Below are 55,426 nucleotides of genomic sequence, written 5' to 3'. Positions count from 1 at the left end.
CGCGCTGTCCGCAGCGCTGCTGCGGAGCCTGGCGCAGCCGCGCGACGCCCAGCGGGAGCGGGGCCGGCGTCGGGCCGCCGCCTTCGACTGGTCCGCGCTGGGGCCACGCATCATCGAGACCTACGCCGCGGCGGTGCGCGAGGCTCCGTAGCGCAGCTCACGGGACCTGGCCCAGGGCGTCGAGTCCCTGCTGGAGAACCAGGTCCGCCGGGCTCGACGGGCGATCAGCCGCTCCGCCCTGGCCCGCACCCGCCAGCCGGGCGGGGGCGCGCCGCAGGTGGCCCGTCGCCGGTGATCGCCTAGGCTGGCGGTGTGAGCAGCCAGCAGCAGAGCAGTGCCGCGGACCCGGTCCGCGAGGGCCCGCTGCCCAGCGACGTGGCACCCGTGGAGGGCCCCGGCTACGACACCGACCGCGTGCTCACCATCCCGAACCTGCTCAGCTTCGCCCGGCTGCTGGGCGTCCCGCTGTTCGTCTGGCTGATCCTGGGCCCGCATGCCGACGTCTGGGCGGTCCTGCTGCTGATGGCGGCCGGCGCCTCCGACTGGCTCGACGGCACCCTGGCCCGGCGCTGGCACCAGACCTCGCGGGTGGGCCAGATGCTCGATCCGGTGGCCGACCGGCTCTACATCGCCTCCACCCTGGTGGCCCTCGCGCTGCGCGAGATCATCCCGTGGTGGCTGGTGGCCCTCCTGGTGGCGCGCGACGTGCTGATGGTCTGCCTGGTGCCGCTGCTGCGCACCCGCGGCTGGACCAGCCTGCCGGTGCACCTGATCGGCAAGGCCGCCACCTTCTGCCTGCTCTACGCCTTCCCGATGGTGCTGCTGGGCGCCGGGCAGGGCTGGTTCGCCCACCTGTGCAAGATCCTGGGCTGGGCCTTCGCCATCTGGGGCACCTCGCTCTACTGGTGGGCCGGCCTGCTCTACGTGCGCCAGACCTTCCACCTGGTGCAGAGCCCGCGCGCCGTGACAGGGCAGGGAGACGGTCGCTGATGGCCCATCCGGCCCCGGAGCGTCCCGCGCGTCGGCTCGACGCGAGCATGGACCTGCTGCGCACCCTGCAGCAGGAGGCGGTGGACCCCGACTACCCGCTCGTGGCGGCCCGGCAGCCTCGCCGCAACCCCTGGGTGCTGCTGCTCGGCCTGGCACTGGCCGCCTGCCTGCTGACCATGGCCGCGGTGCAGACCCGGCGCGGCGCCACCGACGCGGCCGGCGAGCGCGACCAGCTGATCGCTCGGGTGCAGGCCGCCGAGCAGCAGGCCGATGCGCAGCAGCAGCAGGTGGCGCGGCTCACCGGCGAGGTGCAGCGGCTGCAGGCCGACAGCCTGCCGCAGGCCAGCGCGCAGCAGCAGAACCTGGCCGCCCAGACCGGCCTGCAGGCGGTCACCGGGCCGGGCATCGTGGTGGTCGTGGACGACGCCTCGGACATCACCTCCGGCGGCCAGGCCACCACCGTCACCGACCAGGACCTGCGCCAGCTGGTCAACGGGCTGTGGGCGGCCGGCGCGGAGGCCGTCGCGGTGAACGGGCACCGGATCACGGCGCGCACCGCGATCCGTTCCGCCGGTTCGGCGATCACCGTGGACTATCGTTCACTCACCCACCCCTACCGGGTGGAGGCGATCGGGGACCCGCGCAGCCTGGCCTCCGACTTCGCCGCCTCCAGCGGGGGGCAGTGGTGGTCCTTCCTCAAGGACAACTACCGCCTCGGCTTCGAGGTGACCACCAGCAAGCAGCTGACGCTCGAGGCCGACCCCGGCCTGGACGTCACCCATGCCAGGGCGGGCCAGTGAACCGCACCAAGACCATGAGGGGAGTCAGGCATTGATCGCGATCCTGGGACTGCTGGCGGGCGTGGCGCTCGGCATCTGGCTCGAGCCCTCCCTGCCCGCCGCTCTGCAGCCCTACCTGCCGATCGCCATCGTGGCGGCGCTCGACGCCCTGTTCGGGGCCTTCCGGGCCTACCTGGACGGCAACTTCACCGACAAGGTCTTCGTGGTCAGCTTCGTCTCGAACGTGCTGATCGCCGGCCTGATCGTCTGGGTGGGCGACCTGATCGGGGTGGGCTCCCAGCTGTCCACCGCCGTCATCGTGGTGCTGGGCATCCGCATCTTCACCAATGCCGCCGCCATCCGTCGGGCCCTGATCCATGCCTGAGCCGCAGCACGCCGGGCCCGGCCGTCACCAGCGGTTGCGGTCCGAGTACCCGGCCTGGGACCGGTTGCTGGGCGACTTCTTCCGGCCCAGCCTGGGCCAGTTCCTGATGGCGCTGGTCCTCTTCCTGGTGGGTGCGGCGGTCACCGTGCAGGTGCGGGCCAAGGATGCCGACGACGCCTACGCCTCCATGCGGCGTGCCGACCTGGTGCAGCTGCTGGACCAGCTGAACTCCGAGCAGAGCCGGCTGCAGTCCGAGGTGGCCCGCCTGCAGGGCACCCGCCAGCAGCTGGCCTCCGGTGCCGACGCCCGTCGGGTGGCCGCGGCCGAGCAGAAGAAGCGGATGGATACCCTGGGCATCCTGGCCGGCACCCTGCCGGCCACCGGCCCCGGGGTGCGGATCACCATCGTGGACGCCCAGGGCAAGGTGGGTCCCGAGATCCTGCTCGACGCGGTGGAGGAGATGCGCGACGCCGGGGCGGAGGCCATCGAGGTCAACGACCAGGTGCGGGTGGTGGCCACCACGTGGTTCGGCCGCGAGGGCGACCAGCTGGTGGTGGACGGGGTGAAGCTCGCCACGCCGATCACCCTCGACGTGATCGGCGACAGCCATGCGCTCGACGAGGGGGCGCGCTTCCGCGGCGGCCTGGTCAGCCAGGTGCAGGCCGAGCAGGTGGGCGGTCGGGTGATGATCTCCCGGCTCGACGAGGTGCGGATCGACGCGCTGCACGCGCCCGTCACGCCGCAGTGGGCCAAGCCCGCCTGAGACCACCGCCAGCACTGTGAAAAACCCCTCTGACTAGCCCGGGAAAATGACCTCGGGGCCATGTCGCGGCGCCGCTCGGGGGCGTTAGGCTAAGCTCGCCAAGCCCGGCGGCCCGGCGGCCGCCCCGTTGAAGGAGCCAGGAGCAGATGTCGCGTTTCCCCGAGGACCTGAAGTACAGCGAAGAGCACGAGTGGGTGCGTTCCGGCAACGGCGCCACGGTGCGCGTCGGCATCACCGACTACGCCGCCGAGGCGCTGGGTGACATCGTCTACGTCTCGCTGCCCACCGTGGGCGAGGAGGTCGCCAAGGGCGATGCCTGTGGCGAGCTGGAGAGCACCAAGAGCGTCTCCGACGTGTACACGCCCGTGGGCGGCGTGATCACCGCGGTGAACGAGAACCTGGGCGACGCCCCCGAGACCGTCAACAGCGACCCCTACGGCGACGGCTGGCTGTTCGAGATCGAACTCGGCAGCGAGGACGACACCGAGGACCTGATGGACTCCGACGGCTACGCGGAACACGTCGGCGACTGAAATCCGGGGAGCACTCCCCGCCACCTGACACAATGGGGGCTCCGAGGACTCCCCGCGTCGGGCGGACCGTTCGCAGCCCGCCCGGCGCACGCACCCCCCGAGGTCCACGAAGCGCCACGGCCCCATGGGCCCGGCAGAAGGAGAGCAGAACCATGGTCACGTGCCCCAGGTGCGGACAGCAGGTAGCCCAGGCCAATTTCTGCTCCCACTGCGGCGAGCGCCTCGTGCAGCAGCCCAGCTCGGGCGACACCACCCGCATCATCCCGGTGGTCACCGAGGAGACCAGCTCGATGGAGCTGAGCGGCGAGGACCTTGCGGCGGTGAACGCGCTGCCCACCGAGCACGCGCTGCTGATCGTCGAGCGCGGCCCCGGTGCCGGCAACCGCTTCCTGCTGGACAAGGACGTGGTGAGCGCCGGCCGCCATCCCGACTCCGACATCTTCCTCGACGACATCACCGTCTCGCGCCACCACCTGAACTTCACCCATGACCGCTCCGGCTGGACCGTGGTGGACCAGAACAGCCTCAACGGCACCTATGTCAACCGCACCCTGGTGGACGGCCAGGCGCAGCTGCGCCCCGGTGACGAGGTGCAGATCGGCAAGTTCCGGATGATCTTCTTCGTGAGCGAGCCTGGTCTGCGCTGATGGCCTCACCGCTGCGATCGATCGGCCAGGTGCTGGCCATCCTGAAGGTCGAGTTCCCCGACGTCTCCATCTCCAAGATCCGCTTCCTGGAGAGCGAGGGACTGCTCGCACCCGAGCGCGCCCCCTCCGGCTATCGCCGCTATGCCCAGACCGACATCGACCGGTTGCGCTACATCCTGCGCGTGCAGAAGGACCACTACCTGCCGCTCAAGGTGATCCGCGAGCACCTGGACATGATGGATCGCGGGGAGCAGCCGCCCAGCCTGGAGGCGCCGGCCCCGACGCCCACCACGCCGGTGGCCGACCCGGTCCTCCCGGCGGCGGCCACCGCCGCGGCCGGGCAGCCTGCCGCCGCTGGCCGTCCTGGTCAGGGTCGCAAGCCGATCCGGCTCTCACGCCGTGAACTGCTGGCTGCCTCCGGGATCAGCGAGGCGGTGCTGATCGAGCTGGAACGCAACCAACTGGTGGCACCGCGTCGCACCTCCAACTTCTACGGCCGCGAAGCGCTCACCGTGTGCGTCGTGGCCCGCAAGCTGCAGCTCTACGGCATGGACTCGCGCCACCTGCGCGCCATCAAGCAGTCCGCCGAGCGCGAGGCCGGCCTGGTGGAACAGGCGGTGCAGCCCTTCCTGCGCCGCAACCCGGGCCAGGCCACCGAGGCCGCCCGCGAGGTGGCACAGCTGGTGGTGCACGCCCACGCGGCGATGATGCACCAGATGATCGACCGCTGACCGGCTTGCCGGCAGCGCTAGTGTTGCCGCATGCGGGAACTCGACGTGCTCGGTATCCGGGTGGAAATGCCCTCCAATGAACCCATCCTGCTGCTGCAGGAGGCCGGCGGCAGCCGTGTGCTGCCGATCTGGGTGGGCGCCAACGAGGCCTCGGCCATCGCGCATGCCCTGGAGGGGATCGTCCCGCCCCGGCCGATGACCCATGACCTGTTGGCGCAGGTGCTGAGCCGGCTGGGCCACCACCAGGTGCAGGCACGGATCACGTCGATGAGCGATGGCATCTATGCCGCGGAGCTGGAGGTCGACGGCGAGGTGATCGAGGCCCGTCCCAGCGACGTGGTCGCCCTGGCGGTACGCAGCGGCATCACGCTGAGCGCCCCCGAGGACCTGCTGGCTCAAGTTGGGGTTGAGATCGAGGAGCCGGACCAGGACGAGGTGGAGCGCTTCCGCGAATTCCTGGACAACATCAACCCGGACGACTTCGACGGTTCATAAGGCCAAGTCAGCGCCCACTCTCAACCACTCCTTCACCGTTTCGGGGAGCGTCACGCCTAGTCAGCGGACAGTTGTCCGGCTTGCTGAAGGACCCTCGGGCGGCGGCGTGTTCATTGCACTGCGAGCCCGGGCGCGATTACCGTCGTGACCACAGACGTGAAACTACAGCGCTGTTGGCCACCGGTCGGGGGCAGGCGGCAGTGTGAAAGGGCCCAGAGTGAACACCTCCAAGGCAATCGAGCAGGTCATCGGCACCGCCGCGCAGGACACCCTCTTCGAGGGTGACTTCTCGCCGCTGCCCGAGGACCTGGGCTTCCGGGGGCCGGTGGCCTGCAAGGCTGCCGGGATCACCTACCGCCAGCTCGACTACTGGGCCCGCACCGAGCTGGTGACCCCGGAGATCCGCGGTGCGGAGGGCTCCGGCACCCAGCGGCTGTACTCCTTCCGCGACATCCTGCTGCTCAAGGTGATCAAGCGGCTGATCGACGCCGGCATCTCGCTGCAGCAGATCCGCGTCGCGGTGGACCACCTGCGCCAGCGCGGCGTGCAGGACCTGACCCAGGTCACCCTGATGAGCGACGGCGTCAGCGTCTACGAGTGCACCAGTGACATGGAGGTCGTCGACCTGCTGCGCGGTGGGCAGGGCATGTTCGCCATCGCGCTGGGCGGCGTCTGGCGCGACATCGAGGGCACGCTGACCGAGCTGCCCACCGAGCGCGCCGCAGATCCTGAGCAGGAGCTCACCGAGGGCGACGAAAGTTCTCGCCGCCGCCCGGTGCTCCGCGCAATCTGAGCCCGATCCGGCCGGGGGTCACCGTCGCATCGGCGGTGACCAGGCGCTAGTGTGACGGCCATGGTCACGCAGCCTTCGGCACACACCTTCAGCAACCGCCACATCGGCCCCAGCGCCTCGGAGACCAGCCAGATGCTGGCCAGCCTGGGCCTGTCCCGGCTCGAGGACCTGGCCGAGGCACTTCCCGCGGCGATCCGCGTCGACGAGCCCCTCGACCTGCCCCCGGCCGTCACCGAGGCCCAGGTGCTGGACGACCTGCGCGGCCTGGCGGCCATGAACCGCCCGCACCGCGCCATGATCGGCATGGGCTACCACGGCACGCTGACGCCTCCGGTGGTGCGACGCAATGTGCTGGAGGACCCGGCCTGGTACACGGCCTACACGCCCTACCAGCCCGAGATCAGCCAGGGCCGGCTGGAGGCCCTGCTGAACTTCCAGACCATGGTCAGCGACCTCACCGGTCTGCCCACCGCGGGCGCCTCGCTGCTCGACGAGGGCACCGCCGTGGCCGAGGCCGTCGGGGTGGCCCGCCGCACCAGCAAGAAGGGCGACGTGGTGCTGCTCGACGCCGACCTGCTGCCGCAGTCGGCCGCCGTGGTGCGCACCCGCGCGCTGGCGATGGGCTACCAGGTCATCGAGGCCGACGACCTGGTGGCCGCACTGCAGCAGCACGAGGCCTTCGTCGTCGTGGTGCAGCTGCCCGGCACCAGCGGCCGGATCCGCCCGGTCACCGAGCTGCGTGCCATCGCCGACAAGGCGCACGAGAACAATGTCACCGTGGTGGCCGCCTGCGACCTGCTGGCCCTCACCCGGCTGGCCGCCCCGGCCGGCTGGGACGCCGACATCGCGGTGGGCTCCACCCAGCGCTTCGGCGTGCCCCTGTTCTACGGCGGCCCGCACGCCGGCTACATCAGCGTCCGGGAGGGCCTGGAGCGTTCCATGCCGGGCCGTCTGGTGGGTGTCTCGGTGGACGCCGACGGCACGCCCGCCTACCGCCTTGCGCTGCAGACGCGCGAGCAGCACATCCGTCGGGAGAAGGCCACCAGCAACATCTGCACCGCGCAGGTGCTGCTGGCCGTCACCGCCTCGATGTATGCCGTCTACCACGGACCCGAAGGGCTGCGGGGGATCGCCGACGCGATCCACGCGAACACCCGCCGGCTGGCCGCGGCCCTGGATGGCGCCGGCTGCCAGCTGGCCACGAGGGACTTCTTCGACACCCTCACCGTCACGGTGCCGGGCCGGGCTGCCGAGCTGGTGGCTGCCGCCCGAGATCGGGGCGTCCACCTGCGGCTGGTGGACGACGACCGGGTGGGCATCAGCGTGGGGGAGGACACCGAGCAGGCGGACCTGGAGGCGGTGGCCGAGGTCTTCGGCGCCGAGCTGGGCGAGGACTCGCTCGGTGGCCTGGCCGACCACGGCCGCGAGGCCGACTACCTGCTGCACCCGGTCTTCAACAGCTACCACTCCGAGACCCTGATGCTGCGCTACCTGCGCGCCCTGTCGGACCGCGACTTCGCCCTGGACCGCGGCATGATCCCGCTGGGCTCGTGCACCATGAAGCTGAACGCCACCGCCGAGATGGAACCGATCAGCTACCCGGGCTTCGCCGACCTGCACCCCTTCGCGCCCGCCCAGGACGCCGAGGGCTATGCCGAGCTGGTGCGACGGCTGTGCCGCTGGCTCGAGGAGATCACCGGCTATGACCGGGTGAGCCTGCAGCCCAATTCCGGCGCCAACGGCGAGTTCGCCGGCCTGATGGCGATCCGCGGCTACCACCTCGCCCATGGCGACGACCAGCGCACCGTCTGCCTGATCCCCAGCTCCGCCCACGGCACCAATGCCGCCTCCGCGGCGATGGCCGGCATGAAGGTGGTCGTGGTCAAGGCGCTGGCCGACGGCTCGATCGACATGGACGACCTGCGGGCCCAGGTGGAGCGCCACCGCGACCAGCTGGCCGCCATCATGGTCACCTACCCCTCGACCCACGGCGTCTACGAGGACTCGATCACCGAGCTGTGCCGCCTGGTGCACGAGGCCGGCGGCCAGGTCTACGTCGACGGCGCGAACATGAACGCCCTGGCCGGTCTGGCCCGGCCGGGCCGCTTCGGCGCCGACGTGAGCCACCTGAACCTGCACAAGACCTTCGCCATCCCGCACGGCGGTGGCGGACCGGGCGTGGGTCCGGTGGCGGTGCGCGAACACCTGGCGCCCTACCTGCCCAACCACCCGCTGGTGGCCGAGGCCGGTCCCGAGACCTCCTACGGGCCGGTGGCCGCGGCCCCCTACGGCTCCGCCGGCGTGCTGCCGATCAGCTATGCCTACATCGCCATGATGGGCGCCGACGGCCTGCGGCAGGCCACCCTGACCGCCATCCTGAACGCCAACTACGTCGGCAAGCGGCTGGAGGGTGCCTTCCCGGTGCTCTACGCCGGGGCCGACGGTCGGGTGGCCCACGAGTGCATCCTGGACCTGCGCCCGATCACCAAGACCAGCCATGTCAGCGTCGACGACGTCGCCAAGCGCCTGATCGACTACGGCTTCCACGCCCCGACGATGAGCTTCCCGGTGGCCGGCACCCTGATGGTGGAACCCACCGAGAGCGAGAGCCGCTACGAGCTGGACCGCTTCTGTGAGGCGATGATCGCCATTCGTGCCGAGATTGACAAGGTGGAGCGAGGGGAGTGGGACAGCAGCGACAATCCGCTGACCAATGCCCCGCACACCCTGGCCCGGGTGACGGCCGACGAATGGAACCATCCCTACAGCCGCACCGAGGCCGGCTTCCCCGCGGGACGCCACCTGGGGCCGCTCGCCGGCACCGGGCAGGACAAGTACTGGCCGGCCGTGGCGCGCATCGACGGCGTGCAGGGTGATCGCAACCTTGTCTGCTCCTGCCCGCCGCCGGAGGCCTACCAGGACTGAGCAGCCACTGAGAGCGGCGAGGCCGGCTCGTGGCCGACCAGCCCGCGAGCCGCCGTCGTCGTGCCTCACGGGCCGCTACCCTCTGATGGGTACCGGAGCCGTTCGGGGGAGGGGGTGTTGGCATGGGGCTGTGGCGGTGGTTGAAGCGCACCCCGTGGTCGGCGCACCTGATCCGGGCCAACGACCGCTTCCAGAACCGGATGGGCAACCAGCTGGCGGGCGGGATCACCTACTTCTCCGTGCTGACCCTGGTGCCCGCCCTGATGTTCGCCTTCTCCTTCCTGGGTTGGATGCTGACCGTCTACAAGCCGGACTGGCTGCTGCGGCTCACCGATGCCGCGGTGCGCGAGATCGGCGCCGTCGCCGGCGGCCCCCAGGCCATCGCGCTGATCCTGCGGGCGCTGAACAGCTGGCGGGCCGTGCTGCTGGTGGGCCTGGTCTCGGCGGCCTATTCCGGGTCCGGCTGGATGGGCAACCTGCGTGGTGCGGTGCGGGCGCAGTGGCGCCCCGAGTTCGACTGGAGCCCACCGGGGCGCAACTGGTTGGCCGAGCGCTTCGTGAACCTGTTCTACTTCCTGGCGCTGATCGCCTTCCTGGCGATCAGCTTCGTGGTGGTCACCGTCTCCGGCAACTTCGCCGACAGCCTGGTCTCCTGGCTGGGCATCGAGCAGACCCCCGGCGTGGCCGGAGCCCTGCAGGTGCTGGCCATGCTGCTCACGGTGGTGCTCAGCACGCTGCTCTTCTGGTTCCTGTTCCACGTGCTGCCGCAGTACCAGGCGCCGCTCAAGGACATGCTGAAGGGCTCCTTCGGGGCCGGTGTGCTGATGACCGCGCTGCTCTACGGCACCACGCAGGTGATCGGCGTGCTCTCCCGCAGCCTGTCGACGGTGGTCTTCGGCAACATCATCATCGTCATGCTCTTCTTCAACCTGTTCGCCCGGCTGATCCTGTTCGCCGCGGCCTGGATCGCCACCAGCTACCAGCCGGCGATCCCGCGCAAGTACTCCGAGGTGGACCTGCCACTGCGTCGCCGCAGCGACCTGATGACGGTGCCCGGCCACTGGGAGGCCGCCGAGGCCGCCCGGTTGAGTGACGAGAAGGCCAAGCAACGCGACAAGCTCGCGAAGGAGGAGGCGCGTCGCCTCGAGGTCGAGCACCGGCGCCACCGGCGCATCTTCGGCCGCTGAGCCGCCGATCGGGCGCGCCTCAGGGCAGCAGGCCGGCCAGCAGCTGCGCGGCGGGACCGGTGGGCTTCCAGGCGGTCGCCGGACGACCCCGGCCGTCCAGCAGCAGCCAACCACCGGCCGTCGTGGACGGGGCCAGCACGAGGAAGTCGCCGCTGGCAGCAGCCAGCTGGACCCGCCCCCGGCCGGAGGCCACCGTCTGGTCCACCGTGGAGCCCTCCGCCGCGGGAGCGGGCAGGGCGGCGCGCAGGGCATCGAGCTGGCCGGCGTCGAGCGGGACGGCCTTGCCGCCGGCAGGACAGGCCCAGCCGCGCACCAGGTCCGCGGGGCGGGGTGTGAGCAGCGAGGACTGGTCCGCGCAGGGCTGCGGGCTCGCGGTGGGCAGCCGCCCGCTGCGGCGCTGCTGCTGCACCAGGTCGAGTGCCTGCTGGCGCAGCGCCACGAAGCCGGTGCGTCCGCCCAGGGTGCGGCAGCCGGCGGCCATGCCCCAGACCGACTCGGTGTGGCCGTCGGGGTAGAGCAGCACGGCGCCCTCGGTGGTGGTGAGATCCGCGGTGCAGACGGCGTCGGGACGCAGGGCGGGACGCGCATTGAAGGCGGTGATCCAGTCGTCGACGCCGGAGGTGACGACGTCGACCGGCGCCCAGCGGCGCTCCGGGGCGTCCTGGACCGGTGCACACCAGCGCAGGGCCACGGCACCGGCCGGCACGGTGGTGGCCGTCCTGCGGTCGTGCGCCGGGACGGTGGTGGGGCAGTCGAGGGAGGCGACCGGGGTGGGGGAAGCGGTGACCGACGAGGAATGCGTGGGCTCGTTGACCGCAGAGGGCGTCGCGCCCACCTCGGGTCGGGCCGTGCCGCAGCCGCACAGCACCAGCGCCACCACCAGGACCGCAGAAGATCGCACCATGGCTCAACAGTGCCACGCCGGACGCACGACGGCCCCGGACCACGCGGGTCCGGGGCCGTCGAGGGCTGGATCAGTGCTCGGGAGCGTGCTCCACGGCCTTGGGGGTCGGCTGGCCGACACCCTCCACCAGCTCGACGAACCAGGGTTGGCTGATGTCGAAGGGCTTGCCGCCCTTGATCCGGTCGAAGGCGATGACGCTCATCACGTCGCCGTTCTCCTCGTCCTGGCCCACCACGCCGGGCTTGCCCTCCAGGGCGGAGTCCACGGCCAGGTCGGTGCACTGCTTGATCAGGGCCAGGTCCGCGTCATTGGCGGCAGCGGCGCGGCTGTAGTAGCCGGACTTCTGCACCATGACCTTCTCGGCCTTCAGCAGCTTGGCGAACTGGTCACCGAACCAGGCACCGGGGTTGACCTTGTCGAGCTTGACGTGGCCGAAGGGGTCGCGGGGGACCTCCTGCCCGGCCTTCTCCATCTCCGCGATGATCGACTCCAGGCCGGCACCCTCGGACAGGAAGATGGTCACATTGCCCACCTCGTCCATCACCTTGGTGAGGCGGGCGGCCTCGGCCTCCAGGTCGATCTCGGCCTCGGGCACGTAGACGGCGTGGACGTCCCAGGCCTGCTTGCTCAGGCCGATCTCGGGCACCCAGGTCTCGACGCTGTCCAGCCACTCGCGGTACTTCTGCGCGGTGGCGGCGGTCAGCCAGCCGCAGTTGCGGCCCATGACCTCGTGGATGATCAGCATCCGCGAGCCGGAGTTGTGCTCGCCGATGATGTTGCGGGCGAAGCCGGCGCCCTGCTCGGCGGCGGTCCAGGCACCCAGCGACTGCTTGATCGGGATCACGTCGTTGTCGATGGTCTTGGGCAGGCCCACCACGGTCAGGCCGTAGTCGTGCTCGGCCAGGTAGGCAGCCAGGTCGGCGGCGGTGGTGTTGGTGTCGTCGCCACCGATGGTGTGCAGCACGTCGACGCCGTCGGCCACCAGACGGTCGGCGGCCACCTTCAGCGGGTCGTCGCCCTCGGCCACCAGGCCGCGCTTGACCAGGTCGGCAGCATTGGTCAGCTTCACGCGGGAGTTGCCGATCGGCGAGCCACCGAACTTGTGCAGCTCGGCGGCGTGCTCGCGCACCGCGGGGGTGACGGTGAAGTAGTCGCCCTTGAGCAGGCCCTGGTAGCCGTGCTTGTAGGCGATGATCTCCACGTCGGGGGCGACCTCGGTGTAGCGCTCGATGAGGCCACCGACGGCCGACGAGAGGCACGGGGCGAAGCCACCGGCGGTGAGCAGTGCAACCTTCTTGACCATGTGGTCCAGACCTTTCCTGAAGGAGTGTGTCGGCTCCAGCCTAGCCAACCGAAGCGGGGCTGGGGCAGCCCGGTCCGGCGTCATCCACAGGCCCCGACTCGGCCACTGCCCATAGCCGCGGACCGGCTGCCAGACTGCTGGGCATGGACAACCGACCACGACGACGCGACGAGCGCGGACTGAGCGTCAGCGCGCTGGGCTCGGTGCTGGTGATGGCGCTCTTCCTGGTGGCCGGGCTGGTCATCGACGGCGGCGCCCGGGCGCGCGCCCACCGCAGGGCCGAGGTGGCGGCAGCGGTGGCGGTGCGCCAGGGCAGCGACGCCTCGGCAGCCGACCGGCTGGTGGGCCGCGACGGCACCGGTGCTGCGCTGGGAGCCGCCCGGCAGGCGCTGGCCGACGAGGGGGTGGAGGGCGAGGCGAGCCTGTCCGCCGGTGTGATCACGGTCACCACCCGTGCCGAGTCGGAGACCACCTTCCTGTCCCTGCTGGGGATCGACCGGCTGGAGGCCACCGGGAGCGCCAGCGGCGAGCTGCGCCGCCCGCGCCCCTGAGCGGTCGGTGCGGTCTAGGATCTCGCCATGGCCCGATACCTCGACGTCCACCCCGCCAATCCCCAGCCACGGTCGCTGGCGCAGGCCGTGCAGGTGCTGCGCGACGGCGGTCTGATCGCCTATCCCACCGACTCCGGCTTCGCACTGGGCTGCCGGATGGGGGACAAGGACGCGGTGGAGCGGATCCGCCGGCTGCGCAAGCTGGACGACAAGCACCACTTCACCCTGGTGGTCAGCGAGTTCGCCCAGCTGGGCGAGTGGGTGGAGATGGACAACTGGGAGTTCCGCGCCATCAAGGCCAACACCCCTGGCCCCTACACCTTCATCCTCAAGGCCACCCGCGAGCTGCCCAAGGCGATGCTGCACCCGAAGAAGAAGACCGTCGGCGTGCGGATCCCCGACCATGTCACGGCCCGGGCGCTGCTCGACGAGCTGGGCGAGCCGATCACCAGCTCCACCCTGATCCTGCCCGGCACCGACGAACCGATGACCGACGGCTGGACCATCGCCGACGAGCTGGGCCACGAGATCGACCTGGTGCTGGACTCCGGCGACGTGGGTCTCGGCCCCACCACCGTGGTGGACTTCACCGGCGAGGACGGCCCGCAGGTGGTCCGCCAGGGCGCCGGCGACCCCGCCCCCTTCGAGGACTGAGCCCCACCACTGCCCGTCTCCCGGGCCGCGGTCAGGGCTGCTGCACGCGCAGCAGCTGGCGCTCCCGGGAACCGGCGGCCACCAGGTCGTGGGCCCGGGCGCACTGCTCCAGGGGCAGCGGCTCGGCGATCCGGGGCCGCAGCCACCCCTCGGCCGCCGCTGCGGTGAGGTCCGCGACGGCGGCCTCCCGCTGGGCGGGGGTGAAGTCGTCACTGCCCACCAGCCGCAGGCTGAGGTTGTCGAAGAGCATCGGCCAGAAGGGGAGCACCACCTCCGGCTGGTCGCTGGCATAGGCGCTGATCACGCCGTGCTGCGCCAGCACCTGCCGGTCCAGGTCCAGGTTGGCCGCCAGAGCCACCTCCACCACCCGGTCGACGCCTCGCGGGGCGAGGGAACGGACCCGCCCGGCCGGGTCGTCGTCCAGGGCTACGACGTGGTCGGCCAGGCCCTCTGCCTCGGCCAGGTCGGTGGTGCGCCGCACCGTGCCGATCACGGTGGCACCGTCGCGTCGGGCCAGGGCGGCGGCCATCGAGGCCACCCCACCGAGCAGGCCGTGCACCAGCACCGTGCGACCGGCCACCGGACCGTCACCGAGGATGCAGCGGTGCGCGGTGATGCCGGGGATCCCGAGGCAGGCGGCCAGCTCGTCGTCCACCTCGTCAGGCAGGGCAACCGCCAGGTGCTCGGGAACCACCACGAGGTCGGCGGCGGTGCCGAAGGCACGGTAGGACTGGGCGCCCCACAGCCACACCCGGCTGCCGAGCCGGGCGGGATCGACGCCGGGGCCGACCCGGTCCACCACGCCCATCCCGTCGCTGTGCGGCACCACCCGGGGGTGGGCCATCCCATGGCCGAAGGAGTCCTCGCGCTTGCGCACGTCGCCCGGGTTGACGCCCGAGAGCAGCACCCTCACCCGCACCTCGCCGTCGGCGGGCTCAGGGTCTGCCAGCTCGCCGACCTGCAGCACCTCGGCTGCCGGGCCCTGTCGCTCGTACCAGACCGCCCTCATGGGTCCTCCCTCGTCGTCGGGCGGGCCCAGCGGGCCCCATCCCGTGTCACCGGCTCAATTCTCCGCCAGACCCTCGGCCGGCACTAGGGTCTGGGACATGTCGAACCCGCTGCTGACCCCCAGTGACCTGCCCTACGGCCTGCCCCGCTTCGCCGACATCACCCTCGCGCACTACCGCGAGGCCTTCGAGGCCGGCCTGGCCGAGCACGAGGCCGAGGTGCGCCGCATCGTCGAGCAGGACGAACCGGCGAGCTTCGAGAACACCGTGCTGGCGCTGGAGCGCTCCGGGCGGACCCTGAACCGGGTGGCGATGATCTTCTTCACCAAGGTGGCGAGCGACTCCACCGAGGAGCTGCGCGAGCTGGAGGCGGAACTGGCCCCGCGGATGGCGGCCCACCGCGATGCCGTCGACCTGGACCCGCAGCTCTTCGCCCGCGTCGCCGAGGTCCATGAGCGCGTCGACGAGCTGGGCCTCGACCCCGAGTCGGTCCAGCTGGTGGAGCGCACCTGGCGCGGCATGCAGCTGGCCGGTGCCGGGCTGGAGGAGCAGGCCAAGCAGCGCCTGCGTGAGATCAACCAGGAGCTGTCCACGCTGACCACCCGCTTCCAGAAGAACCTGCTGGCCGAGACCAATGACCTGGCCGTGCTCTTCGCCACCGCCGAGGAGCTCGACGGGCTGGGGGAGGGTCAGCTGTCGGCCTGCCGTCAGGCGGCCGCCGCTCGCGGCCAGGAGGGCTACCTGGTCTCGCTGGACCTCTACACCGACCACCCCTACCAGGCGCAGCTGACCAACCGGGACAGCCGACGCCGGCTGCACCAGGCCTCCACCTCGCGCGGCAGCCGCGGCAACGAGCACGACAACAGCGACCTGGTGCGTCGCATCACGGCCCTTCGCGCCGAGCGGGCCGCCCTGCTGGGCTGCGCCAACCATGCCACGGTGGCCGTGGCCGACCAGACCGCCCGCACGCCCGAGGAGATCGAGCGCATCGTCTACCCGCTGGCCGAGCCGGCGCTGGCCAACCTGCGCCGCGAGGCCGCAGCCCTGCAGCAGGAGGTGGACACCGACTGCCGCGAGCGCGGCATCGAGCGCTTCGAGCTGGCGCCCTGGGACTGGAGCCACTACGCAGAGAAGGTGCGCTCCCGGCAGTACGCGGTGGACACCGCGGCCCTCAGCCCGTGGTTCGAGCTGGACCGGGTGGTGCGCGAGGGCGTGCTGTGGGCCGCCACCCAGCTCTACGGCATCACCTTCACCCCGCGTCCGGACATCGAGGCGCCGCACCCGGATGCGCAGGTCTTCGAGGTGCACGACGAGGACGGCACCGCCCTGGGCCTGTTCATCCTGGACCCGTTCGCGCGCGAGTCGAAGCGTCGCGGCGCCTGGATGAACAACCTGGTGGAGCAGAGCCGGCTCTTCGACGAGCTGCCGGTGGTCTGCAACACCCTGAGCATCCCGCGCCCCGCCCCGGGCGAACCGGTCCTGCTCACCCTGGACGAGGTGAACACCCTGTTCCACGAGTTCGGCCACGCCCTGCACGGGCTGCTGTCGAAGGCCACCTACCCGAGCCTGGCCGGCACGAACGTGGCGCGTGACTTCGTCGAGTTCCCCAGCCAGGTCAACGAGATGTGGATCACCTGGCCCGAGGTGGTCAACCACTACGCCCGCCACCACGAGACCGGTGAGCCGCTGCCCGCCGAGGTGCTGCAGCGCCTGGAACAGAGCGCCACCTTCAACCAGGGCTTCGAGACCGTCGAGTACCTGGCCAGCGCGCTGCTGGACCAGGAATGGCACAAGATCGCCCCCGGTACCGAGGTGACCGACGTGGCGGCCTTCGAGGCCGAAGCGCTGGAGCGGGTGGGGCTGGCCAACGAGTGGGTGGCGCCGCGCTACCGCAGCACCTACTTCGCGCACACCTTCGCGGGCGGCTACGACGCCGGCTACTACTCCTACATCTGGTCCGAGATCCTGGACGCCGACACCGTGGAGTGGTTCCGGGAGAACGGGGGCCTGCGACGCGAGAACGGCGACCACTTCCGCGCCGAACTGCTGAGCCGCGGCCGCACCCGCGAACCGATGGACTCCTTCACCGCCTTCCGGGGCCGCGAGGCGCGTATCGAGCCGCTGCTGGAGCGACGGGGCCTGGTCGCCGGCTGACCCTGGCTGCAGGCGGGCGTGGGCGGCTCAGTCGTCGTCCACGTCCTCGCCGGCCAGCGCCCGGGCGGCCAGCTGCTCGTTGCTGGCCACCTCCCAGACCTCACGCGCCGCGGTGAGGTTGAGCGCCACGATCAGCAGGCCCAGCACGATGTCCGGCCATCCGCTGCGGGTCAGGGCGGTCACACCCGCCATGGCGATGATGGCGGCATTGGCCAGGACGTCGTTGCGGGCCGCCAGGAAGGCGGCCGTGGTCATCGAACCGCCGTGGTGGCGCCAGCGAGCCAGCAGCCAGGTGCACGCGATGTTCACCACGATGGCGCCGCCGGCGGTGAGCACCAGCGAGAGCACCTCCGGCGGACGGGGGTCGGAGAACTTGGTGATCGCCTGCCACAGGGCCGCCAGCGCGGGCAGCAGGATGATGCCGGCCATCACCTTGCCGGCCACGGCACGACGCTGCAGGCTCCAGCCGAGCGCCAGCGCAATCAGGCTGTTCACCGCGAAGTCCTCGAAGAAGTCCACCGAGTCCGCGAACAGGCTCACCGAGCCGATCAGCAGGGCCACCGCACCCTCGACGAAGAAGTAGGCCAGGTTCAGCAGCGCCACCAGCACCACGGTGCGGCGCAGGCTGCTGCGCAGCGCGGGATCGTCCAGCTGGTCGGCGGTGGGGGACGGTGAGCACATGGCGCCATGCTTTCACGCTCGCGCTAGCCTGCCGCCCATGGACCCCGACACTCAGCCAACCGCAGCGCACCAGTCGGCCGGCACTCCTGCTCCGGGCCGCAGAGCCCCCGCTGGCCAGGACGGGGCGATGCGGGTCTCGCTGCGCCATGTCGACGCCGACGGCCAGGCCCACGACCTGGTGGGAGACCTGGTGCTGGCCGACGAGGAGCGGATCGTGGTGCTGCCGGCCGGCCGGGGACCGGTGGAGGTTCCGCGCGAGCAGGTGCGCGCGATGCGCCGGGTGCCGCCGCGGGTGGTGCGCCCCAGCTCCGGTGTCGACGACCTGCAGCGGCTGATGGCCGAGGGCTGGCCGGGCACCGAGCAGGTACGCCTCGGAGGCTGGACCCTGCACGCCGGCGGCGGCCACACCAAGCGCGCCAACTCCGCCCATCCCACCGGCGACCCGGAACGTGACCTGGACCAGGCGCTGCGCGACGTCGTCTCCTTCTACGCCGAGCGCGGCCTGCCGGCCCTGGTCCAGGTGGCCGCCCGCAACCTCTCCTCCGACGAGCCGGGCGCCCGGCTGGACCGCGAGTTCGCCGGCCGCGGATGGCAGCCCAGCGAACGGGCGATCGCCATGACCCTCGACCTCCGCGCTCCCGGGCCGGCAGATGTGCTGCCACCCGGGTACTCCGGCACGGTCAGGTGGGCGGATTCCCCCGACGAGGACTGGTTGGGCCCGGAGTCCTCCGAGGACCCGGCACGGCTGCCGGTGACCACCGCCGTCGACGCCCACTACGCGACGCTCCTGGTCGACGGCCGCGTGGCCGGTGCCGGTCGCCTGGTGCTCACCCGCGACTGGGGCGGGCTGAGCGGGCTGGTCATCGACTCGGCGCTGCGCGGCCGCGGGCATGGCCGTGCCCTGACCGTCGCGATGACGGCCAGGGCACGGGAGCTGGGGGCCAGGTTCTGCTACCTGCAGGTGGTGGAGGACAACCACGTCGCCAGGAGCCTGTACGACTCACTCGGCTTCATGGAACACCACCGCTACCTCTACCGGCGGTCTCCGCTCAGCTGAGGATGCCGGTCTGGTGGCGGTAGTGGTACTCCTCGCCCTTGAGCGCCTTCAGGCCGGCGCGGACATGGCACCAGATCTGCAGCACCGAGGTGACGAGCATGATCAGGCCACCCACCGGTGCCAGGATGACGGTGAAGACCAGGATCCAGCCGACGATGGTGGCCAGCGTCAGCCAGATGTTGAAGTTGAAGGCGCCGGCGGAGGCGCGGCGCACGTAGGGGGAGCGGTCCTTGTAGAGGAGCCAGATCACCAGCGGGCCGACGAAGCTCAGCCAGCCGGCGCTGAGCACCATGGCGATGATCGTGGAGAAGTGGGCCATGGCCGCGGCCGAGCGGTCCTCGTTCGGGATCATCGAGGGCGGGGTCGGCTGGTACGACCAGGCCTGGTTCGGGTTGGGGTGCTGGTAGGGGTTGAACTGCTGGTTGCTCATGACTCCATTGTGGGCCCGATCAGGTCCGCCACCCCCGCTCCTCGCCCCGGTTCGGGGACGGTTCAGGGTGCGGCAGGGGATGCCCACTGCCCCCGGGGGCTATGGTGCTGGACATGAACATCGCCGTGGTCATCGCGCTGCTGCTGGCGAGCGTCCCCGTCCTGCTGGCGCTGCTGGTCTGGGCGGCGCTGCGCGAACGACAGCTGCGCCGCCAGCAGCGCGAGGCCGCCCTGCGCGCGCCGGAGCTGGCTGCCGGCTACCTGGTGGACGTGGACGGCCTGATGCAGGTGGATCGCCCATGACCGTCGTCGACGACCACCTGACCGGCCTGGCCGAGCCGGAACGGGCGGCCCTGCAGCACCTGCGCGAGCTGGTGCACGCCGAGGTGCCCGGGGTGCTGGAGGTGGAGAGCTACCGGCTGCCCGCCTTCGCGGTGGACCAGCGCAAGGGCAACCGGATCGTGGGTGGCTTCGCGGCCGGCCGTCGTTTCCTGTCCTGGTACACCTTCAGCGGCCACACCCTCGAGCGCTTCGCCGACCGGCTGGCCGGCTTCGAGACCACGAAGAGCGCCATCCACTTCAGCCCGCAGAAGATGATCCCCGACGAGCTGCTGCTCGCCCTGGTGCGCGACCGGCTCGAGACCATCCGCGCCCAGGGCTGAGCCAGAACCTCAGCCCTGGTGGCTGAAGGCGGTGGCCTGCTCCACCAGCACGTCGTCGGGTCGCACGCCGGTGTAGAGCACGAACTGCTCCAGCGCCTGCAGGCTCATCACCTGCGCGCCGTTGATGGTGACCTTGCCCAGCTCGCGGGCCCGCTGCAGCATCGGGGTCCAGGTGGGGCGGGGGACGACGTCGAAGACCACCTGGGCGGCATGCAGCACCTCCTCGGAGACCGGGATGGCATCGGCCTCGGGGCCGCCCTCCATGCCGACGGGGGTGCAATTGACCACCAGGCCGGGACGCAGCCCACCCACCTCGGCGGCCCAGTCGAAGCCGTACTTGGCGGCCAGGGCGCTGCCGGTGGTCTGGTTGCGAGCCACCACGGTGATCCGCTCGAAACCCTCGTCGCGCAGGGCGGCGACGGTGGCCTTGGCCATCCCGCCGGCGCCGAGCACCACGACGTCGAGCTCGGTGGGCACCTGGTGGGAGCGCAGCAGGGAGACGATGGCCAGGTAGTCGGTGTTGTAGGCCTTGAGGTGGCCGTCGGTGTTGACGATGGTGTTCACGCTCTCGATCACCTCGGCCGAGGGGTCCATCTCGTCCACCAGGGCGATCACGTCCTCCTTCCACGGCATGGAGACCGCGGCTCCGCGCACCTGCAGGCCGCGCACGCCGGCGATGGCGGCAGTGATGTCGTCGGTGGTGAAGGCTTTGTAGACGTAGTCGAGGCCGAGCGCGTCGTAAAGGTAGTTGTGGAATCGGGTGCCGGTGTTGCCGGGGCGGCCGGACAGCGACAGACACAGCCGGGTGTCCTTGGTGATGCCGCCGGCGACAGGGCGAGGGGTGCGGGTGGATTCGACGTCTGCCATGGTCTCGAGCCTAGGGGCTTCCCGCCCCGCGCCGCACGGCCCTACAGCGTCGCGCCCGGCGTTGCCATCACAACTTTGCGCGGAGCGCTGCCATCGTCTGCTCGTCGAGGCCGAGGCCCTGGCGCAGGTAGCCGTCCAGGTCTCCCCAGCGCTGCGTGACCTCGTCGAGACCGGCGTCGAGGAAGGCCAGGTCCACCAGGTTCATGGGCCGGTTGCGACGCGCCAGGCGTCGACCGCCGCGCAGGGTGTCGGTGCGGAAACGGAAGCGCGCCATGTGGTCCACCAGCGGCTGGCTGGCCAGGTAGGAGGCGCGGATCTGGGCGGGGGAGTCGCCGTTGAGGTGCTGCAGCAGCAGGGCGATCCAGCCGGTGCGGTCCTTGCCGTCGGTGCAGTGGAAGAGCACCGCCCCCGGCTCGTCGGCGATCAGGCGCAGGGTCTGGGCGATCCGTTCGCGCTGGCCCTCGTCGCTGACCATGCGGCGGTAGCGCGCCTTCATCGCCTCGACGGTGTCGGCCTCGGTGATCCGCTCGCCCAGCACGGACTCACCGGTGCCGTGCAGGTCAACCAAGGTGTTCGTGACGCCCGGCAGGACGGGATCGGGGAAGTTGGCGGCCACCTTCTCGGTGCGCAGGTCGATGATGCGGGTGATGCCCAGCTCCTGGATCCGGTGGCGGTCGGCGGCGGTGGCGCCCCAGAGCAGGCTGGAGCGGTAGACGCCGCGTCCGGGTCGGCTCCCGGCGGTGACCGGGCGCAGATTGTAGACGCCAAAGGGCAGGTGGGCGCGGTGGGTGACGGCTCGCAGCAGGTCCAGGGCGTCGGTCATGGCAACGACTCTAGAACAGGCCTCACAGCAGCTGGCCGGCCTGCAGGTGCTCCAGCTCGTCGGCGACGTTGCGGCGGGCCCGCTGCTCCCAGACCCGTCGGCCGTGCTCGGTGACGAAGATCTCGCCGCCGGACAGGAAGCCCTGCAGCACCGCGGCGCGCCCCTGGCGCCACCGGTCGGCGGCCAGGTGGGCGTATTCCAGATGGATGTCGCGCACGCTCACGTGGTAGCGGCCCGGTACCGAGGCCAGGATCGCCATGTCCGCATCGCTCACCCGGGCTCCGGACCGGTCTGCGGGATCGGGCCGGTGGTGCGCGGTGAGCAGCACCAGACGCTCCACCTCGGCCACCACGTCCTCCTCGTGCCCGGCCTGCCGCAGGGTGCTGACGGCCCGCTCGGCCGAGAGCTGCTCGTCCTGGCCTGCGATGCCGTCGTAGACCACGTCGTGGAAGAGCACGGCGAGCTCCTCGGCTGGGGTCGGGACCACGCCCTCCAGGGCGGCCAGCCGGTCCAGGTGCCCCAGCATCTCCACCAGGTGGCGCACGTCGTGGTACCAGCGGCCCGGTCCGGAGTAGTCCTGCACCACCTGGTGCAGGGCAGCGGCCGGCAGCAGATGCTCGAAACGGCGGTGCAGGGCGGCTCGGGCCCGGCCCCGCCGGGGCGCATGGTCGGCGGGGAGGATCCGCAGCCCACCGGAGCGCAGCCGGTGCACCAGCTCGCGTTCGTCCACCCGCACCGCACCCGCGGCCAAGGCGTCGTCGAAGCGTTCGGCGGCCAGGTCGTAGTGGTCGTGGTCAAAGGCCCGGGTGGACAGCCCCGCGCGGGCAGCGCCGGCGTGCAACTCCCACAGCGAGTGGTCGCTCACCAGATGACCGTAGACGGTGCCATGGGCGGGCCAGCGGGGACTGTCGACGAGCAGCGCCATCAGAGCAGCCAGTCCAGGACGGGGCCGGCCAGCCACAGTGCCAGCCCGGCACAGCCGCAGGCCACCAGGACCGAGACGAAGGTGCCGATGATGAAGCGTTCCGCTGCACCCGTGGTGGTGGCCTTCAGCTCCGGGTAGCGCGCCAGCCCCTTGAGGGCCAGGCAGATGGCGATCGCCTCGGGATAGTGGGCCACCAGGCCGGCGTAGATCGCCAGCCGCTCCAGCATGCCGATCCAGGTGCCGCCGGGCAGTACCCGGGCAGCCTCCACCACCCCCTGGCCACGGGCAGGAGCAGGTTCGGGGCTGGCACAGACCCGTGCGCCATCGGCCTGCGTGGGGGCCCCACCGCGACGCTCGCGCGCCAGCCTCGCCTCACGATCCACCCGGGCGAAGACGGTCTGCACCAGGGGACCGCCGGCCAGCACCGCCAGCGCTCCCAGCAGTGCCACCACTGCGGCCTGCAGCACATCCAGCAGCAGCGGGCTCATGGCCTGTCCTGCCCATCACGGGCGGCCCGCAGCAGGTCGACGGCGAGCTGCCGGCCCCGTCGCTCGACCTCCCAGCCGGCGCGACGGTGGCGCTGGCTGGCTGCCGAGGCACTGATCCCCAGCTCCCTGGCCGCCTCGCCGACGCCCAGGCCTCCCTCCAGCAGGTCCACCATCTGCCATCCCCCCGTGCTTCTCCGCTGCCACAGCTCGCACAGCAGCCACAGTGCCGTCTCCGCGCGCTGCACCGCCGCGGCTGCCTCGTCGACATCACGATAGGACGCGCCACCGACAGTTTCGCCGCGCGCACCCGGTCCGTCGCACAGCACCAGGCCCACGGGGGTGGCCTTGGCCGCCTCCACCGCCTCGCGGGCCGCCAGGTAGGCATCACCACGGGCCTCGCGCGTCGAGGAGGGCAGGGGAGTTTCCACGGCGCCCAGCCCGATGCCGGTCCACCAGGCACCCTCGCACTGCACCAGCCGCACCAGGTCCACCACCGCGGCCGGGTCGGCGGTGAGCAGCTGCACCTCGTCGCCGGCGGTGCGCTCGGGCGTCAGCCGGGCCCGATCTCCCAGAACCCGCTCCAGGGCGGACAGCAGGGCGGCCACCCGGTCCGGGCCACGCCGGGAGCGCTGCTGGTCGATGGTCACCGCGAACCAGCGCGTGAAGCTCTCGTCCTTCATGTGCTCCAGTGAAGCACACAGCCTTCATAGCCGTCTCGGCTCTGTGCTAGAAACGAGGGATGACCACCACCGCGATGAATGGCAACCCCGTCCAGCTCTCCGGCGACCTGCCGGCCACCGGCGCCACCGCGCCCTCCTTCACCCTGGTCGGCACCGACCTCGGCGAGGTCACGAGCGAGCAGTTCGCCGGCCGCCGCCTGGTGCTGAACATCTTCCCCAGCGTCGACACCGGCGTCTGCGCCACCAGCGTGCGTCGCTTCAACGAGCTGGCCTCGGGCCTGGAGAACACCACCGTGGTCTGCATCAGCAAGGACCTGCCCTTCGCCCAGGCGCGCTTCTGCGGCGCGGAGGGCCTGGACGACGTGGTGATGGGCTCCGACTTCCGCGGCGGCTTCGACCAGTCCTATGGCCTGGCCCAGCTGGACGGGCCGCTGCAGGGCCTGCTGGCCCGCGCGGTGGTCGTGGTGGACGCCGACGGCACCGTGCTGCACTCCCAGCTGGTGCCCGAGATCAAGCAGGAGCCGGACTACGAGGCCGCCATCGCCGCCCTGTCCTGAACGGCCCCGAGGGCCCGTCCTCCGCACCGGGGACGGGCCCTCATGCTGTCCGGACCACCCTCCGGTTGGGCCCCCGGCCGCCAGCAGGCCAGAATGGGCGCATGGCAGACACCCAGCCCCGCGACGACCACGCCAAGCAGCTCAAGCAGACCGTCTCCCGGGTCAAGCAGTTGCGCGGCTGGGTCTCCTCGGACCCCTCCAAGACCGAGGAGCTGGTCGACGCGCTGAACCAGGCCACCGGCCTGCGACTGCTCTCACGGCTGTGGGGCGAGGCCGCCGGCGAGGCCACCGAGGCGGTGCAGGCCTCCGACCGGCTGGTGGCCTCCCGCGGCCCGGTCGGTCCGTACACGCCCGTGGTGGACGCCGCCCGCTACTTCACGGCGCTGACCCACGTGGCCACGCTGCAGCTCGGCCTGGAGCTGGCCGAGGCGGCCGGCAGCACGATCGGCGCGGCCTTCGCCTGGAAGGACCAGCTGACCCAGCCCGGGCTGGCCGACGAGCTGGCTGCCCGCACCACCGTCTGGGCGCTGCTGGCCCGCGCCCGTGGCGCGCTGGCTGCCGGGGACCTGGCCGCCGCCAATGCCCAGGCCGATGCGGCCCTGCTCCGAGCCCGCGAGGCCCAGCTGCAGGGTGACGAGACCGTCGTGCTGCTGGAGGCGCTGCGCACCGCCGCGGATGCCCGCTGGACGGTGCGGCTGGGGGAGCAGTCGCTGGACCTGCTGCGCGAGGCGGTCTCGCTGTGGGAGCGCTGGACCGCTGAGCCGCTGGCGCAGATGCCGCGGATGACCAAGCCGCACCTGGAGCGCCTGGTGGGCCCGGGCTTCGCGCTGCGTCGTGACCTGGCCGACCGGCTGCAGGCGACGGGCCGCACCGAGGAGGCCCTGGCGCTGCGCGAAGCAACCGCGAGCCAGCTGCACCGGATGGCGGGACGACGGGGCGAGCCCGGCCGCGTCGAGCTGGCGCTGGCGCGCGCGGACCAGGTCTGGGGAATGGTGGACGCCGGGCAGGCCGAGGCGGCCGAGAAGGCCGCCGAGGACGCGCTGTCCGCGCTGCAGGCGCTGCTCAAGGCCGAGAAGCCGGTGGGACAGCACCTGGGCACCCAGCTGCTGGTGGCACCCGCCCTGGCGCGCTGGGAGCTGGCTGTCGGCCAGGCGGAGGCGGCACGCCGCAGCATCGATGCGGCCCTCAACCGGATGGCCGGCAACAAGCAGATGGCAGTGGATCCCGCGGCACGTGGGCTGGCCCTGATGGTGCGCGCGGAGGTGCTGGACGCCCTGCAGGACCCCGCCGCTGCCACCGCTCGAGCGGAGGCGGACCAGATCGCGGCGGGACTGCGCTCCAGTGGCCTGGAGTCGGAGAACTTCAGCCAGGTGGACCAGCGCACCTGGCTGCGCGCCCGCTCGCGCGGCGTGCTGCTGGTCTCGCGCCAGCACACCCCGCACTGGCAGGTGCTGAGCGCCGAGGCCGCGCTGGCCCCGCAGGGGGCCGAGGTGCCGGAGGCAGCGCTGCTCAGCGACGAGGAGGCGATGCGCCGCATCGACGAGGTGCGCGAGGCGGAGGCCCGCGAGCGCGCCGTGGCGGAGCTGCGCGAGGCCACGCTGCGCGCCGAGAAGGAGCGTCAGCAGGCCGCCGCCCGGGCTGCAGCGCTGAAGGAAGCGGAGCGCCGGGAGGCTGCCGAGGCCGAGCGTCGTCGCGCCGAGGAGCAGGCCGCCGCCGTGGCCGAGGAGCAGCGCCGCGAGCAGGAGCGCGAGCAGGCCCAGGCGGCCCGCCTGGCCGCCGAGCAGGCCGCTGAGCCGGTGAGCGAGCCTGCGGCCCCGGCGGAGTCGGAGGGCGCCGATGCCGCCACGGAGACCGACCTGGCCGCGGCCGAGCTGGAGCGCGAGGCCGCCGAGGAGCAGGCCCGCGAGGCGGCCGAGCGCCAGGCGCGGGAGGCCGCAGCGCAGGCCGAGCAGGCCGAGCAGGCCGAGCGAGCGGAGCGCGAGCGCCGCGAGCAGGAGCGCCGGGAGCAGGAGGCGCGCGATGCGGAGCTCGAGGCCGAGCGCCGCCATGCCGCGCAGCTGGCGGCCGAGCACGAGGCGCAGCGCCGGGCCGACCCGCTCGACGGCCTGCGCGAGGAGGCCCACCGGGCGCTCTCCTCGGGTGACAAGGGCTGGGTGGTGGCCAGCCACGAGGCCCTGGTGGAAGCCCTGGAACCGGTGGCCCAGGCCGATCCACAGGCCCATGGGCGCGAGCTGGTGATGGCGCTGGAGCGGCTGTCCGAGGCGCAGGGCTGGCTGCGGGGGCGCACTGCCGGACGTCGCGCCAAGCAGCTCGCCAAGGACTGGCAGCTCTGAGCCCGGCTCAGGCCGGGGGATCCTCGACGGGCTCCGGGCCGAGCAGGGCGTCGACGGCCTCGCCCAGCACAGTGCCCAGCTGGTCGTGGACCACCAGGTCGGCCATCTGGTCGTAGCCGGTGGCCTCGCGGTTCACCACCGCCAGCGTGCCGGTGGCGAAGCGCACCAGGCCGGCGGCCGGGTAGACGTTGAGCGAGGTGCCGCCCACCAGCAGCAGGTCGCTGCCGATGATCGCCTCGATGGCGGCATCCATCACCTGCTGGTCCAGACCCTCGCCGTAGAGCACCACCTCGGGACGCACCATGGCGCCGCAGCGCTCGCAGGCGGGGACCCCGCGGGTGGCCAGCATCCAGGCCATGTCGTAGTCCTCGCCGCACCCCAGGCAGCGGTTGCGTCGCGCCGAGCCGTGCACCTCGTGCACCACCCGGGAGCCGGCCTGCTGGTGCAGGCCATCGATGTTCTGGGTCACGACGGCGCTCAGCCGTCCGGCCGCCTCCAGCCGCGCCAGGGCCCGGTGACCACGGTTGGGCCGCGCCTCGGGATGCAGCAGGGCACTGCGGTGGAAGTCGAAGAAGGCCTCCGGATCCTCCACCAGGCAGTCATGGCTGAGCAGGTACTCGGGCGGCAGGCCGTCGTCGCTGGTGCGGGCGTAGAGCCCCGCGGAGGAGCGGAAGTCCGGGATGCCGCTCTCGGTGGAGACACCCGCCCCGCCGAAGAAGACGATCCGGTGGCTGCGGACCAAGAGCTCGGCGAGGCTGTCCATGCCCCCATTGTCCCGCGTAGGACCGCGGCGAGATGTGGGATTTGTCACCTACCGGCGCGGTTGGTAGAATCTTCAACATCGACGGCCGGGAAACCCCGTCGAGGAACGGAAATCCCGTTCCACCTCTGAGGCGAACGACCTGATGGTCTCGTCTCGGTGATCACACCGAGCAACCAGTCCGTGCACCGCCGTGCCCGGGCCCGCCATCATCTCCCTCAGGAGTCCTCGTGGTCGTTCCCCCTCTCGTCTGGGGCCTCACCATCGCCTTCATCGTCGGCCTGCTGGCCTTCGACTTCTTCTTCCACGTGCGCAAGGCGCACATCCCGACGCTGCGCGAGGCCGCCACCTGGTCGGCCATCTACGTCGGCATCGCCATCGCCTTCGGCATCGGCCTGTGGCTGCTGGGCGGTGACCAGGCCGGCACCGAGTACTTCGCGGGCTACATCACCGAGAAGGCGCTCAGCGTCGACAACCTGTTCGTCTTCCTGATCATCATGTCCAGCTTCCGGGTGCCCCGGGCCGACCAGCAGAAGGTGCTGCTCTTCGGCATCGTCGTGGCGCTGGTGGCCCGCACCGGCTTCATCCTGCTGGGCGCGGCGCTGATCAACTCCTTCGCCTGGGTCTTCTACCTGTTCGGCCTGGTGCTGCTGGTCACCGCCGGCAACATGCTCAAGCCGGAGTCCACCGAGGGCGACGGTCACGGCGCGGACAACATCATGATCCGGATCGCGCGCAAGCTGTTCAAGACCTCCGAGGTCTACGACGGCGACAAGCTGTTCACCGTCGTCGACGGCAAGAAGGTGATGACCCCCATGCTGCTGGTGATGGCGGCCATCGGCGGCACCGACATCCTGTTCGCGCTGGACTCGATCCCGGCGATCTTCGGCCTGACCCAGAACACCTTCATCGTCTTCACCGCCACCGCCTTCAGCCTGCTGGGCCTGCGCCAGCTCTACTTCCTGATCGACGGCCTGCTGGACCGCCTGATCTACCTGTCCTACGGCCTGGCGGCCATCCTGGGCTTCATCGGCGTGAAGCTGATCCTGCACGCCCTGCACGAGAACACCCTGGGCTTCATCAACGACGGCAACCCGGTCCACGTGGTGGAGATCAGCACCGGCTTCAGCCTGTCGGTGATCCTGGGCGTCCTCGCCGTCACCATCGTCGCCTCGCTGCTCTCGCCCAAGGGCAAGGCGCACACCGCCGTGAACAACGCCCGGCGCCATGCCCAGGCCTACCTGGACCTGGACTGGGAGTCCGACCCCGACGAGCGGGAGCGCACCTGGGCCAAGCTGGTGCGCGAGAAGGCGCAGATCGAGCTGATGCCCGCCCGCTACCGCGACGAGATCCGCGACCAGCGCGAGCTGGTGGAGCTCCTCGATGCCGCGACGGCGATGCATGACGAGCGCCAGCGCGCCGGGCACGGGGCGGCGGCCCTGCTGTGATCCGACGTCGGTCCTGAACCGCCAGCAGCCCCCGGCATCTGCCGGGGGCTGCTGCTTGCGGTGCCTCGTCGCGGTGGCCTGCTCAGCCCAGGGTGTCGCGGCCGCGGGTGACGATCAGCGGATCGGGCTCGTGGACCACGGAGGTGTCCTTGCCCTCGTAGTCGAACTGGTTGAGGAAGAAGCGCATCGCATTGATCCGGGCGCGCTTCTTGTCATTGGACTTGATCGACCACCAAGGCGCGGTGTCGGTGTCGGTGGCGGCGAACATGGCGTCCTTCGCGTCGCCGTAGTCCTGCCACTTGTCCAGGCTCTCGATGTCCATCGGCGAGAGCTTCCACTGCCGCACCGGGTCCAGCTGACGAATCGCGAAACGGGTGCGCTGCTCGCCCTGGGTCACCGAGAACCAGAACTTGGTCAGCGAAGTGCCCGAGTCGGTGATCATCGTCTCCAGCAGCGGCGCCTGGCGCAGGAACTGCTGGTACTCGGCATCGGAGCAGAAGCCCATCACGCGCTCCACCCCGGCACGGTTGTACCAGGAACGATCGAACAAAGTGATGTCCCCGGCGGTGGGGAAGTGGCTCACATAGCGCTGGAAGTACCACTGGCCCTGCTCGGTGGTGGTGGGCTTGTTCAGCGCGACGGTGTGCAGGTGGCGCGGGTTGAGGTGCTCCTCGAAGCGCTTGATGGTGCCGCCCTTGCCAGCGGCGTCGCGGCCCTCGAAGAGCACCAGGTGACGCGCCCCGGTGTCCTGGGTCCAGTACTGGAACTTGAGCAGCTCCACCTGGAGGTTGTACTTCTCCTGCTCGTACTCCTCGCGCCCCATCCGCTCGTCGTAGGGGTAGTCCTCGCGCCAGGTCTCCACCGCGGAGCCGCCCGGGTCGATCAGGTCCGGGTCCGAGCCGGCGATGTCCGGCAGCACCTGGTAGCCGTCGGTGCGCAGCCGGTCGATGTAGCTGCGAAAGTCCTCGATCCGGTCCATCTGTTGCCTCCCCCTCGGGCCTGTGCGCGATGCGGCCGCGCCCCGTCGATCGATCCTAGGGGGCCCGGCGCCGCGGGGGGCGAGCATCCGCCAGGATACGGATGGCTGTTCGTCGGATCGTCACCGCAGGGACATCCGATCCACTTTTCAACCGGCCCTGCCCTTGTATATTGCGAGCAGGACACATATCCCAGGAGGACCGATGAACACCAAGCACCAGCCCGACTTCGTCCACGAGCAGCTCACCGACGAGCACGCGGAGACCATCCGCGCGACCCTGCCCCTGGTCGGCTCGAAGATCGACGAGATCGCCCCGAACTTCTACCAGCGCATGTTCTCGGCCAACCCCGACCTGCTGCGCGACACCTTCAACCGCGGCAACCAGGCCCGGGGCGCCCAGCAGAAGGCGCTGGCCGCCTCGGTGGCCACCTTCGCCACCCTGCTGGTCAACCCCGACGGCCCCAGCCCCGACGAGCTGCTCAGCCGGATCGGGCACAAGCACGTCAGCCTGGGCATCACCGAGGACCAGTACCAGATCGTGCACGACAACCTGTTCGCCGCGATCGTCGACGTGCTGGGCGCCGACGTGGTCACCGCGCCGGTGGCCGAGGCCTGGGACGAGGTCTACTGGATCATGGCCCGCACCCTGGTGCGCTTCGAGAACGCCCTCTACGAGAAGGCCGGGGTCGAGCCCGGCGAGGTCTTCCTGACTGCCAAGGTGGCCCGTCGCATCGACCAGGGCGAGCACGTCGCCAGCTTCGAGCTGGAGGCCCGCCAGGGCGAGCCCGCGCTGCGCTCCTTCCTGCCCGGCCAGTACATCTCCGTGCGCCGCACCATGGCCGACGGTGCCGGCCAGCTGCGCCAGTACAGCCTGTGCAATGCCCCCACCGAGGGCCGCTGGCAGTTCACCGTCAAGCAGGTGCTGGGCGACACCACCCCCGCCGGCGAGGTCTCCACCTCCTTGGTGGAGGGGCTGAAGGAGGGTGACGAGCTCGAGGTCAGCCTGCCCACCGGTGACCTGGTCCTCGACCAGGACAGCGAGGCCCCCGTGGTGCTGATCAGCGCCGGCATCGGCGCCACCCCGATGCTCGGCATGGCCCGCGCCCTGGCCGACGAGAAGTCCACCCGTCAGGTGCTGGTGCTGCACGCCGACCAGGATGCCGCCGGCGCCGCGCTGGTCGACGAGCTCACCGAGGCCGTCGACGCGCTGCCGAACGGCAGCCTGAAGCTGTGGTTCGAGAAGGGCGAGCACGAGCTGGCCACCCTGGGTCTGATGCAGCTCGACCAGGTGGAGCTGCCCGAGGGCGCCCAGTTCTACCTGTGCGGCTCGAACGGCTTCCTGATGGCCGTGCGCTCCCAGCTGCAGGAGGCCGGCGTGCCGGCCGAGAGCATCCACTTCGAGCTCTTCGCCCCCAACGACTGGCTGCTGCCCAAGTGATCGGCTGAACCGCGACGCGGCCCGCACCCCCGGTGGGGCGCGGGCCGCGCCATCTCCGGGCTCAGTGCACCAGCTGGCTCACGGCATGGATCACCAGGCCGGCCAGGCAGCCCACCACGGTGCCGTTGATCCGGATGAACTGCAGGTCGCGGCCCACGAAGAGCTCGATGCGCTGGCTGGCCTCATCGGCGTCCCAGCGGTCCACGGTCACCGAGATGACGGTGGCCAGCTCCTCGCCATAGGTGTCCACCAGGAAGACCACGGCGTCGTCGACGCGCTGCTCGGCGCGACGGTGCAGATCGGGGTCGGTGCGCAGCCGCTGGGCCAGCTCGGCCAGCCAGCGATCCGCCTGGCGCCACAGGGCGGAGTCCTGGTCGTCCAGCGCCTGGTCCATCGAGTCGCGCACCGTGTGCCAGACGTCCACCACGGCACCGGGCACCGACGGGTTGTGCAGCAGCTGCTCCTTCAGGGCCTCGGCGCGCGCCATGATCTTCTCGTCGCCCTGCAGGTCCTCGGCGAGCTTGGCCAGGTAGCCGTCGATGGCCTGGCGGAAGGGATGGCGAGGCTGCATCCGCACGGCCATCGCCCACTCCAGGGCCTGGTTGTAGCCGAAGTCCACCACCTGGCGGTCCAGCCAGCCGGGGCTCCACTTCGGGGCCCGCTCGCCGATCACGGAACGTGCCGCCTCGGGGTGGCGCTGCAGCCAGGAGTGCAGCTCGCGGGCGAGCACGTCCACCAGCTGCTGGTGCGAGCCCTCGCGCACCACGTCGGCCAGCAGTCGGCCCAGGGTGGGGGAGACCGGCTGGCTGCGCAGCCGGGGCAGCACGGTGGCCTGCACCAGCGCCTCCACATCCTCGTCCTTGACCCGCAGCAGGGCTGCCTTGCCACCGCGCACCGCCTGCGCCAGCAGCCGTCGCCGGTTGTCAGGGCGCTCCAGCCAGTCCACCGCACGGTCCACCAGGTGCGCCTCGCGGACCCGCTCCTGGAGCACGTCGACGGTGAGGAAGTTGTTGGTGACGAACTGCTGCAGGCTGCGGCCCAGCTCGTTCTTGCGCCGCTTCACCAGCGCGGTGTGCGGCACCGGGATGCCCAGCGGGTGGCGGAAGATGGCGGTCACCGCGAACCAGTCGGCCAGGGCGCCGACCATGGCGGCCTCGCTGCCGGCATTGACCCAGCCGAGCCAGCCGGTGCGGCTCTCGCGCAGGGTCACCAGGTAGAGCACCGCGGCCAGCACCAGCAGCCCGGTGGCCATGGCGCGCATCCTGCGCAGCGCGACGCGTCGTTCGGCATCACCGGGGGCATCCATCATCAGGCTCACCCCTCCAGTGTGGCGCACCGCGCCAAGGGTTCAGTCGAGCCGGACCACGTCGACGGCCACCGTCAGCGTGGAGCTGCCGCCCTCGGAGAAGATCACGCCCTTCAGCGGCGAGACGTCGCGGAAGTCGCGGCCCCAGGCCGTCACCAGGTAGCGGGAGTCGGCCAGGTGGTTGTTGGTGGGGTCGAGGTCCACCCAGCGCCCGCCCGGCACCATCACCGCGCTCCAGGCGTGGGTGGCATCCGAGCCGGCCAGCTTCACCTTGCCCGGCGGGGGAGAGGTCTCGATGTAGCCGCTCACGTAGCGCGAGGGCAGCCCGGCGGCGCGGAAGACGGCGCAGGCCAGGTGGGCGAAGTCCTGGCAGACCCCGGCCCGCTTGGCCAGCACCTCGGGCAGCGTGGTGCGGGTACTGGTGGCGGTCTTGTCATAGGAGAAGTCGCGCCAGATCTCGTGGGTCACCGCGGCGATCGCCTGGCCCAGCGGCCGCTCGGGCCAGGCCAGGGTGGCGGCGAAGTCGCGCACCTCGTCCTGCAGGGTGACCAGCGCCGAGGGGAGCAGGTAGCGCGCCCGCTCGGTGGGGTCGACGGCCGCATCCTGGCCCAGCGCCGCGGCCGCCTCGGCCACGCTCCAACGGTCCAGCGCGGCCAGGTCCACGGCCGGCCACTCGACGTCGATGATGCTCGTCTTGCTCACCGCCAGGCGCCGGTGCGGCTGGGTGATCTCCAGGTAGTGGGAGAAGTTGCCGAAGAAGTCCTCGCCCTCGTCCAGCACGTCCGGCTGCGGCTCCACCCGCGTGACATGGCTGACCACGTCCTGCCAGGGGGTGTCGCGGGGGCGCAGGCAGGCCCGGCCGTAGGAAGCGGTCACGTCGTTCTCGTAGTCATAGGTGGTGACGTGGCGCACCTCGTAGCGGCGACGGGTGTGGTGCTCCGGCGCGGTGACGACGTTCGGCACGACGGGCTCGCTCATCGCTCCTCCTCGCCCAGCTCGGGCACCGCGAAGCTGGTCGGCGGCTTCTGGCTGGCGAAGTGGGTGGCCTCCAGCAGGTCGTTCAGCTCCCGCAGGGCGGTCTCCAGACCGGCCAGTTCGCCGCGCAGCGCCTCCCGGTCACCGGCGCACAGCTCGTCGAGGTCCAGCTGGCGCAGCCGTTGCACCAGGGCCCGGGCCGCGCTCTGCACCCGCACCTCGGGGGCATGGGCCAGGGCCAGCAGCAGGCGTTCCAGCTGGTTGACCACCGAGCGCGGGTTGGTCTCGTCGGTGAGCAGCAGGTGGCAGGCGGCCACGACGGGCTGCGCCGGGCCGGCGCCGGCCGCCATCCGACGCCGGTAGGTCAGCAGCGACTCCCCGGCGCGCAGCAGCGACTCCACCACCTGCGCCTCGGCCACCGGGGGACCGCCCACCGCCAGGGTGTTGCGCAGCAGCCGCACCGTGCCCTGGGCGCGCTCCACCCGTCGGCCGGCGTCGAGGAAGGCCCAGATCGCGTCGTGCACCAGGCTCTCGGCACCCAGTCCGGCCAGCGCCAGGCAGGACTCCAGCACCCGGGAGGCGGTGTGCTGCAGGCGCACCTGCTCACCCTCCTCCTGGGCCGCGGACAGCGTGGCCTGCAGGCCGGCCAGGATGATCGGGGTGTCCAGGCTGAGCATCTCGCGCACCTCGCCGGCGGCGCGGTCCAGCTGACGGGCGCTGCGGGCAGCACTGCCGGGCGCCACCGGGTCGAGCAGCAGCGTGGCGAGCACCTCGAAGGGGTGCTCCTCGGCACCGGGCTGCTGGTCGGCGGCCACGGCCGCGGCGTGCACCACCCGGGCCATCGCCTGGTGCCCGGGCGTACCGGTGCGCAGGTGGTGGTCCTCCACCAGGTTGTCGGCCACCAGCACCAGCCGGGCCAGCTGCTCGGTGCGCTCGGCATAGCGGCCCATCCAGTACAGGTTGCTGGCGGCGCGCGGCGTCAGGTCCGGTGCCGGGTCCGCCGCCACCGCCACCCGGGCACGCGCCACCAGCGGGTGCTCCAGCAGGTTGGGCGCGAGCTGGTCGCCGTCGAGCACCCAGACGTCCTTGCTGAGCGCGCCCGAGGCGCTGGTGACCACCAGCTCGTCACGGGCGCCGGCCAGACGGGCCAGCGCACCCGGCATCACCACCACGTCGCCGCCGATGGCGGCGGTGAAGCCGCGCAGCACCAGGGTGCGCTCCTCCAGGCCGTCCTCGGTGACCACGGGGGCGGTGGACGGGCTCACCTGTTCCTGGGCGCTCCAGCGCCAGGGCTCCGCCGTGATCCGGGCGCGCAGCTGCTCGGCGCCGGCGGCATCCAGCTCCCAGCCCAGGATGGCGCGCTGGCCCAGCCCGCGGGAGATGGGCTTGATCACCAGGTGCTCCAGGTTGGCGAGCACGTGGCTGGCCGATGAGGGCTCGCCGCACCACCAGGTGGCCGGTCCGGGCACCAGCAGGGACTCGCCCAGCAGGCTGCGGCTCACCTGTTCCAGGTAGGGGACCAGGCCGGGGTTCTCCAGCACGCCCGCGCCCAGCGGGTTCACCACCGACAGGCTGCCGCGGGCACTGGCCGCGGCCATCCCCGGCACGCCGAGCCGGCTCTCGGGGCGCAGGTCCAGCGAGTCGCACCAGTCGGCGTCCACCCGGCGCAGCACCACGTCGACGGAAGCCAGCCGCCCGGTGGTGCGCATCCAGACCCGTCCGCCGCGCATCACCAGGTCGTCGGACTGGGCCAGCGGGTAGCCGAGCAGGGTGGACAGCATGGCCTGGTCGTAGGCGGACTCGCTGCCCGGGCCGGGGGTGAGCAGCACGACGTGCGGCACCTCGCCCGACAGCGGGGGAGCGGTCTGCTGCAGGGCGGCCTGCACCACGTCGAAGAAGCCGCGCAGCCGACGCAGCCGGGTGCGACGGTGCAGCGGGCCCATGGCGCGCGCGATCACGCGCCGGTTCGCCATCGCATAACCGGCACCCGAGGGCGCCTGGACCCGGTCTCCCATCACCAGCCAGGAGCCGTCACCCTGCTGCACCAGGTCGGTGGCCGAGAGCACCAGCTGGCGCTTGCTGGGCAGCCGCACCTGGTCCGCAGCGGGCAAAAAGCCCTCGTGGCCCAGCACCAGTTCGGCCGGCAGCAGCCGCTCGACGATGGTGCGCCGGCGGCCGTAGAGGTCGACGTAGAGCGCGTCCATCAACCGAGCGCGCTGCTCCAGGGCCTTCTCCAGCCCCGCCCAGGTGCTGGCCTCGACCACCAGCGGCAGCGGGTCCAGCTTCCAGGGCGAGGGCTGGCGCTCGTCGCTCTGGCCGCCGTAGCTGATGCCGTCCTCGCGGACCATGGCCTGCACCTGGCGACGGCGACACGCCAGCGTGGCCGGGCCCAGCCGCTCGATGGTGGCGGCGAGGTCACCGGTGGGCACGCCGACCAGACCGGGGGCGGGGGAGGGCTGCGATGTGGGGGAAGTCATCGGCACAAGACCCTAGTGGTCCTCAGCGCTGGCCGCGCGAGAAGCGCCGCAGGTCGAGCGTGACGGCGTACTCGCTGGGGTCTCCCACCACCGGGTTCATCACCGACGGCCAGGCGGAGGTATCCACCCGTCCCGTCGTGGTGGAGGCGACGAAGCGGTTGCTGCGGCGGCTCTCCGCCTCGGCGGCATTGACCGGGTAGGTGTCATAGGAGCGGCCGCCCGGGTGCACCACGTGGTAGGTGAAACCGCCCAGCGAGGTCTGGTTCCAAGTGTCCACCACGTCGAACTGCAGCGGCGAGTGCACCCCGATGGTGGGGTGCAGGGCCGACGGGGGAGCCCAGGCGCGGTAGCGCACGCCACCCACCCGGCCGTCGGGGAAGTCGTTGCCGGCCAGCCCCCAGCCGGAGGTGGGCATCGGCACCATCGGCACCGGCACCCCGTTGCAGGTGACCACATGGCGTCCCTCCACCAGGCCGACAGCGCTCACCTGCACCCGCTCCACCGAGGAGTCGACGTAGCGGCTGGTGCCGCCCAGGTGCACCTCCTCGCCCAGCACCTGCCAGGGTTCGATGGCCTGGCGCAGCTCCAGGTGGATGCCGCCCAGGTGCACCTCGCCCAGCCGCGGGAAGCGGAACTCCAGGAAGGGACGGAACCAGGCCTCCTTGAAGCGCACCGCATCGGGGGCGTCGGCGAAGTGTGCATTGATCTGCTCCACCACGTCGCGCAGGTCCGCCGAGGCGAAGGCGGGCAGCAGGAAGCGGTCGTGCAGCCGGGTGCCCCAGCGCACCAGCGGCGCGGCATAGGGCTGCTCCCAGAAGCGGGCCACCAGGGCGCGCACCAGCAGCTTCTGCACCATCGCCATCCGGGCGTGCGGCGGCATCTCGAAGCCGCGCATCTCCAGGATGCCGAGCCGGCCGGTGCGCGAGTCGGGGGAGTAGAGCTTGTCGATGCAGAACTCGCTGCGGTGGGTGTTGCCGGTGATGTCGGTCAGCAGGTGGCGCAGCAGCCGGTCGGTGAGCCAGGGCTGGGTGCGGCGCTGCCGCTCGATGCGTTCCTCGGGGTCCTCGTCGAAGCGCCAGTCGTCGGCCACCACCCGCGCCAGGTCGTGCTCCACCTCGGGGTCGGCCACCATGGCGGCCAGCTCGTCGAAGGCGATCTCCAGCTCGTAGAGGTTCTCGTGGCGTCCCTCGTCGACGCGCGGCGACTGCGAGGTGGGGCCGATGAACTTGCCGTTGAAGACATAGCTGAGCGCCGGGTGGTGCTGCCAGAAGGTGAGCAGCGAGCGCAGCAGGTCGGGGCGGCGCAGCAGCGGGCTGTCGGCCACGCTCGCGCCACCCAGGGTGACGTGATTGCCGCCGCCGGTGCCGGTGTGGGTGCCGTCCAGGTCGAACTTCTCGGTGCCAAGGCCGCTGGCGCGGGCATCCTCGTAGAGCTCGACGGTCTGCTCGCGCAGCGCCGCCCAGGAGGTGGTGGGCGCCACGTTGACCTCGACCACGCCGGGGTCCGGGGTCACGCTCATCTTCTCCAGCCGGTCGTCGGAGGGCAGCGGGTAGCCCTCGAGCACGACGTGCAGCCCGGTCTCGGCGCAGGCGGCCTCGACGGCGGCCACCAGACGCACGGCGTCGTCCAGCCGGTCCAGCGGCGGCAGGAAGCAGAACAGGTGCCCGTCGCGCTCCTCGACGTCCAGGGCGGTGCGTGGGGCGCTCTCCACGTCGCCCACCACCGCGGGCACGACGCCCTCGGGAAGGTCGACCTGCAGGCCGCGGGAGGAGTCGCCGTCGTGGTTGCGGGTGATGTCGGGCGTGGGCGACCACGCCACCGAGTCCAGCGGCAGACGCAGGCCCAGCGGGCTGGTGCCGCCGATCAGGAAGAGGTGGCCGCGCCGCGTGCGCCAACGGGTGGTGGCCCAGCCGCCGCTGTCCTCGTCGACATAGAGCGGGATCACGTGGCCGCGGGGCAGTCCGGCCCCGGCATCCAGCCGGGCGGCCAGCGAGGCGCGCCCGGCCTCGTCGGCCAGCGCCGGGTCGGCGGGGTCGACGTCGAGGGTCGGGGGCTCACCCCAGGGCTGACGCGCCTCGGCCAGCACGGCCTCGGCGGGGTCCTCGTGGGCGGCCACCACCAGGTCGGCGGGGATGCCCAACTGCTTCGCCACGGCCTCGGCCAGCCGACGCGAGGCCTCGGCCCGCTCGGCCGGGTCCTCGGGGAGGCTGGGCGGCGCCCACGGGTCGTCCAGCAGGGACTGGTCGCGCCACAGCGGCTGGCCGTCGCGCCGCCAGGCCAGCTCGATCTGCCAGCGCGGCAGCGGCTCGCCCGGGTACCACTTGCCCTGGCCGTGCTGGGTGATGCCGCCGCGGGCCCAGCGCTCACGCAGCCGGTCGGCCAGGCGGGTGGCCAGCTGGCGCTTCTCCTCGCCGTCGGCGGCGGTCTCCCACTGCGGGCTGGAGGTGTCCCCGGCGGAGACGAAGGTGGGCTCGCCACCCATGGTGAGCCGCACGTCACCAGCCGCCAGGCGACGGTCCACGAACTCGCCCATCGCGTCGGCCTCGGCCCACTGCTGCTCGGTGTAGGGCAGCGTCACCCGCGGGTCCTCATGGATCCGGGTGACGGTGTTGGCGAAGGAGAAGTCCACCTGCGCGATGCCGGTGGCACCGGTGATGGCGGCCGCGCTGGAGGGGTGCGGGGTGGCCGAGAGCGGGATGTGGCCCTCGCCGCAGAACAGGCCACTGGTGGCGTCCAGGCCGATCCAGCCGGCGCCGGGCACGTAGACCTCGGCCCAGGCGTGCAGGTCGGTGAAGTCCTCGCTGGGGCCCGCGGGGCCGTCCAGCGGCTTCTCGTCGGCGGTCAGCTGCACCAGGTAGCCGGAGACGAAGCGGGCGGCCAGGCCGAAGCGGCGCAGCACGCTCACCAGCAGCCAGGCGCTGTCGCGGCAGGAGCCCAGCCGGTTCGCCAGGGTCTCGCCGGGGCTCTGCACGCCCGGCTCCATGCGCACCGTGTAGGCCACCTCCTGGCGCACGGCCTGGTTCAGCGCCCACAGGAAGTCGACGGTGCGGGTGCTGCCGTCGGTCAGCCCCTGCGGGGTGATGGTGCGCGCGATGAACTCGTCGACGGCGTCCCCGGCGCTGTGACCGGCGCCGGTGGGGTTGTCGTCGCGGTCGTCGGCGCCCACCTGGTGCAGGTAGGGGGACAGGTCGTGGGCCAGCTCGTCGGGGTAGCTGAAGGGGAAGTGCTCGGCCCAGTCCTCGAGGAAGAAGTCGAAGGGGTTGATGACCGTCATGTCGGCCACCAAGTCGACGGTGATGGACAGCTCCTCGGCGGGCTCGGGGAAGACCAGGCGGGCCATGTAGTTGCCGAAGGGGTCCTGCTGCCAGTTCAGGAAGTGGTTCTGGGGAGTGACCGTCAGCTTGTAGGCGCTGATCGGGGTGCGCGTGTGCGGGGCCGGGCGCAGCCGCACGGTGTGCGGGTAGATCTTCACCGGCTGGTCGAAGCGATAGGTGGTCGCGTGGTGCAGCGCTACTCGGATCGTCACCCCGCCACCCTGCCACAGCAGCGAACAGGCATGCCCACGCCCACGTTGCGGATGCGTTACGGCTGGTGGGCGCGCGGATGCGAAGGACCCCGCAGCCGATGGCTGCGGGGTCCGGGTGGTGCCGGGTCAGCGGACGCTGACGTGCACGTGGTTCTTGTGGTTGGCGTTGTCGCTGCCGCGGTTGGACATCCGACGCCAGCCCTCGGAGGCGCGCTGGACGCTCCAGATGTGCTGGTTCCAGATCACGTAGGTGATGCCCAGGCGGCCGGCATGGGCGCGCAGGTGGTCGGCGATGGCCTGGCCCAGGGCCTGCTGTGCGGCGCCGCGGTAGTTGCCGGGCAGCATGATGTCCACGGCACGGCCGCTGCCGTGGTCAGAGCCGGGGTCATTGCGGTGGCCCAGCATGGTGGCCACCTGCGGGAAGGCGACACGCACCTCGCGGCCCACGGCGGCGCCGCGGGAGGTGACGCCACGCGGCATCGAGGGGCGGCTCACCATCGGCAGCGAGGCGTAGCCCCGAGCCGGGGTGGCGACGCGACGGGCCGCCTGCTTGACCACGGGGCGGGCGGCGGCGGTGGCCACGGCGGCGCGGGTCAGGTACCTGGTGGAGACATAACCCAGACGGCCGTTGAAGCGGACCGGCTGCCACTTGCCGTTGCGCACGGCGCCGGCCACGGTCACCGCCTGGCCCTTGCGCAGCACGCCCAGGGCGCGGGTGGAGGAGCTGGCGCCGGAGCGGACGTAGACGCTTCCGGTGGCGCGCACCACGCTGGCGGCCTCGGCAGTGGGGGCGGCGAGCCCGGCGGCGGCCAGGGCGCTGCCGCCGGCGGCCAGCCCGGCCAGGCGCAGCAGGGAGCGGCGGTCCACGGTGGTCTCGGTCAAGGGGTACTCCTGGGTCAGGCGGTGCCGCCGGTCGGCGACTGAATATCTGAGAGGACAGTACCCATTTCCTGAGAAGATCTCATGTTCGGGCGGTACGGCTCTTGGTTCTTTTTCAGCTTCGGGTCCTGGAGTGGCCCAGCACAGCCCAGCTCGTGGTGGCCTCAGCCACGTGGCGGGAGTCCGTCGAGCATGCGCTCCAAGGCCACCATCGTGGCCAGGTTGCGGGCCGTTCCGTCCTCCAGCAGCGCCATGGCACGACCGGCCAGCCTGCTGGCCATCAGCCCCTGCGGATGGTGCAGGTAGACCACCCGATCGCCGAGTACCAGCTCGCTGGGGGAGTCGTCGCCCGCGGCCAGTTCGGTGAGGCGGACCCGCCGTTGCTCGTCGAGCGGGGCGGGCAGCACGACGACGTGCTCCAGCTTGGGTTCGGCGGGGGTGAAGGGGTTGTCGGCCAGCAGCTGCCGGAAGCTCGTCGCCTCGATGGCGAGCGCTGGCACCGGGAAGTCGGTGCGGGCCTCGGCCGCCCGGCGCACCAGCTCGGCCACGCCGACCTCGTCCAGCTCAGTGTCCAGCACCAGGTTGCCGCTCTGGATGTAGCTGGCCACAACGTGCAGGCCCGCCTGCTCGAGGTCGGCGCGCAGCTGGGCCATCGGGAGCTTGTGCCGGCCGCCGACATTGATGCCGCGCAGCAGGACGACGTGGGTGGGCATGGCCATGAGCCTAGGGGAGCGCAGGGTGCGCTTCGTCGACCCCGAGCCACAGGCGACTAATTGCACTGTTAAGTGTGAAAACAAGACATCGTCCGGACCCCAGGAGGAGTCATGTACCACAGCAACGGAAACTACGAAGCCTTCGCCCGCCCGCGCAAGCCGGCCGGCGTGGAGCAGAAGCAGGCCTGGATCGTGGGGGCGGGTCTCGCCTCACTGGCAGCCGCGGTCTTCCTCGTCCGCGACGCGCAGATGGACCCACGTCGGATCACCATCCTGGAGGCCATGTCGCTGCCCGAGGGCGCCTGCGACGGGATCGAGGATCCGGCCAAGGGCTTCAAGATCCGCGGCGGCCGCGAGATGGAGAACCACTTCGAGTGCCTGTGGGACCTGTTCCGCTCCATTCCGTCGCTGGAGACCGAGGGCGCATCCGTGCTCGACGAGTTCTACTGGCTCAACAAGGACGACCCGAACTACTCCTTGACGCGAGCCACCATGGACCGCGGCCAGGACGGGCGCACCGACGGCACCTTCACGCTCAGCGACAAGGCGCAGCGCAGCCTGATGAAGCTCTTCCTGACCCGCAACCAGGACCTGGAGGGCCAGCGGATCGTCGACGTGCTGATCCCGGACTTCTTCGAGTCCAACTTCTGGCTCTACTGGCGCACCATGTTCGCCTTCGAGGACTGGCACAGCGCCCTGGAGATGAAGCTCTGCCTGCAGCGCTTCGTGCACCACATCGGCGGCCTGCCCGACTTCAGCGCCCTGAAGTTCACCAGGTACAACCAGTACGAGAGCCTCATCCTGCCCATGGTGAGCTGGCTGCAGCAGCATGGGGTCAACTTCGTCTACGACACCCGCGTCCCCAACGTGGTCTTCGACATCACGGCCCGGCGCAAGGTGGCCCGTCGCATCGAGTGGCTGCAGCAGGGCCGACCCGGCGGCGTGGACCTCGACGAGAACCAGCTGGTCTTCGTCACCAACGGCTCCTGCGTGGAAAACACGAGCTGGGGCGACCACCACACCGCACCGGTCCTCGACGCCGAGATCCGTGAGCGCGGCGTGTGGAGCCTGTGGCGCAACATCGCGCGTCAGGACCCGTCCTTCGGGCGCCCCGACGCCTTCTGCACCACACCGCCAGCCGCACTTCCGCAGCCAGTCGCCCGAGCAGTCCGTGGTCTGGATCTACGGCCTGTTCACCGACCGGCCCGGGGACTTCGTGCCCAAGCCGATGCGGGAGTGCACCGGCGAGGAGATCGCGCAGGAGTGGCTGTACCACCTGGGCGTTCCCGTCGACCAGATCGCCGATCTCCCGGCCCGGTCGACCACCTGGCTGCCCTGCATGATGCCCTTCATCACCAGCTTCTTCCTGCCCCGTCGTGCCGGGGACCGTCCCGACGTCGTGCCCCAGGGCTGCGTGAACTTCGCCTTCCTGGGGCAGTTCGCCGAGACCGAGCGCGACACCATCCTCACCACCGAGTACTCGGTGCGTACCGCCATGGAGGCGGTCTACACCCTGCTCGACGTGGAGCGCGGCGTACCGGAGGTCTGGGCCAGCACCTATGACGTGCGAGCCCTGCTCGAGGCGACGGTGCGGATGCGCGACGGGAAGAAGTTCTGGCTGCCAGGACCGCTCCGCCGCCGTCTGGCAGGCACCGTGGTGGGCGAGCTGCTGGAGCGCCACCAGGTGGTCTGAGAGCGTCGGGGCCCGGGGCGGGTCGCACCCGCCCCGGGCGGCCCGGCACGCCTAGTCTTGGCGCATGAAGCAGTCCACCGCACTCGGCCTGATCGCGCTCATCCTGTGCCTGATGGGCGTCTGGTTCGCCTGGCAGGGGCTGCAGGTGACGATCTGGCGGATCCGCTTCATGATGCCCGCCTTCTTCGCCGGGATCCTGGTGGGCGTGATCGGCACCCTGGGGCTGTCGGGCGGTCGGGACTGACGCGTCGCCTGTGACGGGGAGGTCGGGGCGGCTCAGGCCAGCAGCCAGGCCAGCAGGCCGAGCAGCGGCAGGGTCATCTGCATCAGCGCGGGCCGCAGCTTGCTGCGGTCGCTGAGCAGCAGCACGAGCGCGGCGGCCACCATGGAGCCTGCACCCATCCACACCAGGCCACGCCCGAAGGACTCGTGCGAGCTGGTCTGCAGCAGCAGGCCGACCACGACGCCGATCGCCAGGAAGAGGTTGTAGAAGCCCTGGTTGAAGGCCAGCGGGCGGGTGGTGAGCGAGTCCTCGCGGTTCGCGATGCCGAAAGTGGCCCGGGTCCGGTCGCTGTCCCAGGCCACGGTCTCGATCCAGCAGATGTAGACGTGCAGGACGGCGGCGAGGGCGAGCAGCACGAAGGCGAGGGTGGTCATGACGAGCATCCTAGTGGGGTGGACCGGAAGGGCTGGACCGTCCGGGTCCAGGCTTGGGCCGCTGGCTAGCATGACGCCATGCAGCAACCCTTCGACCGGCAGTGGCTGGACGCCGATCAACAGTTGGTCTGGCGCCTGCTGCTGGTGCTGATGGCCCAGCTGCCCAGCGACATGAACCGGCAGCTGCAGGCCGACAGCGCCATGTCCTTCCAGGACTTCGACGTCCTGGTCCACCTCCATGAGGCGCCGGGCTGCCGGCTCCGGCTGGTGGAGCTGGCCGAGGCGTTGGCCTGGGAACGCAGCCGCGTCTCGCACCACGTCACCCGGATGCAGGGACGCGGCCTGGTGACCCGGGAACGGGTGCAGGGCGACGGACGCGGCGCCTGGGTGGTGGCCACCGAGCAGGGACTCGAGGAGATGGCGGCCGCCGCGCCGCAGCACATCGAGCTGGTGCAGCGACTAGTCTTCAACGGGCTCGACGAGCGCGACGTGCGTGACCTGGGGCGGGTGCTCACCACCATCGCCGCGAACCTGGGCTTCGAGCCGCGCAGCACCTGGCACCTGGACGGGAACGAGGCATGAGCCGATGAGCGAGACCACCACCTGGCCGAGCGAGCAGGGATCCGGGGAGATGCCCTCCGCCGACGGCAGCGGCGGACGATGGGCGGTCGTCACCGCCGCGCTGGGCGTGCTGGCCACGGCTGCTGCCTGCCTGACCTTCTTCACCGGCTACCTGGGCATCGCGCGGCTGCCCGGTGACATCCCGCCGATGGACGCCATCCCACGCACCGAGGCCACCCGGGTGCCACTGCTGCAGATGCAGGTGGGGCTCGGACTGTTCGGCCTGGCCGCGGTGCTCTGCCTGGTGGGCCTGGTGGCGGGCATCCGGTTGTGGCGCTCGGCCACCGGCTACCGATCCGGCGCCTGGGCGATCGCGCTCGCGGCCTGCGCCCCGATCCTGGCGATCATGATGCTGGCGGGGATGGGGGCCACGTGAGCCTGCCCGAGCTGGCACCGATGCTGGCCACCCTGGGCTCCGACGACGTCGTGCGGCAGCCCGGCTGGCACTTCGAGGTGAAGTGGGACGGCTACCGCGCCCTGGCCCGTCGTCCTCGCGAGGGCGGGCTGGTGCTGCGCAGCCGCGGCGGACTCGACCTGGCGGCCACCTACCCGGAGCTGGGCGAACTGGACGGCCTGCTGGCCGGTCATAAGGCGATCGTCGACGGCGAGATCGTCGCCCTGCTGCCCGACGGCCGCAGCGACTTCGAGGCCCTGCAGAACCACGGGCAGTCCGGCAACCGCCCGGCGCACTTCATGGCCTTCGACCTGCTGCACCTGGACGGCAACAGCCTGCTGCACCTGCCCTACCTGGAGCGGCGCGAACTGCTGGAGGGGCTGCTGGGCGAGGGCAGCGGGAATGTCCACGTGCCCACCACCTTCGGCGACGAGGGCGAGCTGGCCCTGGCGGCCAGCCGGCAGCTCAGGCTGGAGGGCCTGATCGCCAAGCGCGCCACCAGCACCTACCAGCCGGGCCGACGCACCGAGGCCTGGCTGAAGGTGAAGAACTTCTGGACCCAGGAGGTCGTGGTGGTGGGCTGGAAGCGGGGGAGCGGGGCGCGCTCGCGCACCATCGGCTCACTGCTGGTGGCCGTCCCCGACGCCACCGGCCGGCTGCAGTGCGTGGGCAGCGCGGGCAGCGGTTTCACCGACGCCATGCTGGACGACGCCGTGGCCCGGCTGCGGCCGCTGCAGCGGGCCACCAACCCGGATGTGGCCAACGTGCGCCCGCTCGAGGCGCGCGAGAACACCTGGGTGGAACCCGTCCTGGTGGGCGAGGTCAGCTACGGCCAGCGCACCGCCCAGGGCCGGTTGCGCCACCCGGTCTGGCGTGGCTGGCGCGACGACCTGACCCCGGCCGAGGTGGCGCTCGGCGAGGGCTGATGCCCCCAGGAGCAATGAAGGCCCCGGCCTCCCGCGCGGGGGAGACCGGGGCCTCGTCGTCCCAGCCGACGGCCGCGACGGGCAGTGCTCAGTTGGTGGGCTCGCGCACGATCATGGCCAGGCCGCCGAAGGCGGGCAGGGTGACGGTGAAGCCGCCCAGGTCGTCGACGTTGTCCACCTTCTTGCGGGTGGACAGGTCGAAGACCCGCCCGGCCGGGATGTGCTCGGACTGCACGCGTCCGGTGATCTTGTCGTTGCCGAAGTTCAGCGCCGTGATCTGGATGGCGCCGATCTCGAGACGGTTGACCAGGATCAGCATGGAGCGGTGCGGCACGTCGGGCACGTCGATCAGCTCGCCGGAGGCGATGCCGTTGCGCTTGCGCACCTTGAGCACCTGCGCCAGGCGGCTGGCGAAGGAGTTGGCGCTCTTGAGCTGTTCGGGCAGGGCGCCGTACAGGGCGGTGGCCTTGGGCATGCCGGCGGCCGAGGAGTCGGCCTCCGCATTGGAGCCCAGCAGGTCGTAGGCGCCACGCTCGATCCAGCGGGTGTCACCGGTGCTGATCAGGCGGGCCACCTGGGAGCGGTCCACGGGCAGGGCCCCCACCAGGTCCCAGCCGGACAGCGCGAAGACACCCGGCTGCCAGGCGTTGTACATGGCCAGCAGCAGGTGGGCGTTGGCGATCTTCTTGACGTCGGCGTCGCTGATCTCGGCCAGGTCGGTGATGCCCAGCGTGGCCGCGATGATCGAGGCGGTGGTGCAGGCGATGCCGTTCTGGGTGAAGACGGCGTTGTAGGGGCCGGCCTCGCCGGTGATGGTGTCGCGCAGGGTCTGGCGGATGTGCTCGGCCATGGCGGCACCGGTCCAGGTCTTGCCGTCGAGTTCGTAGACCTCCTCGCGGTGGTTGTTCGCGAAGTGGACCAGCTCGTAGGTGAGCTCGTCGTGGTTCTGCAGCGCGTGCACCAGGGAGGCCTGGTCGATACCGGTCCTGGCGGCCTCCTTGAGGGTGAGGCGCAGGAACTCGGTGTCACCGGTGGCCATGGCGTACTGGTAGGCGGGGCGGGTGACGAAGTCGTAGCTGAGGTCGGGGCCGACGCTGCCGGTGTTCTTGATGTCGTCGATGCCCAGGTTCAGCTCCTGGAAGGTGAAGCCGCCCACCTTGCGCACCATGGAGCCGATCAGCTGGTTGGCGGCCTGGCTGAGCGGGTGGCCCTCGGACCAGGCCGGGGCCTCGCCGACGGACTTCTCGACGCCCAGGAAGCCGTTGGCATCCAGGCGCAGACCGCCCGAGCCGAGGTCGAGCAGGGAGTGCAGGGCGTCGCCCATCACCAGGCGCATGCCGGCGAAGGTGGGGTCGAGCCAGTTGACGGAGGGCTGGCCCTCCTTGAAGTAGTGCAGGTAGACCCAGCGGCGCAGCTTGCCGGTGTGGTCGTGGATCGGGGGAGTGACCGACCAGTTGGTCTCCTTCACGCCCGGCTCGTAGAAGATCACGCGCTGCAGCTCACCGATGATGTAGCCGGCCTCGGCCAGGGCACGCTCGGCGGCCGGGTCCAGGTTGACCGCATCGCGTCCCTTGGGGACGTCGGGCAGCAGGTGCCAGGCCTCCTCGGGGATGTCCACCATGTGGTAGATGCCGGGGTAGTCACCGTAGTTCAGCTCGGCCAGGCGGAAGTCCGCGCCCTTGCCGGTGTGGCCGGGGATGATGTCGTCGATGATGGTGCCGTGGTGCTTGGCAGCCACCTCGCACATGGTGCGGAACTCCTCCTCGGTGCCGAAGGCGGGGTCCATCGCCATGGAGATGCGGTCGAAGTGGCCGTCGATGCTGGGAGTCGGCTTCCAGCCGTCCAGGCCACCGGCCAGCTTGACCGGGCCGGTGTGCACGGCGTCGATGCCGACCTCACTGAAGGCCTCCCACAGCGCCTCGGAACCGAGCGCTCCCAGGAAGGACTGGCCGGGCTCGACGATCATGCTGATCGGGTAGGCGGTGAACCAGACCGAGGCGGTCTGCACCGCGGCGCGCGGGTCCGGCTGCGAGTAGGGGTTGACCCACATCAGGTGGGTGCCGGCGAGCTGGCGGGCCAGTGTGGTGGCGTCCTTGAGCATGGACTGCTCCTCGAGCCAGGACACGTAGGCGGCATTGCGACCGTCGGCCTCGAAGGGCGGGGCCAGCGGGTTGCTGCCGTGCTTGCCGTTGCGACGGCTGGCGCGGGGCCGGAAGACCGGCGGCCGGGCGGCGAAGCGCTGCTGCTCGAAGCTGATCTCCGGCATCACGTCCTCGAGGCCGATGGCCTCCGGGACGGCTTCGCTGACGGCGGGCGCGGGGTCGAGGTTCTGCCCCTTGGGCTCACTGGTGCTCACCGTGCCAAATCTAGCGATCCGGCGTGCCCGGCGTCGCATCGCGCGGGCCCGTGCTCAGCGAACTCTCTGCCTGCGAGTACGTCACGCGCATCGGTGCGCCGTCAGCGACGGTTGCGCAGCCGCATCAGCTCGCGCCGCTGGGAGGCGGACAGCGAGTCCATGCCCTTGGCGCTGATCTGGTCCAGCAGGGCGTCGAGCTTGGCGTCGTCGGCGGCGCGCTGCTGGGCACGCTTGGCCTGCTCCTTGGCGACGCGGTCCTGGCGCCGCTTCTGGGGCCGGTTGGCGCGGCCCGGGATCCAGTCGTAGCTGCTGAGCAGGCCGACGCGCCGGGCCACGAAGGCCACCAGGACGAAGCTGCCCAGCAGGGCGAGCAGGCCCACCACATCGCGGTAGGCGAGCATCTGCAGCACGTTCAGGCCCACCAGCACGGCGCCCACCACCCAGGCGGGGATGTTGAAGAAGAAGGGTCGGTTGGGGTACTCGGCGATCCACAGCAGCAGGAGCACGAACTGCACCTGGGAGATGCCGGCCAGCGCCTGGGAGCCGAAGGGCAGCAGGACGCCGAGCAGCATGGTGAGCGCGGTGAGGCTGAACCAGATGCCCATCAGCAGGCGCAGCATGCGGTCCTTGCCGACCTGCTGCTCCAGGTCGGTGCCGAAGTACCAGAAGAAGAACAGCCCCAGCAGGGGCCACAGGCCAAGCGCATTGGCCAGCGGCCAGGTGACCAGCCGCCAGACCTGACCGTCGAGGACGGCCTGCGGCCACAGCGCCGTGAGCTGGATCCAGGCGCCGCCGCCGGCGACCACCCAGGCCACCCAGGAGGCGGCGACGGCCAGCACGACGAGCATGGTGCTGCCGACCTCGAGGCGGCCGATCCGGAACCAGTGGTCGCGCAGCGCGCCGGGGGAGAAGTAGCTCACGCCCCAATTGTTCCAGAGACGGCAAGCTGATCCCGTGACGCCCCGCCTGGGAGGGTCATGGAACACCTGTTCGATTACTGAGGCTTCTGTCCACGCCCCATGGACGCCAGGCCTACGAGCCGATCCAGCGGCGCCCAGCCAGGACGGCAGAACAGCGCCTTGACGACCCAAGCCAGCAGACAGAGGCGCGCCAGCCAGCCTCGAGTCGCAGCAGGCAACCGCCAACGAGATGTCCAGACGTGCACCACAAGGGCAACGAGGGAGGCGAACCAGCGCACTCCATTCGGGATGCCGAGCACCAAGCCGCGGTCGCAGCGAGCGACGGACGGCCTTGCTCCAGATCATTGGGGAAGATTTGTGCGACACCCGGGCGCAAGATTCACCCAATGACCCCAGGAGCGCGACACGGGCAATGACGGCGTCTCGTCAGTCGCGGGGCAGGGGCGCCAGCCTCCAGAGGGCAGCCTCTTCATGCCGTTTTGTCATAATGTAGCTTATCGGCCATATCTGCCAAGGCGGGCATCTCCACGCCAGCCACTCGGTTCCAGGCCCCGTGATCCACACAGTCTGCGCATCGTCTGGTGGCGCGACGGCCAGAGTCATCGCTCTCGTCGCACACCAGGGGCTCACCGCGGCCCAACTGCTGCCACGCAGATTCCACAGCCCGCGTGATCCGACCCCACCGTGAATAGTCGGAGTCATCCTTGTGCGGGCACCCCGGGAAATGCGCCACCGACGACGGGGACACCTCCAGGTAGCTGCTCACACGACGAATCCTCGCAGGCTGCCCATGTGAACAGCTGTAGAGCGGAAGGTCGCAGAACTCGCACAACACATCGCTGTTTCCCATGGTTCGCACCTTAGCCAGACCTCCTGGCGCACGAAGACTCGTCAGAGCCCTTGGAACGGAATCGAACATGGCAACGATATCTCAGGCCAGTGAGATCCTTGCCTGACCCTCTGTGAGCACACTGCTCGTCGTGGTGGCGCCCAGATGCTTCTGGATCCCGGCCTCCAGCTCACGCATCGCGGCCTCGATGTCGTCGTTGTTCGACCCGTCGACGGCCTCGATGACCATGACCGCGTCGGTGGTCTGCTCGGTGAGCATGGTGCGCATCGCCTCGCGCCAGTTCCAGTTGCGGCAGATGGCGCCCTCGTCGTCGAGGTAGCAGACCTCGCCGGCGACGGCGGGCTCGGACTTCTCGGAGCCCAGGGTGACGAAGTCCTCTTCCCCGGCCGCCCGGGTCAGGCGGACGTCGCCGACGATCTTCGCCAGGTCCTCACCACCGATCGGCACCGCGTGCTCCAGGCTGACCGCGTTGTACAGGTCCACCAGCGGGTTGATCGAGCCGACGCCCTTGCCCTGGTGGGCTCTCTTCAGCATGGCCTCCACCGAGCTGCGCGCACCCTTCTTGCCGGGGAACTTCTGGAAGGCCTTGCGCCAGGTCTGCACCACGTCGTTCTGGCTGAACTCCGGGTTCGGCAGGTGCCGCCCGACGCCCTGGGTGGCGGCCTCCAGACGGGCCAGCAACTCAGGTGAGCTCTCCCCCGTGTTGTCGATCCCGTGACAGACGATCACGCCGATCCGCGCGTCCGGGAAGAGCTGGAAGAAGGGGTCGTCGACGGTGAAGTCAGTCATGCGGCCGACCCTACCGGCGCCACGGCAGCCGGCCATCGGATTGTCGGCCAAAGCACACCCGCGGGGTCTGTTCAATCCCCCGCCAGCTGGGCAGAGTATGGGGCATGAGCCTTGCCAAGAATGTTGCCGCCGCAGCCGGCGCCGCCGTCGCAGGTCTTGCCGCCCAGGACCTGTTCCAGAAGGAGCACGCGCTGCGTCGCAACTTCCCGCTGCTGGCCCGGGCCCGCTACGGGCTGGAGGCCATCGGCCCGGAGCTGCGCCAGTACATCGCCGATCGCGGCCTCACCGACCGGATCACCTGGATCGGCTCGGGCAAGCTGGGCCTGCCGGAGAACGCCCTGGTGGCCTTCGCGCTGGGCGCCGACATGGTGAACGTGGCGCGCGAGGCGATGCTGTCCATCGGCTGCATCCAGGCACAGAAGTGCCACACCGACAAGTGCCCCACCGGGGTGGCCACCCAGGACACCTGGCTGGCCCACGGCATCGACCCGACGGACAAGTCGCAGCGCCTGGCGCGCTATGTCACGACCCTGCGGCGTGACCTGCTCAAGGTCTCCGAGGCGGCTGGCGTGCTGCACCCTGCCCTGCTGGGTCCCCGCGATGTGGAGATCCTGGAGGGCACCCGTAGCCACCGCAGCCTGGCCGACATCTATGGCTACCAAGAGGGCTGGGGCCTGCCGGGCAGTGCCCTGACCGACGAGATCACCGCCCTGATGACCGAGGCGCCGCAGGCCTCGGAGACCGAGGTGGTGCAGCACGAGCCGGCACCCAGCGACGAGGAGCCGGAGACCGCCGTCGAATAGACCCTCGCCGAGGCTCACGCCCGGCCACGGGTCACCCCAGTGGCCGGGCGGCGCTCAGCCGTCGACGGTCTCGTGCATCTCGAAGACGTCCCCGCAGACCGGGCACGTGGCCCGACCGAAGAGCAGTGCCAGGCGTCCGACGAGCGCGTCGCGCCCGTGTTCACGGGCCAGCTCCACCATCCTGCGTCCGTCCGGATGCTCTTCCGGGTCGCCCGTCGTGATGGTGCCCACCGCCAGGCGCTGCTCGCGCCCGCACCGGGGGCAGGTCACTTGGAGTTGTCCCTCGGACAGGTCCTGCAGCGGTCCGTACCAGCCCGATCGCTGCTCGAAGGCCATCACCGACTCCAGCAGACGCAGGAAGTCGTCGTCGCCGGTGGCCTCGGCCAAGCTGCTTCGACCCAGGTCGCGGAGTCGGCGCAGGGCTCGACGGGGCACGGCCTGCTCGCAGGTCGGATCAGCCCAGGCGACTGCGACGATGCCGGCGGCCAGGTCCAGCGCGGCGCGCGCCACCGGAGAGGGGCCCTTGACGGCAAGATCGGCCAGGGGTTCCAGCGCCGCCAGGCTGGCAGGACTGATCTGGCCGTCATGGAGCAGTCGCTCGCGCAGTTCGCGCCAGGCGAGCCCGTCCTCCCGCTCCGAGGCACCCGCCTCGGCCAGCAGCTCGGGGATCTCGGTGGCCGGGCCGTAGGCGTCGCGCAACAGGTTCCATTCCATTGATCCATCCGAACACGGACCCCGGATCCACAGGCACCCCCTTGGGGTTGGGGTCAGCCGCGCGTGTCATGGCGCCGGCGGATCCGCCCCTGCAGCACAGCCATGGCCACCAGCCCGAGCCCGGCGAAGGCAACGCCCACCAGCAGTGCCGCCCGGAAGCCCAGCGGTTCCACCAGGGCACCGATCACGAAGGGTCCGATGCCGGTGCCGGCGTCGACGAACAAGAAGTAGCTGGAGATGCCCACCCCGGCGCGGGCCGAGCCCACCAGGTTGAGCGCCACGGTCTGGCCGGCCGGCACCATCGTCCCGTAGCCGAGGCCGAGCAGAGCACCGCCCACCAGCAGCATCCACCCGGCCTGGGCCAGCGCCGTGATCACCAGCCCGGCGATGGTGAAGACGATGATCGGCACCATGATGGCGGTGTCTCCCAGGCGGTCCTGCAGCACGCCCGCCACCGGCCGCGAGACCATGATGACCAGCGCATAGACCAGGAAGTAGAGCCCAGCGGCACCCACCAGACCCACCTCCGCGGCGAAGGAGCCGAGCAGGGTGAGCACGGCACCGAAGGGCAGCGCGCACAGGCAGACCACCAGGGCGATCGGCAGCACCCGCGGTTCCACCAGGTCGCGCCAGCCGGCCGACGGACCGCTGCCGGCGCGGGGCACGGGGCGGATCTGCCGGATGGCGAGCAGCACCATCAGCAGGCTGAAGGCGCCGCACCCGATGGCGGCGACGAAGACACCGTCCATCCCCCAGCGGCTGCGCTGCAGCACGGCCCCGACGAAGGGCGCCAGCCCGGTGCCGACCGCCAGACCGAAGGAGAACCAGCCGGAGCCCTCACCACGACGCTCGGTGGGGATCCGGGACAGCGCGGCGCCGGCCACGGCGGTGGCGGCGACGCCGAAGAAGAGCCCGTGCACGAAGCGCAGCGCCAGCAAGGCTCCCACCGTCGTGATGAAGGGGTAGACCAGGGTGCCGGCGAACAGTCCGCCCAGGCTGACCAGGAGGGCGACCCGCTCCCCCAGCCGCTGCGTCACCAGTCCACCCACCAGGCGGGCGAAGAAGGCACCGATGAACCAGGCCGTGCCCACGAGCCCCGCCTGGGCCTGGCTGGCCGCGAGGTCGCTCACCGCCCAGGCACCCAGGGCCGAGGTGAGCATGTAGAAGATCGACGAGGTGCCGAAGTTGGCCAGCGTCAGGACGGTGAAGATCGGGGTCCAGAGCCGGGCCTGCTGGCGCTGCGTCGGGGTGCTCTGCTGCGGATTCGTGGCTGCTCCTTCTCGGGCATGGCGATGCCCCACGGGGCGTTCGGGGACAGCCTCAACCTACCAAGCCGTGCGTCCCTGCCCACGGGCCGTTCCGCGGCCCGGAACCGGGTCAGCCGACGTACTCACGCAGGTGCTGGCCGGTCAGCGTCGAGCCATCGGACACCAGGTCGGCGGGAGTGCCCTGGAAGACCACCTGTCCACCGTCGTGACCGGCCCCGGGCCCGAGGTCGATGATCCAGTCGGCATGGGCCATGACTGCCTGGTGGTGCTCCACCACGATGACGGACCTGCCGGAGTCGACCAGTTGGTCCAGGAGCCTGAGCAGCTGCTCGACGTCGGCCAGGTGCAGGCCGGTGGTGGGCTCGTCGAGGACGTAGATGCCGCCCTTGTCGCCCATCCGCATCGCCAGCTTGAGCCGCTGCCGCTCGCCGCCCGAGAGCGTGGTGAGCGGCTGGCCCAGCGTGATGTAGCCCAGGCCCACGTCCGAGAGGTGCTTCAGGATCTTCGCGGCAGCAGGCACCTTCCCCTCCCCCGCGGTGAAGAAGTCGTGCGCCTGCTCCACGCTCATGGCCAGCACCTGGCTGATGTCGCGGCCACCCAGCTGGTGCACCAGCACCTCGTCACTGAACCGCCGTCCCTCGCAGTCCTCGCAGACGGTGCTCATGGTGGCCATCATCCCGAGGTCGGTGAAGATCACGCCGGCACCGTTGCAGGTGGGGCAGGCTCCTTCAGAGTTGGCGCTGAACAGCGCCGGCTTCACGCCATTGGCCTTGGCGAAGGCCTTGCGGATCGGCTCCAGCAATCCGGTGTAGGTGGCCGGGTTGGAGCGGCGCGAGCCCTTGATGGCGCTCTGGTCGACGTAGACCACGTCCTCACGGCCGACGACGCCCTCGGCCACCAGGCTGCTCTTGCCCGAGCCCGCCACGCCGGTGAGCACGGTCAGCACACCCAGCGGGATGTCCACGTCAACCTCTCGCAGGTTGTGGCTGGTGGCGTCACGGATCTCGATGGCTCCCTGGGGCGCACGGACCGAGTCCTTGAGCTGGGCCCGGTCGTCCAGGTGGCGACCGGTGATGGTGCCGCTGGTCCGCAGTCCGTCGACGGTCCCCTCGAACTCCACCTCACCACCATGACTGCCGGCCCCCGGGCCCAGATCGACGACGTGGTCGGCGATCGCGATCATCTCGGGCTTGTGCTCCACCACCAGCACGGTGTTGCCCTTGTCCCGCAGCTGGAGCAGCAGCTGGTTCATCCGCGCGATGTCGTGCGGGTGCAGCCCGACGCTCGGTTCGTCAAAGACATAGGTGACATCAGTCAGTGCCGAGCCCAAGTGGCGAATCATCTTGATCCGCTGAGCCTCGCCACCCGAGAGCGTCCCGCTGGGGCGGTCGAGCGACAGATATCCCAGCCCCACCTGCACGAAGGCGTCAAGGGAATGGCGTAGGGCGGCCAGCAGGGGTGCCACCTCGGGCGCCTCGACCTGCTTGACCCACGCGGCCAGGTCCGTGATCTGCATCTGGCAGACGTCGGCGATGCTCTTGCCCGCCAGCATCGAGGTGCGCGCCGCCTCAGTGAGACGGGTGCCCTCGCAGTCGGGACAGGTGCGGAAGACGATGGCACGTTCGACGAAAGCCCGGATGTGGGGCTGCATCGCCTCGACATCCTTGCTGAGCATGGACTTCTGGATCTTCGGGATGATCCCCTCGTAGGTGACGTTGATGCCCTCCACCTTGATGCGGGTGCCCTCGCGGTAGAGGAGGTCGTCGAGCTCCTTGGTGGTGTAGTCCTTGATGGCCTTGTCCAGGTCAAAGTAGCCGGAGCCCTGGTAGATCCGGCCGTACCAACCGGCCATGGACATGCCCGGCACCTTCAACGGGTCCTGGTTCAGGCTCTTCGACGCGTCGTAGAGCTCGTCCAGGTCGAAGTCGCTGACCCGTCCGGTGCCCTCACAGCGCGAGCACATGCCGCCCACGACGCTGAACTGTCGACGCTCACTCACCTCGCGGCCGTTCTTGGTCGTCTTGATGGCTCCTCCCCCGCTCACCGATGGGACGTTGAACGAATACGCTTTGGGGCCACCGATGTGGGGTTCGGCGAGCCGGCTAAACAGGATGCGCAGCTGGGCATTGACATCGGTGGCGGTGCCGACCGTGGAGCGTGGATTCGCCCCCAGTCGCTCCTGATCGACGATGATCGCTGTAGTGAGTCCTTCCAGCACGTCCACCTCGGGCCGGCCGATCGACTGCATGAAACCCTGGAGGAAGGCCGAGTAGGTCTCGTTGATCAAGCGCTGGCTCTCCGCCGCGACCGTCCCGAAGACCAGCGAGCTCTTGCCGGAGCCGGAGACGCCGGTGAAGACGGTCAGCTTCCGCTTCGGGATGTCGACGCTGACGTCCTTCAGATTGTTCTCCCGCGCCCCCTGGACCCGGATCACCTCGTGCGGATCAACCGTGCTCATGTCACTCTCCTCTCGCGGCCCCACACCCGGTGCCGACGCAGAGTCTATGCGGCTGAACTGACAAGAGCCGACCACATGACGTGGCCGGCTCGGAACTTCTTCGTGCGGGAACGTGAAAACACCCCTGGAGGAAAGATCATTTCTGATCCCCTCCAGGGGTGTTTGTAAGCCCG

General features: G+C 71.0%; 53 protein-coding genes and 1 pseudogene (1 of these 54 cut by a window edge). 29 read left to right on the top strand and 25 right to left on the bottom strand.

All coding sequences use genetic code 11. The features are described from left to right. The 12 genes from ABD073_RS11285 to ABD073_RS11230 form a co-directional block, all read left to right on the top strand. Positions 1 to 151, top strand: partial view of a glycosyltransferase family 4 protein gene (locus ABD073_RS11285; RefSeq protein WP_343874694.1) — the 3' end only. Its footprint begins 962 nt before the window's first position; only the last 151 of its 1,113 coding nucleotides appear in the window; the start codon falls outside the window, past its left edge; the stop codon is at positions 149 to 151. Between the two features lie 212 nt (positions 152 to 363). Continuing rightward, on the top strand, positions 364 to 990 hold the full coding sequence (gene clsA, locus ABD073_RS11280) for a cardiolipin synthase ClsA (protein ID WP_343874813.1): 627 nt from the start codon (positions 364 to 366) through the stop codon (positions 988 to 990). Next, positions 990 to 1,790 carry a DUF881 domain-containing protein gene (locus ABD073_RS11275; protein ID WP_343874692.1) on the top strand — a complete coding sequence of 267 codons (801 nt, stop codon included), beginning with the start codon at positions 990 to 992 and terminating at the stop codon, positions 1,788 to 1,790. Before clsA ends, ABD073_RS11275 begins: the two co-directional genes overlap by 1 nt. A 31-nt stretch (positions 1,791 to 1,821) precedes the next feature. Continuing rightward, positions 1,822 to 2,154, top strand: coding sequence for a small basic family protein (locus tag ABD073_RS11270; protein WP_343874690.1), 333 nt, complete (start codon positions 1,822 to 1,824; stop codon positions 2,152 to 2,154). After that, positions 2,147 to 2,917, top strand: a complete 771-nt coding sequence (locus tag ABD073_RS11265) for a DUF881 domain-containing protein (RefSeq protein WP_343874688.1) — start codon at positions 2,147 to 2,149, stop codon at positions 2,915 to 2,917. Before ABD073_RS11270 ends, ABD073_RS11265 begins: the two co-directional genes overlap by 8 nt. A gap of 146 nt (positions 2,918 to 3,063) precedes the next feature. Then, positions 3,064 to 3,450, top strand: coding sequence for a glycine cleavage system protein GcvH (gcvH, locus tag ABD073_RS11260; protein ID WP_343874686.1), 387 nt, complete (start codon positions 3,064 to 3,066; stop codon positions 3,448 to 3,450). A 152-nt stretch (positions 3,451 to 3,602) separates the two neighbouring features. After that, positions 3,603 to 4,097 (top strand): FHA domain-containing protein, encoded by a 495-nt coding sequence (locus ABD073_RS11255; protein WP_343874683.1) that lies wholly within the window; start codon positions 3,603 to 3,605, stop codon positions 4,095 to 4,097. Next, positions 4,097 to 4,828, top strand: coding sequence for a transcriptional regulator FtsR (gene ftsR, locus ABD073_RS11250; RefSeq protein WP_343874681.1), 732 nt, complete (start codon positions 4,097 to 4,099; stop codon positions 4,826 to 4,828). Before ABD073_RS11255 ends, ftsR begins: the two co-directional genes overlap by 1 nt. A 30-nt stretch (positions 4,829 to 4,858) precedes the next feature. Beyond that, entirely contained in the window at positions 4,859 to 5,323 is a 465-nt protein-coding gene (locus tag ABD073_RS11245; RefSeq protein ID WP_343874680.1) for a bifunctional nuclease family protein, read from the top strand. Between the two features lie 202 nt (positions 5,324 to 5,525). After that, on the top strand, positions 5,526 to 6,116 hold the full coding sequence (locus ABD073_RS11240) for a MerR family transcriptional regulator (RefSeq protein WP_386751679.1): 591 nt from the start codon (positions 5,526 to 5,528) through the stop codon (positions 6,114 to 6,116). Between the two features lie 60 nt (positions 6,117 to 6,176). Further along, positions 6,177 to 9,041, top strand: coding sequence for an aminomethyl-transferring glycine dehydrogenase (gene gcvP / locus ABD073_RS11235; RefSeq protein WP_343874679.1), 2,865 nt, complete (start codon positions 6,177 to 6,179; stop codon positions 9,039 to 9,041). 122 nt (positions 9,042 to 9,163) lie between these two features. Further along, positions 9,164 to 10,228 (top strand): YhjD/YihY/BrkB family envelope integrity protein, encoded by a 1,065-nt coding sequence (locus ABD073_RS11230; protein ID WP_343874677.1) that lies wholly within the window; start codon positions 9,164 to 9,166, stop codon positions 10,226 to 10,228. A gap of 19 nt (positions 10,229 to 10,247) precedes the next feature. Here ABD073_RS11230 and ABD073_RS11225 read toward each other — a convergent pair whose 3' ends face one another. Continuing rightward, a complete protein-coding gene (locus ABD073_RS11225; RefSeq protein WP_343874674.1) occupies positions 10,248 to 11,132 on the bottom strand; it encodes a hypothetical protein in 885 nt (294 codons plus the stop codon). 70 nt (positions 11,133 to 11,202) lie between these two features. Then, positions 11,203 to 12,435, bottom strand: a complete 1,233-nt coding sequence (locus ABD073_RS11220; RefSeq protein ID WP_343874671.1) for a pyrophosphate--fructose-6-phosphate 1-phosphotransferase — start codon at positions 12,433 to 12,435, stop codon at positions 11,203 to 11,205. Between the two features lie 143 nt (positions 12,436 to 12,578). Here ABD073_RS11220 and ABD073_RS11215 point away from each other — a divergent pair, with 143 nt between their 5' ends. Beyond that, positions 12,579 to 12,986, top strand: a complete 408-nt coding sequence (locus ABD073_RS11215) for a pilus assembly protein TadE (protein ID WP_343874669.1) — start codon at positions 12,579 to 12,581, stop codon at positions 12,984 to 12,986. A 27-nt stretch (positions 12,987 to 13,013) separates the two neighbouring features. Continuing rightward, positions 13,014 to 13,640: an L-threonylcarbamoyladenylate synthase gene (locus ABD073_RS11210; protein WP_343874667.1), complete on the top strand. Its 627-nt coding sequence runs from the start codon at positions 13,014 to 13,016 to the stop codon at positions 13,638 to 13,640. Between the two features lie 31 nt (positions 13,641 to 13,671). Here ABD073_RS11210 and ABD073_RS11205 read toward each other — a convergent pair whose 3' ends face one another. Beyond that, the gene (locus tag ABD073_RS11205; RefSeq protein ID WP_343874665.1) at positions 13,672 to 14,649 is read right to left on the bottom strand and encodes an NADPH:quinone reductase; all 978 of its coding nucleotides are present in this window, start codon (positions 14,647 to 14,649) and stop codon (positions 13,672 to 13,674) included. Positions 14,650 to 14,746: 97 nt separating this feature from the next. Between ABD073_RS11205 and ABD073_RS11200 the strand changes: the two genes are divergently transcribed. Then, positions 14,747 to 16,801, top strand: coding sequence for a M3 family metallopeptidase (locus tag ABD073_RS11200; protein WP_343874662.1), 2,055 nt, complete (start codon positions 14,747 to 14,749; stop codon positions 16,799 to 16,801). A 27-nt stretch (positions 16,802 to 16,828) separates the two neighbouring features. Here ABD073_RS11200 and ABD073_RS11195 read toward each other — a convergent pair whose 3' ends face one another. Then, complete coding sequence (locus tag ABD073_RS11195; RefSeq protein WP_343874660.1) at positions 16,829 to 17,482, bottom strand: cation efflux transmembrane domain-containing protein; 654 nt, start codon at positions 17,480 to 17,482, stop codon at positions 16,829 to 16,831. Positions 17,483 to 17,519: 37 nt separating this feature from the next. On the opposite strand from ABD073_RS11195, the gene ABD073_RS11190 reads away from it, so the two are divergent. Next, positions 17,520 to 18,539, top strand: coding sequence for a GNAT family N-acetyltransferase (locus ABD073_RS11190; RefSeq protein ID WP_343874658.1), 1,020 nt, complete (start codon positions 17,520 to 17,522; stop codon positions 18,537 to 18,539). Here the strand turns inward: ABD073_RS11190 and ABD073_RS11185 are convergent. Beyond that, positions 18,532 to 18,969: a DUF4870 domain-containing protein gene (locus ABD073_RS11185; protein ID WP_343874656.1), complete on the bottom strand. Its 438-nt coding sequence runs from the start codon at positions 18,967 to 18,969 to the stop codon at positions 18,532 to 18,534. The genes ABD073_RS11190 and ABD073_RS11185 overlap by 8 nt on opposite strands. Before the next feature lie 113 nt (positions 18,970 to 19,082). On the opposite strand from ABD073_RS11185, the gene ABD073_RS11180 reads away from it, so the two are divergent. Then, complete coding sequence (locus ABD073_RS11180) at positions 19,083 to 19,271, top strand: hypothetical protein (protein ID WP_343874654.1); 189 nt, start codon at positions 19,083 to 19,085, stop codon at positions 19,269 to 19,271. Next, complete coding sequence (locus ABD073_RS11175; protein WP_343874652.1) at positions 19,268 to 19,630, top strand: iron chaperone; 363 nt, start codon at positions 19,268 to 19,270, stop codon at positions 19,628 to 19,630. The genes ABD073_RS11180 and ABD073_RS11175 overlap by 4 nt, the downstream gene beginning before the upstream one ends. A 9-nt stretch (positions 19,631 to 19,639) precedes the next feature. Here the strand turns inward: ABD073_RS11175 and ABD073_RS11170 are convergent, their stop codons facing one another. From ABD073_RS11170 to ABD073_RS11150, 5 genes are all read right to left on the bottom strand, one after another. Next, positions 19,640 to 20,497 (bottom strand): shikimate 5-dehydrogenase, encoded by an 858-nt coding sequence (locus ABD073_RS11170; RefSeq protein WP_343874650.1) that lies wholly within the window; start codon positions 20,495 to 20,497, stop codon positions 19,640 to 19,642. A 67-nt stretch (positions 20,498 to 20,564) separates the two neighbouring features. Next, positions 20,565 to 21,320: a tyrosine-protein phosphatase gene (locus tag ABD073_RS11165; protein ID WP_343874648.1), complete on the bottom strand. Its 756-nt coding sequence runs from the start codon at positions 21,318 to 21,320 to the stop codon at positions 20,565 to 20,567. A 22-nt stretch (positions 21,321 to 21,342) separates the two neighbouring features. Then, the gene (locus tag ABD073_RS11160) at positions 21,343 to 22,245 is read right to left on the bottom strand and encodes a DUF4031 domain-containing protein (RefSeq protein ID WP_343874646.1); all 903 of its coding nucleotides are present in this window, start codon (positions 22,243 to 22,245) and stop codon (positions 21,343 to 21,345) included. Then, positions 22,245 to 22,733, bottom strand: coding sequence for a hypothetical protein (locus ABD073_RS11155; protein WP_343874644.1), 489 nt, complete (start codon positions 22,731 to 22,733; stop codon positions 22,245 to 22,247). The genes ABD073_RS11160 and ABD073_RS11155 overlap by 1 nt, the downstream gene beginning before the upstream one ends. Further along, positions 22,730 to 23,413: a hypothetical protein gene (locus ABD073_RS11150; RefSeq protein WP_343874642.1), complete on the bottom strand. Its 684-nt coding sequence runs from the start codon at positions 23,411 to 23,413 to the stop codon at positions 22,730 to 22,732. Before ABD073_RS11150 ends, ABD073_RS11155 begins: the two co-directional genes overlap by 4 nt. A gap of 59 nt (positions 23,414 to 23,472) precedes the next feature. Between ABD073_RS11150 and tpx the strand changes: the two genes are divergently transcribed. Together tpx and ABD073_RS11140 are read left to right on the top strand one after the other, a co-directional pair. After that, positions 23,473 to 23,970 carry a thiol peroxidase gene (tpx, locus tag ABD073_RS11145; RefSeq protein WP_343874640.1) on the top strand — a complete coding sequence of 166 codons (498 nt, stop codon included), beginning with the start codon at positions 23,473 to 23,475 and terminating at the stop codon, positions 23,968 to 23,970. A gap of 101 nt (positions 23,971 to 24,071) precedes the next feature. Further along, positions 24,072 to 26,303, top strand: coding sequence for a hypothetical protein (locus ABD073_RS11140; protein ID WP_343874637.1), 2,232 nt, complete (start codon positions 24,072 to 24,074; stop codon positions 26,301 to 26,303). 7 nt (positions 26,304 to 26,310) lie between these two features. Here ABD073_RS11140 and ABD073_RS11135 read toward each other — a convergent pair whose 3' ends face one another. After that, positions 26,311 to 27,066 carry an NAD-dependent protein deacylase gene (locus tag ABD073_RS11135; RefSeq protein WP_343874636.1) on the bottom strand — a complete coding sequence of 252 codons (756 nt, stop codon included), beginning with the start codon at positions 27,064 to 27,066 and terminating at the stop codon, positions 26,311 to 26,313. 227 nt (positions 27,067 to 27,293) lie between these two features. Here ABD073_RS11135 and ABD073_RS11130 point away from each other — a divergent pair, with 227 nt between their 5' ends. Continuing rightward, positions 27,294 to 28,511, top strand: coding sequence for a TerC family protein (locus tag ABD073_RS11130; protein ID WP_343874635.1), 1,218 nt, complete (start codon positions 27,294 to 27,296; stop codon positions 28,509 to 28,511). A gap of 82 nt (positions 28,512 to 28,593) precedes the next feature. Here ABD073_RS11130 and ppk2 read toward each other — a convergent pair whose 3' ends face one another. Further along, entirely contained in the window at positions 28,594 to 29,490 is an 897-nt protein-coding gene (gene ppk2 / locus ABD073_RS11125) for a polyphosphate kinase 2 (protein WP_343874632.1), read from the bottom strand. Positions 29,491 to 29,692: 202 nt separating this feature from the next. Between ppk2 and ABD073_RS11120 the strand changes: the two genes are divergently transcribed. Next, a complete protein-coding gene (locus tag ABD073_RS11120) occupies positions 29,693 to 30,928 on the top strand; it encodes a globin domain-containing protein (protein WP_343874631.1) in 1,236 nt (411 codons plus the stop codon). A gap of 61 nt (positions 30,929 to 30,989) precedes the next feature. Here the strand turns inward: ABD073_RS11120 and ABD073_RS11115 are convergent, their stop codons facing one another. From ABD073_RS11115 to ABD073_RS11090, 6 genes are all read right to left on the bottom strand, one after another. Further along, positions 30,990 to 32,237: a DUF445 domain-containing protein gene (locus ABD073_RS11115; RefSeq protein WP_343874812.1), complete on the bottom strand. Its 1,248-nt coding sequence runs from the start codon at positions 32,235 to 32,237 to the stop codon at positions 30,990 to 30,992. Positions 32,238 to 32,276: 39 nt separating this feature from the next. Then, positions 32,277 to 33,212, bottom strand: a complete 936-nt coding sequence (locus ABD073_RS11110; RefSeq protein ID WP_343874629.1) for a transglutaminase family protein — start codon at positions 33,210 to 33,212, stop codon at positions 32,277 to 32,279. Beyond that, complete coding sequence (locus ABD073_RS11105; protein ID WP_343874628.1) at positions 33,209 to 35,686, bottom strand: circularly permuted type 2 ATP-grasp protein; 2,478 nt, start codon at positions 35,684 to 35,686, stop codon at positions 33,209 to 33,211. Before ABD073_RS11105 ends, ABD073_RS11110 begins: the two co-directional genes overlap by 4 nt. 22 nt (positions 35,687 to 35,708) lie before the next feature. Then, positions 35,709 to 39,212 carry a transglutaminase family protein gene (locus tag ABD073_RS11100; RefSeq protein ID WP_343874627.1) on the bottom strand — a complete coding sequence of 1,168 codons (3,504 nt, stop codon included), beginning with the start codon at positions 39,210 to 39,212 and terminating at the stop codon, positions 35,709 to 35,711. Between the two features lie 126 nt (positions 39,213 to 39,338). Beyond that, positions 39,339 to 40,094 carry an SH3 domain-containing protein gene (locus ABD073_RS11095; protein WP_343874624.1) on the bottom strand — a complete coding sequence of 252 codons (756 nt, stop codon included), beginning with the start codon at positions 40,092 to 40,094 and terminating at the stop codon, positions 39,339 to 39,341. A gap of 161 nt (positions 40,095 to 40,255) precedes the next feature. After that, complete coding sequence (locus tag ABD073_RS11090; RefSeq protein WP_343874621.1) at positions 40,256 to 40,804, bottom strand: DUF1697 domain-containing protein; 549 nt, start codon at positions 40,802 to 40,804, stop codon at positions 40,256 to 40,258. 111 nt (positions 40,805 to 40,915) lie between these two features. Here ABD073_RS11090 and ABD073_RS11085 point away from each other — a divergent pair. The 3 genes and pseudogenes from ABD073_RS11085 to ABD073_RS11075 all read left to right on the top strand — a co-directional run. Further along, positions 40,916 to 42,254 (top strand): annotated as a pseudogene (locus ABD073_RS11085) (oleate hydratase); the annotation flags it as partial. A 45-nt stretch (positions 42,255 to 42,299) separates the two neighbouring features. Then, entirely contained in the window at positions 42,300 to 42,497 is a 198-nt protein-coding gene (locus ABD073_RS11080; protein WP_343874825.1) for a hypothetical protein, read from the top strand. 64 nt (positions 42,498 to 42,561) lie between these two features. Further along, positions 42,562 to 42,741, top strand: coding sequence for a hypothetical protein (locus ABD073_RS11075; RefSeq protein WP_343874619.1), 180 nt, complete (start codon positions 42,562 to 42,564; stop codon positions 42,739 to 42,741). A 32-nt stretch (positions 42,742 to 42,773) separates the two neighbouring features. Here ABD073_RS11075 and ABD073_RS11070 read toward each other — a convergent pair whose 3' ends face one another. After that, positions 42,774 to 43,154: a DUF1304 domain-containing protein gene (locus tag ABD073_RS11070; RefSeq protein WP_343874617.1), complete on the bottom strand. Its 381-nt coding sequence runs from the start codon at positions 43,152 to 43,154 to the stop codon at positions 42,774 to 42,776. Positions 43,155 to 43,232: 78 nt separating this feature from the next. On the opposite strand from ABD073_RS11070, the gene ABD073_RS11065 reads away from it, so the two are divergent. From ABD073_RS11065 to ligD, 3 genes are read left to right on the top strand one after another with little or no spacing between them, the layout of a single operon-like run. Then, positions 43,233 to 43,736, top strand: coding sequence for a MarR family winged helix-turn-helix transcriptional regulator (locus ABD073_RS11065; protein ID WP_343874615.1), 504 nt, complete (start codon positions 43,233 to 43,235; stop codon positions 43,734 to 43,736). A 4-nt stretch (positions 43,737 to 43,740) separates the two neighbouring features. Beyond that, complete coding sequence (locus ABD073_RS11060) at positions 43,741 to 44,151, top strand: hypothetical protein (RefSeq protein WP_343874612.1); 411 nt, start codon at positions 43,741 to 43,743, stop codon at positions 44,149 to 44,151. Next, a complete protein-coding gene (ligD, locus tag ABD073_RS11055; protein WP_343874609.1) occupies positions 44,148 to 45,095 on the top strand; it encodes a non-homologous end-joining DNA ligase in 948 nt (315 codons plus the stop codon). Before ABD073_RS11060 ends, ligD begins: the two co-directional genes overlap by 4 nt. 88 nt (positions 45,096 to 45,183) lie before the next feature. Here the strand turns inward: ligD and treS are convergent, their stop codons facing one another. From treS to ABD073_RS11040, 3 genes are all read right to left on the bottom strand, one after another. Continuing rightward, complete coding sequence (treS, locus tag ABD073_RS11050) at positions 45,184 to 47,451, bottom strand: maltose alpha-D-glucosyltransferase (RefSeq protein ID WP_343874606.1); 2,268 nt, start codon at positions 47,449 to 47,451, stop codon at positions 45,184 to 45,186. Positions 47,452 to 47,552: 101 nt separating this feature from the next. After that, the gene (locus ABD073_RS11045) at positions 47,553 to 48,371 is read right to left on the bottom strand and encodes a rhomboid family intramembrane serine protease (protein WP_343874603.1); all 819 of its coding nucleotides are present in this window, start codon (positions 48,369 to 48,371) and stop codon (positions 47,553 to 47,555) included. Between the two features lie 931 nt (positions 48,372 to 49,302). Continuing rightward, positions 49,303 to 50,010 carry a B3/B4 domain-containing protein gene (locus ABD073_RS11040; RefSeq protein WP_343874600.1) on the bottom strand — a complete coding sequence of 236 codons (708 nt, stop codon included), beginning with the start codon at positions 50,008 to 50,010 and terminating at the stop codon, positions 49,303 to 49,305. Between the two features lie 104 nt (positions 50,011 to 50,114). Between ABD073_RS11040 and ABD073_RS11035 the strand changes: the two genes are divergently transcribed. Next, the gene (locus ABD073_RS11035) at positions 50,115 to 50,813 is read left to right on the top strand and encodes a glutamate synthase-related protein (protein WP_343874598.1); all 699 of its coding nucleotides are present in this window, start codon (positions 50,115 to 50,117) and stop codon (positions 50,811 to 50,813) included. Between the two features lie 54 nt (positions 50,814 to 50,867). Here the strand turns inward: ABD073_RS11035 and ABD073_RS11030 are convergent, their stop codons facing one another. The 3 genes from ABD073_RS11030 to ABD073_RS11020 form a co-directional block, all read right to left on the bottom strand. Further along, positions 50,868 to 51,527 (bottom strand): hypothetical protein, encoded by a 660-nt coding sequence (locus tag ABD073_RS11030; protein ID WP_343874597.1) that lies wholly within the window; start codon positions 51,525 to 51,527, stop codon positions 50,868 to 50,870. Positions 51,528 to 51,580: 53 nt separating this feature from the next. Beyond that, on the bottom strand, positions 51,581 to 52,828 hold the full coding sequence (locus ABD073_RS11025) for an MFS transporter (RefSeq protein WP_343874595.1): 1,248 nt from the start codon (positions 52,826 to 52,828) through the stop codon (positions 51,581 to 51,583). A 76-nt stretch (positions 52,829 to 52,904) separates the two neighbouring features. Then, the gene (locus ABD073_RS11020; RefSeq protein WP_343874594.1) at positions 52,905 to 55,253 is read right to left on the bottom strand and encodes an ATP-binding cassette domain-containing protein; all 2,349 of its coding nucleotides are present in this window, start codon (positions 55,251 to 55,253) and stop codon (positions 52,905 to 52,907) included. Between the last annotated feature and the right edge of the window lie 173 nt (positions 55,254 to 55,426).

It is taken from the genome of Luteococcus peritonei (assembly GCF_039526385.1).
In the GTDB taxonomy this organism is placed as follows: Bacteria; Actinomycetota; Actinomycetes; order Propionibacteriales; family Propionibacteriaceae; genus Luteococcus; species Luteococcus peritonei.
The sequence above is the reverse complement of the archived record's forward strand: the minus strand, read 5'-3'. Positions and strand labels throughout refer to the sequence as shown.

Excerpts from the sequence above, each read along its gene's own strand:
- ABD073_RS11275 (WP_343874692.1), top strand. The coding sequence starts at position 990 with ATGGCCCATCCGGCCCCGGAGCGTCCCGCGCGTCGGCTCGACGCGAGC.
- ABD073_RS11265 (WP_343874688.1), top strand. The coding sequence starts at position 2,147 with ATGCCTGAGCCGCAGCACGCCGGGCCCGGCCGTCACCAGCGGTTGCGG.
- gcvH (WP_343874686.1), top strand. The coding sequence starts at position 3,064 with ATGTCGCGTTTCCCCGAGGACCTGAAGTACAGCGAAGAGCACGAGTGG.
- ABD073_RS11255 (WP_343874683.1), top strand. The coding sequence starts at position 3,603 with ATGGTCACGTGCCCCAGGTGCGGACAGCAGGTAGCCCAGGCCAATTTC.
- ftsR (WP_343874681.1), top strand. The coding sequence starts at position 4,097 with ATGGCCTCACCGCTGCGATCGATCGGCCAGGTGCTGGCCATCCTGAAG.
- ABD073_RS11245 (WP_343874680.1), top strand. The coding sequence starts at position 4,859 with ATGCGGGAACTCGACGTGCTCGGTATCCGGGTGGAAATGCCCTCCAAT.
- gcvP (WP_343874679.1), top strand. The coding sequence starts at position 6,177 with ATGGTCACGCAGCCTTCGGCACACACCTTCAGCAACCGCCACATCGGC.
- ABD073_RS11230 (WP_343874677.1), top strand. The coding sequence starts at position 9,164 with ATGGGGCTGTGGCGGTGGTTGAAGCGCACCCCGTGGTCGGCGCACCTG.
- ABD073_RS11225 (WP_343874674.1), bottom strand. The coding sequence starts at position 11,132 with ATGGTGCGATCTTCTGCGGTCCTGGTGGTGGCGCTGGTGCTGTGCGGC.
- ABD073_RS11220 (WP_343874671.1), bottom strand. The coding sequence starts at position 12,435 with ATGGTCAAGAAGGTTGCACTGCTCACCGCCGGTGGCTTCGCCCCGTGC.
- ABD073_RS11215 (WP_343874669.1), top strand. The coding sequence starts at position 12,579 with ATGGACAACCGACCACGACGACGCGACGAGCGCGGACTGAGCGTCAGC.
- ABD073_RS11210 (WP_343874667.1), top strand. The coding sequence starts at position 13,014 with ATGGCCCGATACCTCGACGTCCACCCCGCCAATCCCCAGCCACGGTCG.
- ABD073_RS11205 (WP_343874665.1), bottom strand. The coding sequence starts at position 14,649 with ATGAGGGCGGTCTGGTACGAGCGACAGGGCCCGGCAGCCGAGGTGCTG.
- ABD073_RS11200 (WP_343874662.1), top strand. The coding sequence starts at position 14,747 with ATGTCGAACCCGCTGCTGACCCCCAGTGACCTGCCCTACGGCCTGCCC.
- ABD073_RS11195 (WP_343874660.1), bottom strand. The coding sequence starts at position 17,482 with ATGTGCTCACCGTCCCCCACCGCCGACCAGCTGGACGATCCCGCGCTG.
- ABD073_RS11190 (WP_343874658.1), top strand. The coding sequence starts at position 17,520 with ATGGACCCCGACACTCAGCCAACCGCAGCGCACCAGTCGGCCGGCACT.
- ABD073_RS11185 (WP_343874656.1), bottom strand. The coding sequence starts at position 18,969 with ATGAGCAACCAGCAGTTCAACCCCTACCAGCACCCCAACCCGAACCAG.
- ABD073_RS11180 (WP_343874654.1), top strand. The coding sequence starts at position 19,083 with ATGAACATCGCCGTGGTCATCGCGCTGCTGCTGGCGAGCGTCCCCGTC.
- ABD073_RS11175 (WP_343874652.1), top strand. The coding sequence starts at position 19,268 with ATGACCGTCGTCGACGACCACCTGACCGGCCTGGCCGAGCCGGAACGG.
- ABD073_RS11170 (WP_343874650.1), bottom strand. The coding sequence starts at position 20,497 with ATGGCAGACGTCGAATCCACCCGCACCCCTCGCCCTGTCGCCGGCGGC.
- ABD073_RS11165 (WP_343874648.1), bottom strand. The coding sequence starts at position 21,320 with ATGACCGACGCCCTGGACCTGCTGCGAGCCGTCACCCACCGCGCCCAC.
- ABD073_RS11160 (WP_343874646.1), bottom strand. The coding sequence starts at position 22,245 with ATGGCGCTGCTCGTCGACAGTCCCCGCTGGCCCGCCCATGGCACCGTC.
- ABD073_RS11155 (WP_343874644.1), bottom strand. The coding sequence starts at position 22,733 with ATGAGCCCGCTGCTGCTGGATGTGCTGCAGGCCGCAGTGGTGGCACTG.
- ABD073_RS11150 (WP_343874642.1), bottom strand. The coding sequence starts at position 23,413 with ATGAAGGACGAGAGCTTCACGCGCTGGTTCGCGGTGACCATCGACCAG.
- tpx (WP_343874640.1), top strand. The coding sequence starts at position 23,473 with ATGACCACCACCGCGATGAATGGCAACCCCGTCCAGCTCTCCGGCGAC.
- ABD073_RS11140 (WP_343874637.1), top strand. The coding sequence starts at position 24,072 with ATGGCAGACACCCAGCCCCGCGACGACCACGCCAAGCAGCTCAAGCAG.
- ABD073_RS11135 (WP_343874636.1), bottom strand. The coding sequence starts at position 27,066 with ATGGACAGCCTCGCCGAGCTCTTGGTCCGCAGCCACCGGATCGTCTTC.
- ppk2 (WP_343874632.1), bottom strand. The coding sequence starts at position 29,490 with ATGGACCGGATCGAGGACTTTCGCAGCTACATCGACCGGCTGCGCACC.
- ABD073_RS11120 (WP_343874631.1), top strand. The coding sequence starts at position 29,693 with ATGAACACCAAGCACCAGCCCGACTTCGTCCACGAGCAGCTCACCGAC.
- ABD073_RS11115 (WP_343874812.1), bottom strand. The coding sequence starts at position 32,237 with ATGATGGATGCCCCCGGTGATGCCGAACGACGCGTCGCGCTGCGCAGG.
- ABD073_RS11110 (WP_343874629.1), bottom strand. The coding sequence starts at position 33,212 with ATGAGCGAGCCCGTCGTGCCGAACGTCGTCACCGCGCCGGAGCACCAC.
- ABD073_RS11105 (WP_343874628.1), bottom strand. The coding sequence starts at position 35,686 with ATGACTTCCCCCACATCGCAGCCCTCCCCCGCCCCCGGTCTGGTCGGC.
- ABD073_RS11090 (WP_343874621.1), bottom strand. The coding sequence starts at position 40,804 with ATGCCCACCCACGTCGTCCTGCTGCGCGGCATCAATGTCGGCGGCCGG.
- ABD073_RS11080 (WP_343874825.1), top strand. The coding sequence starts at position 42,300 with ATGGAGGCGGTCTACACCCTGCTCGACGTGGAGCGCGGCGTACCGGAG.
- ABD073_RS11075 (WP_343874619.1), top strand. The coding sequence starts at position 42,562 with ATGAAGCAGTCCACCGCACTCGGCCTGATCGCGCTCATCCTGTGCCTG.
- ABD073_RS11070 (WP_343874617.1), bottom strand. The coding sequence starts at position 43,154 with ATGACCACCCTCGCCTTCGTGCTGCTCGCCCTCGCCGCCGTCCTGCAC.
- ABD073_RS11065 (WP_343874615.1), top strand. The coding sequence starts at position 43,233 with ATGCAGCAACCCTTCGACCGGCAGTGGCTGGACGCCGATCAACAGTTG.
- ABD073_RS11060 (WP_343874612.1), top strand. The coding sequence starts at position 43,741 with ATGAGCGAGACCACCACCTGGCCGAGCGAGCAGGGATCCGGGGAGATG.
- ABD073_RS11040 (WP_343874600.1), bottom strand. The coding sequence starts at position 50,010 with ATGACTGACTTCACCGTCGACGACCCCTTCTTCCAGCTCTTCCCGGAC.
- ABD073_RS11035 (WP_343874598.1), top strand. The coding sequence starts at position 50,115 with ATGAGCCTTGCCAAGAATGTTGCCGCCGCAGCCGGCGCCGCCGTCGCA.
- ABD073_RS11030 (WP_343874597.1), bottom strand. The coding sequence starts at position 51,527 with ATGGAATGGAACCTGTTGCGCGACGCCTACGGCCCGGCCACCGAGATC.
- ABD073_RS11020 (WP_343874594.1), bottom strand. The coding sequence starts at position 55,253 with ATGAGCACGGTTGATCCGCACGAGGTGATCCGGGTCCAGGGGGCGCGG.